We start from the raw sequence: 57,211 nt of genomic DNA on the forward strand, positions 1-57,211 counted from the left end.
GTCCAGCTTGTGCTGGCGAGCCAGCAATTCAACAAGAAGGCCACGGAAGGACGGGCACAGGCAGCCCTTGGCTGGACCGGCAAGCTGACCATCGCATGGGGTGAAGTCCGCTACAGCCTCACCGATGCCGCTGGCAAGCCGGTTCCCCTGCACGGCGTCAAAATGCTGTTTCGTCATCCCGCGTACGAGAAGGAGGACAAGTCGGTCACCCTCGCACCCGCCTCGGGCCAGGAATTCGCAGCCCAGCACATGCCGAAGGACGGCGTCTGGATTGTCGAAGTCGACGCCGACGCCGGTCTGGATAAACCGTATCGCGACGTCCGCAGGATCATGATTTCCCATGGAGCGCTGCAATGAGCTGTTGTGCACCGGGCGCCGAAATGGCGCTTGATCTGGGCAGCACCACGTCGGTCCTGCCGTCTAGTCAGGAGATCAGGCTGGCGAGCCGATCGCTTGGCGATGATCTCCGCCAGACCGATCTTTCAGTACCGACGGTCCATTGCGCGGCTTGCATCCAGACGATCGAGGCGGCGCTGGGAAAGCTTGATCGCGTCGAGAGCGCCCGCGTCAACCTGTCGACGAAACGGGTCTCGGTCCGATGGCATGGGGATGAGGTTCCACCGTTTGTCGCCGCACTTCGACGGCTGGGTTACGAGGCGCATCTGTTCGACCCCGAGGTCGACAACAAGGACAAGGCGCTTTCGGAGTTGATCCGCGCCGTCGCGGTTGCCGGGTTCGCGGCGGGCAATATCATGCTGCTTTCGGTCTCTGTCTGGTCCGGTGCCGAAGGCGCTACCCGCGACCTGTTCCACTGGGTCTCGGCGCTGATCGCGATCCCTGCACTCGCCTTCGCCGGCGGCATCTTCTTCCGCTCGGCCTGGAATGCGTTGCGCCACGGCCGCATGAACATGGACGTGCCGATCGCGGTCGGGGTGTCCCTCGCCTACGCCATGAGCCTCTATGAGACGATCAACCATGGCGACCACGCTTATTTCGATGCATCGGTGTCGCTGCTGTTCTTCCTGTTGATCGGCCGCACGTTGGATCACGTGATGCGCGAACGTGCCCGGACCGCCGTGAAAGGCCTGTCCCAGTTGGCCGCACGCGGCGCCATGGTGCTGCGCGGCGACGGCGCACGCGACTATCTGCCGGTTGGCGAGATCGAACCAGGGATGCAGCTGCTGATTGCCGCCGGCGAAAGGATACCCGTCGACGGCAAAATCTTTCAAGGGGCATCCGATCTGGACTGTTCGCTTGTCTCGGGCGAGAGCACGCCCCGAAGCGTTGCGGCAGGCGAAGCCGTGCAGGCTGGTGTCCTCAACCTAACCGGCCCGCTGACGATTGAGGCGACAGCCGCCGCGAAGGATTCATTCCTGGCGGAAATGGTCCGCCTGATGGAGGCCGCCGAGGGCGGTCGGGCACATTATCGCCGGCTCGCCGACCGCGTTTCGGCGCTCTATGCCCCGGTGGTTCATCTGACCGCCTTCGTGACGTTCCTTGGCTGGATGGCGGCAAGCGGCGACTGGCACCGGGCGATAACCATCGCCATTGCGGTTCTCATCATCACCTGCCCATGCGCGCTCGGCCTCGCCGTACCGATCGTTCAAGTGGTCGCTGCGCGGCGCCTGTTCGAGAGCGGCATCATGGTCAAGGATGGTTCGGCCATGGAGCGCCTGGCGACGATTGATAACGCAGTGTTCGACAAGACCGGAACGCTCACGCTCGGACAACCCCGGCTGGTCAATGCGGGCTCGATCGATCCGGCCATGCTGGCAATCGCGGCAGACATGGCCGCGCACTCGCGTCACCCGTTTTCAAAGGCCATAGCCGGCTTTGCCGCTCTTGACGGGCAGCACAAATTCGATGCCGTCACCGAGCATCCAGGGTTCGGCATCGAAGCCACTGACGCCGGAAGCACCTGGCGGCTGGGTCGACGCGGATGGGCTGGATGGAAGGCCCGGACCGGCGGCGAAGGCAAACATGGCCATGGCGGAACGGTTCTGACGAAAGACGGGATCATTGTCGCGACCTTCGATTTCGAGGATGCGCTGCGCGCCGACGCCAGCGCGGCGATTAAGCGATTGAACGATGTCGGGGTGTCGGTGCAAATGCTGTCGGGCGATACTGCGGGTGCCTGCGCCGAAGTCTCGAAAATGCTGGGTGTCGACGACTTCGTTCCGTGCCTGCTGCCGTCCGGCAAAGTCGAGCGCATCGAGACCATGGCGAAAGACGGATACAAGGTTCTGATGGTTGGCGACGGCCTCAACGATACGCCAGCGCTGAGCGCGGCGCATGTCTCGATCGCACCGGCTACCGCCGCCGACATTGGCCGCAATGCGGCCGACTTCGTATTCCTGCGCGAAAGCCTTCTGGCCGTGCCTCTCGCGCTGGACGTCTCGCGCAAGGCTGGACACCTGATCCGCCAGAACATCGCGATCGCGATCGTCTACAATGCCGTCGCCGTGCCGATCGCCATCCTGGGCCACGCCACGCCTTTGTTAGCGGCGATTGCCATGTCTGCCTCATCGGTGCTTGTTATTGGAAACGCATTGCGCTTGCACGGCTTCGGGGCGAATGCGACGCTGCAAGTTATTCAAAAAGTCGGACGCTCCGCAGTCAGCTATTCGGCATAATCCTCGTGACGACGTTGCTCTATCTCATACCAGTGGCCCTTTTTCTGGGTGCACTGGGTGTGTCCGGCTTCGTCTGGGCATTGCGAAGCGGTCAATACGAAGATCTCGACGGAGCCGCCGAGCGGATACTAATTGATCGGGACGACAAACCGGAACGCTGATTTCAATCCGCTGTGCATAAGATGCGCGGATCGCGCTCGTCAGTCGAGCCGGCTCGGTCGGGAACAAGCTGTCCATGCTCCATGCTCCATGCTCCATGCTCCATGCTCCATGCTCCATGACCATCTTGACCTAAGCTGCACACTACATTTGTGAAAAGCCTCTGTCGTGCGAAGGACTGCCTCCCATTGCACCCAGTATGAGGCGGCTGATGCCACGAGAGTACCTCGCGTGGCCGGACGAGAGCTTGGCAATGTGCGCACGGGTTCCAAAGTGGAACGTCACGGTCGATCACCTGACCGTGAACCGCCAGTGCCGATTGGTCATGTCTGGCTGATCCAGATCAGGGTCATACTCATCGGTGTGGTCTATTGACCAGTCTTCGACGGAGAAATGCATGACTTACGGAAAGATTGGTCGTCATTATCAGCACCTTCACGGTTCTGGGTTTTCTGTCGTGTGGTCGGCCATGCCTTGTGCTTACGGCGCAGCCATTAGCTGACCGGCGTCGTGTGTATCTCGCTTGCTGGCTGACCATCCGCGTGGCTGCGCGGACAGGGGGGCCGATCAACAGCTTTCGCCTTTGATGGGTTGTGTGCGTCGTTGCCGATCCATCCCGATTCCCGGCCCGCGCCTTGAGGCTATGCGACGGTACCGGAACCCAGCGCACGTCACGCGGTTCCGCGCGCGTGGTGTCCGCTCGTCACGACGATGAACGAACAAGCGGCTGGAGTACCATGAACACCGTACACATCATCGACTGCCACAATGCAAATGACTACTTCGCCGACAGGCAAGAGGGACCGATCGTGCAGCACTTGTTAAAGGCTGTCAACATCCGCGCGGAGCTCCACATGGCGTTGAACCGAACGAAATTTGGTGAGGCTGTAGTACGAGCGATGGAGGCGGAGTGCGACGTGCTTCACATCGCCGGGCACGGCAATGGTGACGGGATCGCTTCGTCCAGTGGGCGAAGTGGCCTTCTTTGGGCTGACTTCGTAAAAATGTTCCAGGGCTCGCATCCAGCGCCGAAGATCCTCGTGATGTCAACGTGCTGCGGAGCATCATCGGGGTTGGGACGTGCGTTTTCGAAATCGATCAACCGTCCGAAGTTGATCATTGGTTCGAGTGACGCGCGCTATTTCGACGACTATGTCGCCGCGTGGGCTTTGCTCTATCGGCGACTGAATTGCAAGGACATCGACATCGAAGCCATGCAGCAGGTTCTTGATGAGATATGCGCGGTCGTGGATAAAAGTTTCCGCTACCTTGGCTGGGATGACGAGAGAGAGCGCTACGTTCGATACCCTCACCCTCGCAAGAGAGCCCGCTTCGACGTCGTGGAGCGTGAGTAGTATGCGCAAGGGTTCCAGGTGGAATGTGGCGATCGATGCGGCGCGGCCGTCGCTGACCAGCGTCGCGAGTGTCTCGCTTGCTGGCGGCGATCTGCGCGGCTGCGCGGCGAAAGGGCGGGATCGGTTAGCCGCATCCACCTCTGAGCGCTTTGAGTGCTTCGTTGCCGATCGATGCGAATCTCCCGGCCCAGCGCGTTTAGGCAATGCGGCGGGCACGGAGCTCATGTCACTCGGCTCAGTTCCACCGTTACACGAGGATAGGCGACCGGATGGCGGCACGCTGATGGGCTCTGACGATAATTTTGACATCGTTGTCGTTGGAGCCGGCCCGGTCGGCCTTTCGTTCGCTGCGTCGCTTGCCCAAAGCGAACTCAAGGTGGCAGTTGTTGAACAGAACACATTCGATAGTCTGGCGAATCCGGCTTTCGATGGTCGCGAAATCGCGCTGACCAACGCTTCGATCAGAACCCTTCGCGAGCTCGGCGCCTGGGATGTCATCCCGGCTTCGGACAAATCAGCACTTCAAGGCGCGCGCGTGCTCAACGGCTCGAGCGCATTCGCTCTTCGTTTCGATCCTCCCAGCAACTCTGGAGAACCGCTGGGGGTTTTGGTTCCAAATTGCCGGATCCGCGAGGCGCTGTTCAAAATCGTCCGCTTGCAGGATCGCGCCCGGCTGTTGTGCGGCCACTCGGTCGTCGATGCAACAAACAGCCAAGAAGGAGCAGTCGTAACGCTCTCTAATGGCGCGCGTTTAACTGCTCGGCTGGTTGTTGCCGCGGATTCGCGTTTGTCCGCCACGCGTGATCTGCTAGGCATCGGCGCCGATATCAACCGGCTTGGCCACTCGATGCTGATTTGCCGAGTGAGGCACGAGCGCGCCCACCACCAGATCGCCATCGAATGGTTCGATCACCATCAGACGATAGCGATATTGCCCCTCGCGGAGGGCATGTCGTCGCTGCTGCTCACATTGCGCTCAAACGAGGCCTATAGACTGCTTGCCTTCGATGATGATTTGTTCCTGTCGGAGTTGACGAAACGGTGTCGAGGGCGCCTTGGAAAAATGACCTTGGCAAGCAAGCGCCACACCTATCCGCTGGTCACGACCTGGGCGCACAAATTCCGGGCGCCGAGCGCCGCACTCATCGGCGACGCTGCCATCGGCATGCACCCGGTGACCGCTCACGGATTCAACATCGGTCTCAGCAGCCAGAAGCAACTCGCCCGTGGAATCATGACTGCGTGCCGCGACGGCCGCAATGTTGGCGACCCCGACATGCTGCATATATACGAAAGGCGGCTGCGCCTGTCGGCGGCGCCGCTCTACCATGCAACGAACATATTGGTTGGACTCTACTCCAGAGACCACCTGGCGGCACGGCTTGCAAGGCATCTGGGGCTTCGCTTTGCCCAACATGTTCCCCTTGTCCGGCATGGGATTTCGGCGGAGCTCCAGCGGTGATACTGCACCAGCAGTCGCATTTTTGCGCGTGCTGGGCGAGCGATGAGAGAGTGCATGATGCGCCGGAGTAATCCTGCTCCCCGACGCTGATCTCCGATTGAAGAATTAACCCGTCCTTCAGGGGGGCTGCATAGGCTGCGGACAAGCAGGAGTAAGCAAGCTGACCCGTCCAGCCTTGGAAAAAGAAGATCCGCTGGAGGCGAGAATCCTTCAGGACCAGCTCGCTGATCTGAGGGCAGGCCTTTTCGTCTCAATGCCGATAAGCATTGTGCTGTCCGGGCTGATTTTGACCGTGCAGGCCCTTTCCGGGAACGGTCTTGCTGGCGCGGCCTGGTTTTCGGTCGTTAATGCGATAAATGCCGCCCGCCTTGCACTCGCCCGTCATCAGCTGAAGGAACCCGGAGTCCAGGATGATCTGACACGGGTTTGGCTGCGGCTTCGCTGGTTTGGCAGGCTTGCTCTTCTGGCGGGATTCACCTGGTCATTCCTTGCCGTCCTAACGGCTGGATACACGACGTCTCAAGCATCGCTGCATCTAATAATTCTGGCGGGCATTTCAGCTGGCGCGGTCACGTACGGCAGCTCATATGCTGCGGCAGCGATATGCTTCATCACACCGCCACTCCTCATTGCCGCCGCATGTTTGCTGACGAAGGGAGCCCCGGAAAACTACATTCTGGCTTTCGCCGTCCTGCTTTTCGAGGGCGGCCTGGTTCGATCCTCGTTCGTTGGACAAGCGCGCTTCCGTGACGCGAGCCGCCTGAGACATCAAGCCGAGCGGCTTGCCGCGGAAATGGAGCGCAATTCCAGGGAGGACCATCTTACCGCGCTCCTCAACAGGCGGGGCCTCGAACATGCAATCGATCAGTTTGAGAACACCGATGGACCCTTTGTGGCCATGCTGATTGATCTGGACGGGTTCAAATCTGTCAACGATACCTACGGTCACAGAACGGGTGACGAGCTGCTTGCCAGGATCGCCCGCCGAATAGAGGAAGAAGCACCGGAGGGCTCAACGCTCGCCCGCATCGGTGGGGATGAATTCGTGCTGGTTTTTTCCTCGCGAAAGAATTCTCCTTCTCCCACGAATCTCGCGTCCAATCTCATAGCCAAGCTTGCTCGCCCCTATCCTGGGATCGCATCAGTCCGCATTGGAGCGTCTATAGGAATCTACTTGGCTGAAAACCCCGGACTAACGGAAATGTTGTTGCGGGCCGACATCGCCCTTTACACAGCTAAGCGCCGCGGCAGGAATGAATTTTGTCTGTTCGATGCCGAGCTAGCCCGGGAGTTGCAACGCCGCCAGTCAATCGAACGCGATCTTCATTCGGCGATAACGATGAGAAGCTTGGTCGCTTGGTTTCAGCCAATCGTAAGACTCGAAACTGAAGCCGTCGTCAGTTTTGAAGCCTTGCTAAGATGGTCTCACCCGCTTCACGGTCCCATTTCTCCGCCCGAGATCATGACAGCGGCACGCGAAACTGGAATGCTTCAGCTGCTAACTCAAACGGTATTCGCCGACTGTTGCGCTCTTATCGAGGGCTTGGTCAAAGCTGACCGTCGTGATGTTCGTGTGGCGATGAATGTTTCACCGTGCGAGTTGGAAGCTGGCGATATTGACGAGATGATTCTTAATGGTCTGGCGGCAAAAGACCTCCCTGCAACGATGTTCGACATCGAGATTACCGAAGAAGCCCCAGTGGATCCGGACAGAGTGGATGAAAAGCTCGCCCGGCTTTCACATGCTGGCATTTCTATCGCGCTCGATGACTTCGGCACCGGTTTTTCGACGTTGGCATCGCTCAAGGACAGTCGGATCAGGAAGGTGAAAATAGATCAGGGCTTCGTTCGCGGCTTAGCCAAGTCCCGGGAGAATCGGCTGCTTGTCAAAGCGGTGATTGATCTTGGTAGGACGCTCGGGATCGAGGTCATGGCCGAGGGCGTTGAAACAGAGGCAGATCGGCAAACTCTGTACAAGCTTGGCTGCAGAACCGCGCAGGGCTTCCTGTTCTCTAAGGCAGTGCCTCTCCATTTGGCACTTGATTCGGTAGTAAAAGAGCACGCGAAGGAGTTGTGACCGGCCTCTCCGTCCGTGCTGCTCGCGGAACTTTCATGTGGGGTGGACCTGACGCGCGAAAGCCGTTTCGGACGGTAGAGTTATTACGGGGGCGAAACTGAGCACGTGGTTTGGATAGCAGCAATCCGGTCCACCGGCGCACATGCAGCGGCTTCATACAAGCGTTCAAGTTGCGAGATGAGCTTGAGTGAACGACGTCGGAGAATTGCGTCCTTTGGACGCTGGTTTCGCGGTTCCCGTAGGATTCGATTACGGGAAGCGTTCTTGGCTGCTTCTCGGCTCAGCGCTCATCGGGATGAACAACGTACCCGCGGTCAAGGTCTTCGCGACCTCAACCCAGTCACCATCCCGCAACAGCAGCGGTCGGGTCCTGATCAAGCGCTCAGCCTCAGCACAGGTGCTGGAGCAACGGTAGAGCGCGGAAAACGTGTATCGGAATGCGCTGGCTCACCATAGGAAGCTGCCACGGCATGTCGAATGTCCCCAGGGGGCGGACCGTTCCCTTGCATTTGTCTCGATGACGGGCTCTCAAAGCTAAAGCCAAGAGAGCTTTATAAAAATCGCACCCGATCGGCTGCGCAACGACGACCAGCTGAGGCCCGATCGGGTGCTAAGGTCGTGCCAAAAAAGGCGCGTCACTGTCGCATTTCTAGCCGGCTTGCGATCGGACGTCATCTCTTGGCGATCGCTGCCCCTTCTCTCAAATGCGCTTAGCGGCGCCGATGGCGAATAGCGCAAGCTTTTCCACCCGTTTCTACTCCACTACCGAGACTCGTCACCAACCTCCTTTTATTCGCTTCCATATGGCCCATCCTGTCTCCAATCGAGGAGGAGCGCGAACATGGGCCAAGCCGTAGAACGTCTCAGTCTCGGGAATTCTTCTGCTCGCCAAACTGCCGTTGTCGCCGGCACCATATTTGGCAGGGTGACAGTGCACGACAAGATATCAGGCGTTCGTGTCTGGGCTGAACTATGCTTGCAAGCCATAACCCAAAAATCGCCGATCCCTTTGAATTCGAGCCGGATGAATGGGTGTTTCAAAATTTTTGGCGGTTTTAGGCAGAACCCTCCGATGGCCCGCGTACCGGTCAAGCTTCGTGAGCACTTTAGGTTCGTCGATCAGGCATAGGTTTCTTTCCCATGCCACATGCTGGCCGTTTGCCTAGTTCGGAAGCCCTCGAGAGGCGTTGCTCGTCTTGGTATGGCGTCGCCCCTTTTTCCGATCCATCGGCCACGGAGCTAGAATGGTGTCTAGCTGTTGCCGCCTACTTGGTCATCCGGCATGGAGATGCCTATATACCGACCTTCGAAAGGCTGGAATACGAGGTCGAACAAATGCGGCGGAAGCTCGGAAATCGCGAGCGAGCGCAGCGCGTGCTGGCCACGCTCAACCTAAATGGCTCGGACAGCTGGAGCCGTGAGGTTGGTTCTCAAGGCCTGGATGGCGCCGCAATCACATTCGCCCGGGCGGGGTAAAAGCGATTTTTTGGAGCCACTCGCGCTTTTGCGCTAACGAAGGTCCCGCGCCGTATTTGGGCCGGATCCATTTGTGGCCCATCAGAGAAGCAATTACCTTCTCCGGCGCCTCAACTGCCGTCAGCCGGTCCTCGAAAGTGTGTCGCAGGCTATAAAGACTATGCTCGGAAGTCGGCAGAAGTTCCTTGCTGGCGAGCACCTTGTTGACGAGCGCTGAAAGTGACGCGGCCTTGTCGCGATAACGAGGAAAGCCGTCCGGATGGAGCTTGATGGCTGCAAGTGCGCCGCCAACCAAGGGAATGTCACGGGCTGAATGACCGGTCTTCAAGCGACGGCCATTGGGGCGCACCCGCACATGCGGGATTTCTCGATCGAGGTGGATTGTTTCGGTGGTGAGGTTTGCCGCTTCAGAAAGCCTGAGTCCGGTATCGGCAATCACATAGATTAGATGGCGGGCTTCGTCATTGAGTCCGTCGAGCGCGCCTTCAGCGAGTATCTTCTCCTGAATGAACTCCGCTGTGAACGCAGCGCGTTGCCCGGGGACGGCGCCGGAAAGACGCAGGTTTCGAAAAACCGGCTCCAGCTTGAGCTGGTGAGTCAGATCGACGACGCGCAGCATTTTCGAAACATGGCCGATGTCCTTGTTGGCCGTACCGATATCAAGTCCATCCTCAACGATCCGCTTTTGCCACCACTCGCGGAACGCGATTGCGTCGTCCCGAGTGAGGCTTGCGATCTCCTTGTCGCCAATGACTCCAACCAGATTGGCAACTGCGCGCTTTTTGGGGTTACGCCATTTCTTGATTTGGTTGGGCGACATGGTCAGCAAGTTCTGTTGCTCGATCGTCTCGAATTCCTTGATAAGACCGCTCAGGCGGACCGCTGGCCGCTTCTCCCCACCCATGACGGCCGAGACGTCCTGCGCGTCCTCGATCGATTTTTTGTCGAGGAGCAGCTTGATACGGGCCATGAGTTCGTCGAGCGGCCCCGCTGCTAGTTCCTCGTTAGTGCGATAGGCCAATCCAAATGACCGCGCGCGCTTCCTCGCGGCTTCGAAACGCAGCCCCGCCTCGGCGGATTGGCCTTCCCGCAGTCTACGCCAATACGCCTCCAGCCCCGCGCCGAGGCTTTGCACTGCATCTCGCGCCCGTACACCGCGGGGATCGTCAGCCACGGCGACGCCCGTGGAAATGCGTACTAGGCAGCGGCGATCAAACGCCGCGAATTCCTTCGGCACCCTGCGGACGAGATACCAGATGCCTTCACGTTTATGCGGCTTTGGCGCTGCGGAACGTCGCATTATCTTTCTCTAATGTTACACAGTTTGTTACACACTCTAAGATATGTTTCGCTTCGTGCTGGTCAAGCGCAACAAGGAAGCTTTTGAAAGGAAAGGATTTTTATGGAAGCTATATGGCGGAGAGGGAGGGATTCGAACCCCCGATGGGCTTGCACCCATGCCGCATTTCGAGTGCGGTGCATTCGACCACTCTGCCACCTCTCCGCGGTCATGGTCGGCCGTTGCCGGCGCGGCGCACTAGATAACGGCTGAACGGGCAGGTTACAAGGCCAATCCGTCAGTTATTTGGCTTGCTTGGCAAGCGGCGGATTCACGGGCTGGTGGGGTACAGCGAGACCCGAGGCAGATTGCCGACCAGTCACCCATCCTCAGCCCAGGCGGGGGCAACGCCGTGGGCATGTCGGCACAGCCGGTCCGTGCCCGCCAATGACGGTCTCGGAAACGGCGCGGCTGGTTTGCCTTGACTCGCCCCCAACCTTCGGTTAGGGACAGCGCGTAATCGGCGTGGAGGGTTCTTCCGCGCCGCTTGTTTTTTGAACCCGCAGACTGACAAAAAGACGGCCGAACCGCCAGATGCGGTTCATCAAGGCCGACCGAACAGCGAAAGGCAAAAAATGTTCGCAGTCATTAAAACGGGTGGCAAGCAGTATCGCGTTGCCGCCAACGATCTCCTGAAGATCGAAAAAGTCGAAGCCAATGTCGGCGATATGGTCGAGATCGGCCATGTGCTGGCGCATGGCGAGGGCGAGAATGTCACGTTCGGCGCGCCGTTCGTCGACGGCGCGGTGGTCACCGCCGAAGTCGTCGAACAGGGCAAGAACCGCACCGTCATCGCCTTCAAGAAGCGCCGCCGGCAGAATTCGCGCCGCAAGATCGGCCATCGCCAGCTTTTGACCACCGTGCGGATCTCCGAGATCCTGCTGGGTGGCGCCAAGCCGACGAAGACGGCATCGGTCAAGGCGCCGAAGAAGGTGAAGGCCGAGGCCGCCACCGAGGTGCAGGCGGAAGCTGCGCCGAAGAAGGAGCCCAAGGCCAAGGCAGCCGAGACAAAGGCAGCCGAGACCGCGGCAGCGCCGCTGTTCAAGGCGCCGAAGGGTGAGCCGGACGATCTGACCGTGATCAAGGGCATCGGCCCGGTCGCAGCCAAGGATCTCAACGAGCAGGGCATCATCACCTTCGCGCAGCTCGCCAAGCTGACCGACAAAGATGTCGCCAAGATCGACGAGCACATGTCCTTCAGCGCCGACCAGATCAAGGACTGGCGCGAGCAGGCCAAGGAATTGGCTGCGAAGTAATTTTCTGGCGACCTGGTCGCCGGATCGGACTTGAAACGGAACGCGAACGCGTTCATAAGGCCTTTTAGGCGCCTTGCGGCGCAACGGAGTTAGTTAGATGGCACACAAGAAAGCTGGCGGCTCGTCGCGCAACGGTCGCGACTCGCATTCCAAGCGTCTGGGCGTGAAGAAGTTCGGCGGCGAAGCCGTCATCCCGGGCAACATCATCATTCGTCAACGCGGCACCACGTGGCATCCCGGCGTCAATGTCGGCATGGGCACGGACCATACGCTTTTTGCGCTCGAGACCGGCGCCGTGACGTTCAACAAAAAAGCCAACGGCCGAACCTACGTATCGGTCAATCCGATTGCCAAAGCCGCGGAGTAGCCGGTTCCGCACTAGAACACCGGCGCCCATCTCGGGAACCGGTGTCTGGCAAAGCCAGGAAAAGGATCAGGGGAGATGGGTTTCCATCTCCCCTTTTTCTTGTGCCTGGAGGACTTTCAAATGGTTGCCGAAGCGGAAGACTCAGAAGACGAAAGTTACGCGATAGATTGTCCGGTGCTGGTCACCGAGCGACTGGTGATGCGGGCGCCTCACGAAGGCGATATCGCGCAACTGGTCGAACTTGCCGACAACCGCCATGTCGCCGAAATGCTGGCCCGCATGCCGCACCCCTATGGCGAGCCCGAGGCGCGCTCTTTCCTGGCCATGACCAAGTCGCGCCGGGCCGGTATCGCTTATGCCCTGACGCTGGCCGGCACCGACACTTTCGTCGGCTGCGCCGGTCTCAACACCACCGATCGCGGGCTGGAGCTCGGTTACTGGATCGGCGAGCCGCACTGGAAGAAGGGCTATGCGACCGAGGCGGCACATGCGCTGGTCGATCTCGCCTTCCAGAGGACGTCGATCCAGGTTCTGCATGCCTCGACCCGGGTCATCAATCCGGCCTCGCGCCGCGTCATCCACAAATGCGGGTTCCAATATGCCGGCCAGGGCATGCTGAATTCGATTGTCGCCGGCCAGGTTCCCGTCGAGCGCTACCGGCTCGATCGCAAGACCTGGACGAGCTTGCGGAACTGGGTCCACTTTTGATGTGTGCCGATATTCAGGTGAGGCCGGCCTGCGAATGGCGGTTTCCTGCGCTTCCGGTGCTCGCGTACGAAAAGTACGCTCCGCTCCGGTTCTCGGAAGCCACTATTCTCGGCTCGGCCTGACCTGAATCTCGACACACATCGGGTACGGCGCGAAACCAATGGGAGGCAAACCTGGATCAGCCCAGTTCGACCCACACCGGCAGATGGTCCGAACCGTCCGCTTTCCGGTCGACCCACAGGCGCTGCAGGGACCTGGCGAGAGACGCGCTGGTGAAGATGTAGTCGATGCGCTTGTGGCGGCTGGGATCGGTGGGTTGCTTGGGATCGACCCAGCTGATGAGATCGTCGCCGGTGGCGTTCAGGCGCAAGGCGGCATCGACGGCGAAGTCGGCGGTCAGCGGCATGCCGAATTCATGGTCCGGCCGGCCGGCGAGTTCGACATATTCGGGCGATCCGGCCAGCATGTTGAAATCGCCCATGCCGACAAAGGCTTCGGGATGCGGCAGTTCCGGCAGGCCGATCTCGGCGACGCCGGACAGTGCGCCGCCTTCGAGCGCATAGTTCAGCATGCGTTGGCGCAGGAACTGGATCTGGCTGGCGCGTTCGACGGGGCTGCGGTGATCGAGATGGATGGAATAGAAGCGGATGAAACCAAGCGGCGTCTCGATCAGCGCTTCCAGCGCGCCGCGCTGGAAGTTCATCATCTCGAAGCTGCGGCTGCGCGGCAAAAGCAGGTTGCGCGACAGATGAATGGGCGTCTTAGACAGCACCATGTTGCCGAGCTGGAAGGTTTTCGTGACGGCGCGGCCATTGTCGATGTGCGAACCGATATTGGCCTCGAAATTGCTGCCATAGACGGCGAAGTAGTCGGGCAGCGCCTCGCCGATCTCGGCGACCATGTCGCGGCCGCCATTCCGGGGATTGTTGCGGGTCACCTCCTGCAAAGCGATCACGTCGGCGCCGCGCACGGCATCAGCGATGCGCCCGACATCGTACTGCCCGTCGAGGCCGATGCCGTACTGGATGTTGTAGGTTACAAGCTTCATTCCGGCATCTCTCCGGCCGATCCCGCGCGGCCATTGTCACAAAACGGCCTCGCCCTTCGCCGCGCCTTGGTTTAGAGCAAGGCTCAAGGTTTAGAGCAATGCCGCAAGGCCACTAGTAGAAACTGTACAATCCCATGAAATTTCTCGATCAAGCCAAGGTCTACATCCGCTCCGGTGACGGTGGCGCCGGTTCTGTGTCGTTCCGGCGCGAAAAATTCATCGAGTTCGGCGGACCGGATGGCGGCGATGGCGGCCGTGGCGGCGATGTCTGGCTGGAGGCAGTCAACGGGCTGAACACGCTGATCGACTACCGCTATCAGCAGCATTTCAAGGCCAAGACCGGCGTCCACGGCATGGGCCGCAACATGACCGGCGCCAAGGGCGCCGACGTCACGCTGAAAGTGCCGGCGGGAACGCAGGTGTTCGAAGAAGACAACGAGACGCTGATCTGCGACCTGACCGTGGTCGGCCAGCGCTTTCTGCTGGCCAAGGGCGGCAATGGCGGTTTCGGCAACCAGCATTTCAAGACCTCGACCAACCAGGCGCCGCGCCGCGCCAACCCGGGCCTGCCGGGCGAAGAGCTCAACATCTGGCTGCGGCTGAAGCTGATCGCCGATGCCGGGCTGGTCGGGTTGCCGAATGCCGGCAAGTCGACATTCCTCGCCGCCGTCACCGCGGCCAAGCCGAAGATCGCCGACTATCCGTTCACGACGCTGCATCCCGGCCTCGGCGTCGCCCGCATCGACGCGCGCGAGTTCGTCATCGCCGATATTCCGGGCCTCATCGAAGGCGCGCATGAGGGCGTCGGCATCGGCGACCGCTTCCTTGGCCATGTCGAGCGCACGCGCGTGCTGCTGCATCTGGTTTCGGCACAGGAGGAAAATCCGGGCAAAGCCTACAAGACCGTGCGCGCCGAACTGGAGGCCTATGGCAACGGCCTGACCGACAAGGTCGAGATCGTGGCGCTGTCCCAGGTCGATACGCTCGACGCCGATGCGCGCAAGAAGAAGGTTGCCTCGCTGAAGCGTGCCGCCGGCCGCGCGCCGATGCTGTTGTCGGCGGTCACCGGCGAAGGTGTCGAGGCGGTGTTGCGGGCGCTGATGTCGGTGGTGGGCGAAGCCCGCGCCGCGACTGCGGCTCCAGTCGAGACGCGCTGGGACAGATAGGACGATGCAGTCGCTGAGAAAATATCGGCGCATCACCGTTAAGATCGGCTCGGCGCTGCTCGTCGACCGCACGACGGGGCTGAAGCGCGACTGGCTGGCCTCGCTCGCCGACGACATTGCCGGGCTGGCCCAGGGCGGCGCCGAGATCCTCGTCGTCTCGTCCGGCGCCATCGCGCTTGGCCGCACGATCCTTGGCCTCGGCAAGCGAGCCCTGAAACTGGAGGAGAGCCAGGCGGCGGCAGCCGTGGGACAGATCGCATTGGCCGGCGCCTGGTCGGACGCGCTCGGCAAGGGCAGCCTGAAATCGGGCCAGATCCTGCTGACGCTCGGCGACACCGAGGAGCGCCGCCGCTATCTCAACGCGCGGGCGACGATCTCGACGCTCTTGAAGATGAAGGCGGTGCCGGTCATCAACGAAAACGACACGGTGGCGACATCCGAAATCCGCTACGGCGACAATGACCGGCTGGCGGCCCGCGTCGCCACCATGATGGGTGCTGATCTTTTGGTGCTGCTCTCCGACATCGATGGCCTCTATACGGCGCCGCCGGCGCGTGACCCTCAGGCCAAATTCATTCCGGTGGTCGACCGCATCACGCCCGATATCGAGGCGATGGCGGGTGCGGCCGCTTCCGAGCTGTCGCGCGGCGGCATGCGCACGAAGCTCGATGCCGGCAAGATCGCCACCGCCGCCGGCACCGCGATGATCATCACGTCGGGCACGCGGTTGTCGCCGCTGATGGCGATCGAACGCGGCGAGCGCGCTACTTTCTTTCGGCCGAGCAGCAACCCGGTCAAGGGCTACAAGACCTGGATCGCCGGCCAGCTCGAACCGGCCGGCCGGCTTACGGTCGATGCCGGCGCCATCGGTGCGCTGCTGTCGGGCAAGTCGTTGCTGCCGGCCGGCGTCAAGCTGGTCAGCGGCAATTTCTCGCGCGGCGACACGGTGGCGATCCTGTCGCCCGAGGGCCGCGAGATCGCGCGCGGGCTGGTTGCCTACGATGCGGCCGATGCCGTAAGGATCGCGGGCCTGAAGACGACCGAGATCGAAACCGTGCTCGGCTACGAGGCGCGTTCGGCGATGATCCACCGCGACGACCTTGTGGTGAGCCATTCGGGTGACCAAGTACGGGCCGGCGACCAAACAGGGGCCGGTGACCAAGTCACGGTCGGTGGCGATGTAAGCGGAGGATGAGCCATGCTGAAACTGCATGAAAAATCCGGGGATGACACCGTAGCAACGATGGCCGATATCGGCCGTCGTGCCCGCGCTGCCGCCCGACCGCTGGCCATTGCCACGACCGCCGCCAAGAACGCCGCACTCCTCGCCATGGCAGAGGCGATCGTCGCTCGGGAGCAGGACATTCTCGACGCCAACGCCATCGATGTCTCGAACGGCCAGGAATCCGGGCTTTCCGCCTCCTTCATGGACCGGCTGAAGCTCGATCCGGCGCGCGTTCGCGCCATGGCCGACGGCATCCGGGAAATCGCCGCGCTACGGGATCCGGTTGGCGATGTGATGGCGCAATGGGACCGGCCGAACGGCCTGCATATCGAGCGCGTGCGCACGCCGCTCGGCGTCGTCGGCGTCATCTATGAGAGCCGCCCGAACGTCACCGCCGATGCCGGTGCGCTGTGCCTCAAGGCCGGCAATCCGGTGATCCTGCGTGGCGGCTCGGATTCGCTCAATTCATCAGCCGCCATCCATGCCTGCCTGGTCGAAGGGCTGAAGGAAGCCGGCCTGCCGGAAGACGCCATCCAACTGGTGCCGACCACCGATCGCGCCGCCGTTGGCGAGATGCTGAAGGGTTTGAGCGGTACGCTGGACGTCATCATCCCGCGCGGCGGTAAAAGCCTCGTTGGGCGGGTGCAGAGCGAGGCGCGGGTGCCGGTCTTCGCGCATCTCGAAGGCATCTGCCATCTCTACATCGACCGCTCGGCCGATCTCGACATGGCGGTGCGGATAGCCGTCAACGCCAAGATGCGGCGCACCGGCGTCTGCGGTGCCGCCGAGACGCTGCTGGTCGACCAGGCGGTCGCCTCCACCCATCTGGTGCCGATCCTCGACGCACTGCGCGCGGCGGGTTGCGAAATCCATGCCGATGCCGACGTGCTGAAAGTGTTTTTCGATGCCAAGCCGGCGATCGATGCCGACTGGGTGACCGAGTATCTCGACGCGATCATCGCGGTGAAGCTGGTCGACGGCGTTGCCGGTGCCATCGAGCATATCGAGACGTTTTCCTCGCATCACACCGAGGCGATCGTCGCCGAGGACGCGCAAGCCGTCGAAAGATTCTTCAACGAGATCGATTCGGCGATCCTGCTGCACAACGCATCGACGCAGTTCGCCGATGGCGGTGAGTTCGGCATGGGCGCCGAGATCGGCATAGCCACCGGCAAGATGCATGCGCGCGGACCGGTCGGCGTCGAGCAACTGACCTCGTTCAAATACCGCGTGCGCGGGTCGGGACAGGTGAGGCCTTGAATCTTTTCGTTGTCAGAGCCTGAGGCAATGCTGGCATCTTGCGAACCGGCGGTACCCTCCCGTTACCTGAAGATGCCGCATGCCGAGAAAGGCCTCGCCGTCGGCCTGTTCGGCGGCTCGTTCAATCCGCCGCATGCCGGCCATGCGCTGGTCGCCGAGATCGCGCTCAGGCGCCTGGCGCTCGACCAGCTGTGGTGGATGGTCACGCCGGGCAATCCGCTGAAGAACACCAGGGAACTGGCGCCGCTCGGCGAACGGCTGCAGCTGTCGGAGCAGATTGCCAAGAACCCGAAGATCAAGGTCACCGCGTTCGAAGCCGCCCATCACGTCCGCTACACCGCCGACACGCTGGCGCTGGTCAAGGCGCGCAATCCCGGGGTCGACTACGTCTGGATCATGGGGGCGGATAGTTTGCGCGATTTCCACCGCTGGCAGCGCTGGCGCGAGATCGTCATGACCTTCCCGATCGCCGTCATCGACCGCCCGGGCGCGACGCTGTCGTTCCTGTCCTCCGTCGTCGCCAAGACCTTCGACTATGCCCGCATCGACGAGGGCGATGCGCCGCGGCTTGCCCGCATGAAAGCACCGGCCTGGACCTTTATCCACGGCCCGCGCTCGTCGCTGTCATCAAGTGCGATCCGCAAGCTGGCGAAGGGGTGAGCCCGACCGCCCGCCCATGTCGCTTTTATCGCTCCCTTTGCCCGTTTCATGGGCAATCCTGAGCAGGCATGTCGATTCCCAGGAAAACCCGCAGCGAAGCCGAGCAGGGCGCCGAGCCCACACCGCTGATCGCGATTGCCAGCGTCATCGTGTCGATGGCACTGATAGCCGTCGGCAACGGGCTGATGTTTGCCTATATCCCGGTTCGGCTCGGCGCCGAGGGTTTCGATCCGACCTGGGCCGGACTTATCATCACCGGACTTTCGGCCGGTGGGCTGGCGGGCTGCATCCTGACCGGACCGCTGGTGCGAAGGGTCGGCCATGCCCGTGCCTTCATGGTGTTGTCGGCGCTGATCGCACTCGCCAACGCCGCCGTCGGCGCCGGGGTCCATCCGCTGCTGTGGATAGCCGCCCGCGCGCTCTACGGCTTTGCCATCTGCGGCCTGTTCATCGTCGCGCAGAGCTGGCTGAACGACGCCGTTGCCAACGCCATCCGTGGCCGGGTCATGGCTTTCTTCTACGTTGCCTATGTCGCCGGGCTTGGCGTCGGCTACGCGACGCTGGCGCTGGTCGATATCAGGACAGCGGATGCGCCGCTGATCGGCATCGCCTTCACGGCGCTATCGATCCTTCCCGTCGGGATGACCCGACTTGCCCAGCCGCCGGCACCGCAGGCGGCCTCGGTGGCGCTGCGCCGCGCCTGGCGGGTTTCACCGGTCGGCGTCGCCGGCATGCTTGCGGTCGGCGGCCTGTCAATGTCGATTGCGGGCTTCGCGCCGATCCACGCCACGGCCAAGGGCTACAGCCAGGCCGATGTGGCGCTGCTGCTTTCGGCGATGCCTCTTGGCACGCTGATCCTGCAGATCCCGCTTGGCTGGATTTCCGACCGAACCGACCGCCGCTATGTGCTGATCGCCGCATCCGCGCTTGCCATGGTCGCCGGCGTATTTGCGCTCGGGTACGATGGCGGCGCGTTGGCCGCGTTGGTTGTGATCTATATCGTGTGGGACGGCGCCTCGGAATCGATCTATTCGCTGGCCAGCGCACATGCCGCCGACCGCGCCGGCAAGGATGACATGGTGGCGCTGTCCAGTTCGCTTTTGTTTGCCTGGTCGCTGTCGGGTTTCGTCGTGCCCGGCATAGTGACGGCGCTTTCGGCCGTCTTTGGAACGCAGGCTTTCATCTATGTGGCTGTTCTCATCGCCGCAGCCTTCTGCCTGTTCGTGCTCTTGCGTGTGTTCACGACGCGTGCGGTCCCGGTCGGTGAAACCGGCAGTTTCGCACCGATGACGGCGCAGGCGCCTTTGCCGGTCGAACTTGCCTTCGCACCGGACGATGAGGGCCGGCACTGAGCCAACCGATTATTGCCGGCGGGCTTCGGGTTGGGGCGCTTCCGGCGGCGGCAGCGGGATCGATATGCCTTTGCTATCGAATTCCTGTTTGGCGCGCTTGGTGAGATCGGTCTGGGTGGCGAAGAAGTCCGCCGACGATGTCCAATAGCGCAAGGCAATCGAAACAGTGCTGTCGCCCAATGTCGAGACGAAAGCGATCGGTGCCGGCTCACGCTTGATCCTCCGCTCGGCCGCGGCAATGGCAAGCAAGGTTTTCTGCGCCCTGTCGATGTCGTTCCAGGAGCCGATGCTGAGCGTGATGTCGCTGCGGCGCACGCCGTTGCGCGAGAAGTTGCGCACCGGCTGGTTCCACAACGTCGAGTTGGGCGCCAGGATGTAGACGCCGTCGGCGGTCCTGAGCTTGGTCGCGAACAGACCGATTTCCTCGATCGTGCCGGCGATCGAACCGACCTCGACGGATTCGCCGATGCGGAACGGCCGCAGCGCCAGAAGCATGATGCCGGCGGCGATGTTCTGCAGCGTGCCTTGCAACGCCAGGCCGATGGCGAGGCCAATGGCACCGATCGCGGCAATGATCGAGGCCGTCTGCACGCCGAACTGGCCGAGCACCATGATGGTGACGAGGATCAGGATGGCGTAGCGGACGATCTTGGAGAAGAAATGCCGCAACGTGGCATCGAAACCATGGATATGGCCGAGACCGGCGAAGATCGAACGTTCGGCAAGACCGGCGACGATGTAGCCGACAATCAAGAGGATGACGGCACCGACGGCCGAGAAGGAGTACGAAACAATCAGCGTGCTCAGTTGGGCGAGGCCAGCCTGGACGCTGAGAAAGGCGTTTTGCGGGTCGATCGGCATGGGGGGAATCCGGTTGGTCGGTGAGCCGATAACCCATGCGGGCGGTGAGGGTTCCGATCTTTTCCGGCGTGCAGCGGAACCACAGCAGCGACAATACGTTCGTGCGAGGCAGGGTCCCGTCTTGAAACTGTCAGGGAACTCTGCCTATCTAAGTGGTGTCACCTGCTTCAAGGGGTGATTTGGTTGTTCTTGCTGCGAAAGGAAATACACTGAGAACAGCACTGCGGAAGAAGGCCGATATCATGCCTTCGCCGGCCAGGATCAGCGTAGACGACGCCGTGTCCCGCGCCATCAAGACAGTCCTTGCCAGTCTGGAAGACTCCAAGGCCGAAAACATTGTCTCCATCGACATCCAGGGGAAATCGAGCCTCGGCGACTACATGGTCGTCGCTTCGGGCCGATCGCACCGTCATGTCGCGGCTGTCGCCGATCATCTTCTCAAAGCGATCAAGGATGCCGGTCTCGGCACCGCGCGCGTTGAGGGGCTGTCCGGCGCCGACTGGGTCCTGATCGATTCTGGTGACATCATCGTCCATGTCTTCCGCCCCGAAGTCCGCGAATTCTACAATCTCGAAAAGATGTGGCAGGCGCCGGACCTCGAGGAAGAAACGCTCCACTAAGTCGTTCGCGCGGCTTACAAGGCGAGGATGAAGATATCAGTTCATGCCGTGGGCCGGATGAAAGCCGGCCCCGAAAAGCTGCTTGCCGACCGCTATTTCGAGCGCTTCGCCAAGAGCGGCCCGGCCGTGGGGCTTGAATTTGGCGGCATTGCCGAGATTGCCGAGGGGCGCAGCCAGACCGCCAACGAGCGCCGGCGTGAGGAAGGCCAGAAACTGCAGACGCAGTTGCAGCCCGGCACCGCTTTGATCCTGCTGGACGAACGCGGCAAAAGCTTTTCCTCGGAAGATTTCGCCGGGCGCCTCGGCCTGTTGCGTGACGGTGGCCGCAAGGCGCTGGTCATCGCCATCGGCGGCGCCGACGGTCACGATCAGTCGCTGCGCGACCAGGCCGAACTGGTGATGTCGTTCGGATTGTTGACATGGCCGCATCAGCTGGTGCGCGTGATGCTGGGAGAGCAGCTTTATCGGGCGGCCACCATCCTTTCGGGACATCCCTATCATCGCTCGTGAACCGGTGAATTGGTGCAGTACACCCGGATTTCCGCCCCAATGCCGAGGCAAGATTGCATCGAGTGGGCGGTTTCGAACATGGTTGATTGTTCGTTAACGAAGCCACGCATAGAGTCGGGCTTCAATGTCTGAAGACAGAAAATCAAGAACGGGCTCATGGCGCGCGCGCTGCGGCATCGCGGTGGCGGTGCTTGTGCTGTCGCTGCATGCGGGGCGGGCGGAAAACACGCTCGACATGGCTCCCGATCCGGATCAGAGCCGGGCCGAATACGAACGGGTCTCGAAGGAGATCACGCTGTCGTCGGAACGATTGGCCAAACTCTCCGCCGATATCGCGACGATCAAGAAGGATCACGCCTCGATCACCGCCGCATTGATCCAGTCGGCGATGACCGAGCAGAAGCTCGGCCAGGACATCGAGGACATCGGCGCCCGGCTGGAAGGACTGAAGGGCCAGGAACAGAAGATCCGCGCCTCGCTGATGGCGCGGCGCGACGTTCTGGCCGAAGTGCTGGGCGCGTTGCAGCGCATGGGCCTCAACCCGCCGCCGGCGATCCTGGTCAAGCCCGAGGACGCGCTGTCGTCGGTGCGCAGCGCCATCCTGCTCGGCGCGGTGGTGCCGGAACTGCGCCAGCAGACCGATAGCCTGCTTGCCGATCTCAAGGAACAGACCAGGATCACGGCGTCGATCGAGGCCGAACGGGCGCGGCTGACGGCGGCGGTCGGCGACCAGACGGCGGAAAAGAAGCGGCTCGGCATGCTGCTGGAGGCCAAGCAGAAGCTCGAAGCCGACACGCAGACGCAAATGGCCGCCGAAAAGCAGCGATCCGAAGCGCTGGCGGCCAAGGCCGGCAGCCTGAAGGAGTTGATCGCGTCGCTCGAAGCGCAGGCCGACAAGAGCCGCAAGGCTGCCGATGCTGCCAAGGCCGCCGAGCAGAAGACGGCAGGCGGCGACAACACATCGGCGCCGGCGGAACTGGCGTCGCTGCCCGTTCCGGAAAGCAACCAACTTGCCGCCGCGGTGCCCTTTTCGGCCCTGCAGGGACAGATCGCGCTGCCGGTGACCGGCCGTATCAAGCGGCGGTTCGGCGCCGATGACGGTAACGGCGCGGTGATGCTTGGCGACATGGTTGCGACACAATCGGGAGCCATCGTTACCGCGCCGGCGGATGGAAATGTGCTTTATGCGGGGCCGTTTCGCTCTTATGGTCAACTCTTGATCCTGAACGCAGGCGACGGCTATCATGTCGTTTTGGCGGGGATGAGCAGAATCAGCGTCGCGACCGGTCAATCAGTGCTTGCAGGAGAGCCGATCGGTGCGATGGGAGAGGCCCGGGTGGCGAGCACCTCGGTTTCGAAGAATGGAAATGCCACGCCGGAACTCTATGTCGAGTTCCGCAAGGATGGAAAACCCGTCGATCCGGCCCCATGGTGGGCGGACCGTTTTTCTGGAAGGACGTGAATAATGCGGAAACTGTCGCTTCTGTTTGCCGGTGCGCTGATGGGCGCGTCCGCCATGAGCCTGGTCTATGGCGCGCCCGGCTCGGCGGCGAACGCTGCAGGGTCGGAGACCTACAAGCAACTGGCGATCTTCGGTGATATCTTCGAGCGGGTGCGGGCACAGTATGTGACACCGCCCGACGACAAGTCGCTGGTCGAGAATGCCATCAACGGCATGCTGGCCTCGCTTGACCCGCACTCCTCCTACATGAATGCCGAGCAGGCGCAGGATATGCGCGTCCAGACCAAGGGCGAGTTCGGCGGCCTCGGCATCGAGGTCACCATGGAGAACGATCTGGTCAAGGTGATCACGCCGATCGACGATACGCCGGCCGCCAAGGCAGGCGTGCTGGCCGGCGACTATATCGCCAAGATCGACGGCGAAGAGGTTCGCGGCCTGACCCTCAACGATGCGGTCGACAAGATGCGCGGCCTGGTCAACACGCCGATCAAGCTGACCATCCTGCGCCAGGGCGCCGACAAGCCGATCGAACTGACGGTCGTGCGCGACATCATCAAGGTCAAGGCGGTCAAGTTCCGGGTCGAGAACGACATCGGCTACATGAAGATCACCTCCTTCACCGAAAAGACCTATGACGACCTCGAGAACGCCATCGACACCATCAAGAAGCAGATTCCCGACGACAAGCTGAAGGGCTACGTTCTGGATCTCCGCCTCAATCCAGGTGGCCTGCTCGACCAGGCGGTGAGCGTGTCCGATGCCTTCCTCAACCGCGGCGAGATCGTCTCGACGCGCGGCCGCGACCCCAAGGACGTCACCCGCTTCGACGCCAAGCCCAAGCAGGTCGACGACATCAACGGCAAGCCGATGATCGTCCTGGTCAATGGCGGTTCGGCCAGTGCGTCGGAAATCGTCGCCGGCGCGCTGCAGGACCTGCGCCGTGTCACGGTGGTCGGCACGCAGTCCTTCGGCAAGGGTTCGGTGCAGACCATCATTCCGCTCGGCGAGAATGGTGCGCTGCGGCTGACGACGGCGCTCTATTACACGCCGTCCGGCAAGTCGATCCAGGGCAAGGGCATCACGCCGGACATCAAGGTCGAACAGCCACTGCCGCCGGAACTGCAGGGCAGGGATCTGACACGTGGCGAATCCGATCTCAAGGGCCATATCAAGGGCGCCGACGAGAGCACGACGGGTTCGGGCTCGGCGGCCTATGTGCCGCCGGATCCGAAAGACGATCTGCAGCTCATCTATGCCGAGCAGCTGCTGCGTGGCCAGAAGACCGATCCGTCCTTCCCGCCCAATCCGCAAAAGGCGGTTCTCAACCAGTAAGGATCTGGAGCGGCGCACGCGCCGCCCCATCTTTCTGTTTGAGCCAGATGGAAGCAATGCGATGCTGCCGGGACCGAGAGGTTCCGGCAGTTTGATTCGGGGGGCGAGGCAAAGCTCCCGAGACATGGCGCGGGGTGCGCCGGGATTGATGAATTCGCGCATGTCTTTTCGAAGCGGCTTCGTCTTCGGAGCCATGTGCCCGGGGATTAGGCTTGGCTGATATCGGCAAGGACATCGAACGCCCGCTCGGACAGGCAGTCCGGTCGCCGCGCGCCGCCGGCAAGATCAGCGGCAGTGCGATCATGGCGACAGTGGCCGTGCTGGCGGTGGCCGGCGTCTCCGGCGCGATCGCGCTCAGGGAAAAGCCGTTTAGAAAGCCGCAAGAGGTTGCCGTTTCAACGCCGAAAGTGACCGCGGCGGCCGAGCCTGCCCCTGCGCCGCCCGCATCGACCCCGAAGCCGGAGGCGCCGGTCAAATCAGGCGGGCCGCAGATCATCCATGTGCAGACGGAGGAGGGCGATGGGCCGCCCAAGGCAGCGATCGTCATTCGCGATCCGTCGACTATCGGCCAGAACCTGAAGATCGCGCATATTCCAGACAAGGCGCTGATCGAGACCAGCGAGACCGGGCCGTTGCCGGTGCGCGCCACGGATGGCAGGCGGCCGTTCGACGTCTATGCGCGGCCCTGGTCGGGCGGGCGCGGCGCACGGGTGGCGATCGTCATCGGCGGGCTTTCGGTTTCGCAGACCGGCACCCAGGCGGCCATCGCCAAGCTGCCGGCGGAGGTGACGCTGGCTTTCGCGCCGCAAGGCAACAGCATCGGCCGGTGGATGCAGGCAGCCAGGCAGGGCGGCCACGAGATCGTCATGCAGGTGCCGCTCGAACCGTTCGACTATCCCAAGGTAAATCCGGGACGCAACACGCTGACGGTGGCGGCGAGCGCGGATGAGAACCTGAAAAGCCTGCACTGGGCGCTGTCGCGGACGACCAACTATACCGGCGTCATGAACTATATGGGCGCCCGCTTTTCCGCCGACGCGGCGGCGATGGAGCCGTTCATGGCCGAACTCGGCAAACGCGGCCTTGCCTATATCGATGACGGCTCGTCGGCTCGCAGCCTGGCGCCGGACCTGGCGCTGAAGGACGGCGTGCCCTTCGTCGCCGGCGACATGGCGATCGATGCCGTGCAGGATCGCGGCGAAATCCTGAAGAAGCTCGACAGCCTGGAGGCGACCGCGCGGGCCAAAGGCACTGCCGTCGGCATCGGTTCGGCCTTCGACTTGACGGTCGATACCGTGTCGTCCTGGGTGGTCGAGGCCAAGAAGCGCGGCATAGAGATCGTGCCGATTTCAGCGGTGGCTATAGATCCGCAAAAAGGCTAGCCATCGTAAGACGGCTGGAAAGACTGACTGATGCAAAAGACAAAAAAAATCGACCGCGAAAAATTGCCTTATCGTCCCTGCGTCGGGCTGATGATCCTCAACGCCGATGGGCTGGTCTGGGTCGGGCATCGCATCGCCGAACCGGACAGCGAATTCGCCGGCACGACACAGCTCTGGCAGATGCCGCAGGGCGGCATCGACGACGGCGAGGAGCCGTTGCAAGCGGCCGAGCGTGAACTCTATGAGGAGACCGGCATGCGGGGCGTCTCGCTGCTGGCCGAGGCACCGGACTGGATCAACTATGATTTGCCGGACCACCTCGTCGGCATCGCCTTCAAGGGCCGGTATCGCGGCCAGACGCAGAAATGGTTCGCCTTTCGCTTCCACGGCGATGTCAGCGAGATCCAGATCAACCCGCCGCCGGGCGGCCACACCGCCGAGTTCGACAAATGGGCATGGCGGCCTATGCGGGACCTTCCCGACCTGATCGTGCCGTTCAAGCGCCATGTCTATGAGGACGTGGTGGCGGCGTTCCGGCATCTGGTGCAATAGCGCTATACAACAACCGCGGTTGCCGCGCCGGCCCGGCGGTCCTATTGATGTCTCCACTACCACGCGAAGGGTCGCCATGAACGACGCCCCCCAAAAGTCGCCCCCAGAAGAGGTCACCGCCACAAGCGAAGTGGCGGCTGGGGCCATCCTCACCATCGATCTCGGTGCAATCCGTGAAAACTACCGGCGGCTGAAGGCGCGGTTGGGCGATGTTGCCTGCGCTGGGGTGCTCAAGGCGGACGGCTACGGCGTGGGCGCCGGCCAGGTCGCGGCGGCGCTGCTGCGCGACGGCTGCGATATCTTCTTCGTTGCGCTTCTGGGCGAAGGCGTCGCCCTGCGCCACTCGCTTGGGCCGGGCCCTGCCATTTTCGTGTTGAACGGCATTCCGCCCGGTGCCGAGCCGGACGCCGTGGCAGCAAACCTTTGCGCTGTTATCAACAGCCCCGAGCAACTGGCGGCTTGGCGTGTGACGGCTCGCCGCGCCGGCCGAAAACTGCAGGCCGCGATCCAGGTCGACAGCGGCATGTCGCGGCTCGGCATGGCGCCTCGGGATGTGGATCGCATCGCCGCCGACCCGCAGGCCTTCGACGGCATCGACATCCGTTACGTGATGAGCCATCTGGCCTGCGCCGACGAGCCGGAGCATCCGGCCAATGAGAAGCAGCGGCTGGCGTTCGAGCGGCTGCGCAAGATGCTGCCGGAGGCGCCGGCATCGCTGACCAATTCCTCCGGCATCTTTCTTGGGGAGCGCTTTCACTACGATCTCGCCCGCCCCGGTGCCGCGCTCTACGGCATCAATCCGACGCCGGCAAAGTCCAATCCGATGCTGCCGGTGGTGCGGCTGCAGGCAAAGGTGGCACAGACGCGCAGCGTCGAAAAAGGCGCCGGCGTCGGCTATGGCCACACCTATCATGCGCAAGGCCCGCTCAGGCTGGCGACGATTTCGTTCGGCTACGCGGATGGCTGGCAACGCCGCGCCGCGTCCGCCGCCTGGTTCGAGGGCGTGCGGCTGCCTTTCCTCGGGCGGGTGTCGATGGATTCGATCATTCTCGACATTTCCGCCCTGCCGGTCGGCAGGCTGCGCGAGGGTGATCTCGTCGAACTGCTCGGTCCCTCGCAAAGCGTCGATGACGCCGCCGGCCATGCCGGCACCATCGGCTACGAGATCCTGACCAGCCTCGGCCCGCGCTTCCATCGGCGCTATGTCGGCGGTTGAGCGGTTTGGCCGCGCTTGACAAGCGGACGCCTGTCGGCAAGGCTCCGGGCATGAGCAACCTCGCTTATATCAGAACCTTGTTCCGGGTCTGCCCGATCGCGGGATCGTAGCCCCGGCGCGGCCGCCTTTTGGCGTCCGTCCGAACCGGGGCATTTCTACCTGACATCATCATTCCCGAGCCAGACAGCTTCGCGGCTGCCGGCTTTCATCAAGCCACCGTTTGTGCGGCGGCAGGCGCGCGTCTGTTGGATGCGCCAAGTCATGAGGTTTGCCATGCAACATGCAACAGGATTGCGTCCACCGAGCCGGCTTCTGGTCAGCGATGCCGACCACCACCGGCTGACGGGCCTGGCGCGGGCGTCGCTCGACCGCGTGCCCGAGACGGCCGAAGAACTGCTTTCGGAGATGGACCGTGCCTTCGTGACGGCAGCGGCTTCCATGCCGGCCAACGTGGTGCGGATGGGTTCGACGGTGACAATCCGCAACGATGGCGGCCACACCCAGCGCATCACGCTGGTCTATCCCGGCGAAGCAGACATCAGTGAAAACAGGATCTCGGTGCTGACGCCGATGGGGACGGCGCTTATCGGCGCGTCGATCGGGCAGACAGTGTGCTGGAGCAGCCGTGGCGGCCGGGAACTGTCGGCGACCATCGAAGCGGTCGATGCGCCGGCCTGCGGGCGGGAAGGGTCCTGAGCATGGAGACGGCGATGACAGGCGCGAATTTCCGGCTGACGACGAAGGACTTCGCCGTCCTCGAGATCATGCTGGAGCGTTGGCGGGCTTTCGCGGATCCGATTGTTCCAATGCTTGAAGAGAAGCTTTCCAAAGCCGAGGTCGTCGCGATCGATTCGGTCGGATCCGATATCGTGACGCTGAACAGCAGGCTGGTGTTTCGTGTCGATGCCGGCCCTGCCGAGACCCGAACTCTGGTGCAGAATGAGGTGCGCGGTCCGGTCGGCTCCAGCCTGTCGATCATGACAAGGCGGGGGCTTTGCATGCTCGGCATGGCCGAGGGTCAGACTGCATGGATCGAACAGGCCGACGGCAGGCGGGAGTCGGTCCTGATCGCGACCGTGCTCTACCAGCCGGAGGCCGCGCGGCGTGCCGTCAGGGAGAAATCCCGAGACGAGGCGCGACGGCCGCATGGGCTCACCCTCGTCTACAGCGCCGCAGCCGATTGGCGGCCCCTTGGCGAAAGGGCCGGAATGCGGCAGACAGGGGATGACGACCCCGGTCCCACGGCGGCGTGAACAGGCAACACTGCACGATCCCGAAAGTCGGCATCGATTTTCGCTGGGGATCGTGCGCAAATCGGAAATACGGCCGCGTCCAGGCGTCCTCAAGGGCGTGCGGCGCGGCAAGGAGTGAACGATGAAGATCATGGTGCTGGGCGGCGGCGTCATCGGAGTGACCACGGCGTACTTTCTTGCCGAGGCCGGTCACGAGGTGACGGTTCTCGATCGCCAGAAAGGCCCGGCGCTGGAAACCAGCTTCGCCAATGCCGGCGAGATATCACCCGGCTACGCCTCGCCCTGGGCCGGCCCCGGCATTCCGCTGAAGGCGATCAAATGGCTGCTGATGAAGCATGGCCCGCTGGTGGTGCGGCCGGCCTTCGATCCGCATATGTGGACATGGCTGATCAAGATGCTGCGCAACTGCACGGCCGAGCGCTATGCGATCAACAAGGCGCGCATGGTTCCGCTCGCCGAATACAGCCGCGACACGCTGAAGGCGCTGCGCGAAGCGACCGGCATCGCCTATGACGAGCGCACCCAGGGCACGCTGCAATTGTTCCGTACGCAAAAGCAGCTCGACGGCACATCAGGCGATGTCGAGGTGCTGAAGAAGTATGGCGTGCCTTACGAGATCCTCGACCAGGACGGCTGCATCGCGGCTGAGCCTGGCCTTGCCGGGGTGCGCGAAAAGTTCGTCGGCGGCCTCAGGCTGCCGCACGACGAGACCGGCGACTGCAAGATGTTCACCGACAGGCTGGCCGAACTCTGTGTGGCCCGTGGCGTCAAGTTCGAGTACGACGTGACGATCTGGCGCGTCATCCGCAGCCGCAACCGCATTGCCAATCTCAGCACCAGCAAGGGTTGGAAGACCGCCGACGCCTATGTGATGGCGCTGGGCAGTTATTCGGCGGGTTTCATGCGCCGAGTGAAGCGGCCGATCCCGGTCTATCCGGTCAAGGGCTATTCGATCACCGTGCCGATCAAGGACGCCGCGGCGGCACCGGTGTCGACGGTGATGGACGAGACCTACAAGGTGGCGATCACCCGGCTCGGCGACCGCATCAGGGTTGGTGGTACGGCCGAGATTTCCGGCTTCGACCTCAGGCTGCACGAATCGCGGCGGCGCACGCTGGAACACTCGGTCGGCGATCTCTTTCCGGGCGCCGGCGCCATGCGGGACGCGACGTTCTGGTGCGGGCTGCGGCCGATGACGCCGGATGGTCCGCCGCTGATCGGCCGCACCGAGCTCTCCAATCTCTATCTCAACACCGGCCACGGCACGCTCGGCTGGACCATGGCTTGCGGCTCGGGCAAGGTTCTGGCCGACATTATCTCCAGCCGGGTGCCTGACATCGACGTCCGCGACCTCGCGCAGGAGCGTTATTTTCGGTAAGTCATGTGTTGGTCAGAATGGCGAGAGCGCGCTATCCTCCACTTATGAGGCGCTTCTAGCCATCTCCTACGGCTGAGTAGTCTGGCGCCCGATCCTGAGTGGTGCGATGATACGCGAATGGGTGCAGACTTCACTGAGAGAGAGTTGCGAGCGCGGCTAAAACCAACTGGGTGCGCGCGTTGCAGAACTTAGGGCCGCAAGGCTGCCTCATCCTGAGGGAGAGCATATCGCAGGCGGCCCGCTTGGTCCGACAGACCCACTAGAGGCGGAGTTCCTAGAACGGTCAGGAGGATGGTGGGTCTCCAATCGCAACCCGGCGTTCACTTTCGTATCCCTCATGCTCTTTATTCGCTCGCTGCGTCGAACGCGCTAGTTGCCAGCCTGTTAGGACCATATCCCTGTCTCAATTTGGGTTGGTCAAATAATCGCCGTCAGAACGCCTGCCGGACCCAGTCTTCTTCGAACAGCAGCCGATAGGCCCACGGTATCGCTACATTGGTGGCGACCGGATTGGAGTGGGCGACATAGTCGTCATAGATCGGCTTCATCCTGGTGTAGAAGGCCGGATCGAGTACCATCATGCCGTTCTCACTGTCGTGGAAGAAGCTGCGGTTGTTGAGATTGACCGACGAGATGGCGACCAACCTTTCGTCGATCATCATGATCTTGGAATGCAGCACCACGTCAGGCGCCTTGAATTCGCGGATGTTGATGCGGTCGCCATATTTCTCGACGAACAGCTTGTTGAGCGCGGTGAGAAACTTGCCGCCGATATCGCCCTTGAGATCGATGCGGCCGACAATGTCGATCCTGACGCCGCGGGCGAGCGCCCGGTCAACAGCCTGGGCAAGCTTGGGCGTCAGGTTGAGGTAGGGATTGACGATCTGGATATGGTGCTGGGCAGCGTCGACCAGTTCGACGAAATAGTCCTCCAGCGCATGGCCGTCCTCGTAGGGCACCGAAATGAAGTGTCGTGCCGTGCCTGACGGGCGGGCGCCGTCGGACCGGACCGGAATGGAGAAGGGGCGCGCCAGATTGGTGTCGGCGTCGCGCAGCCACACTGTCGAAAGATGCGCAGCCAGCATTTCGACCGTGGCCGGATCGGCGAACTCGATGTCGAAGTCGCTCCAGTTCGAATAGTAGTTCAGCGAGAGCCCGTCGGTCTTGCCGTATTGCTCAAGATCGGGATAGCGCGACAGATCGATCGGCTGGTGGAACAGGAAGCCGTCATGGATGTTGCGGCCGCCGATGATGGCGCGCGACCGCCGTGGATCGTCGGCAAGCGTCGCCAGCATCTTGACGTGATGGACCTTGTGCAGTTGTGAAATCTGCTCGTCGATCGGCGCACCATGGTCCGCCCGCCAGCGATATTCCTGCAATTCGACATTGGGGAATTCGGCCGCCAGCCGATGCAGCATGGCGTCGTCCTTGTCGCGCTCCAGCACGTCGGTGACCAGGATGCGCACCTTGGTGCCGAGGGCCGCATGATGACGGATCAGCCGTTCGATGATGCGGCCGGAAAAGTCGGCTTTGAACTCCAGGGACGACAGATAGATCAGCTTCAGCCTTGGCGCCTTGGAGAAGTCGAGCGGCAGCTCCGGGTCGCCCTTGTCGATGGCGCTGTCGGACAGCGGCGCCCCCATCAGCGCCTCGACCTTGGTGTTGAAGCCATCGCGCGATTTGCGCAGCAGGCGCGGCTTTCCGATCGGCAAGGCGCAGGTCTGCGACAGCCAGCGGCTGGCATAGAAGGCGCGGCTGAGCGCATCGAGGCCGGTGGGGTTAGGCGTCGTGCAACGCTCGTAGCGACTGTCGAAGGCGGCGAGAGCCGGATCGGCGGCCTCTTCGCGCCGAATGGTGAGCGGCGCGCCGGCCGGGGCAAGGCTGGAGCGGATCCTTGCGGTGCAGCGGTTCAGGCCGTCACTCGGAAACAGGCTGACCGTGTCGTCCTCGCCGGACAGGCGAAAACGGAATGCCGTGCCCATGGCGATGGTGCGTGAACCGCCGCCGGCACGGATCGCCAGCGTGCCGTCGCAGATGCCTTCGATGTCGGCCGGTTGCTTGCCGGCCTGGCGCAGCACGACCTCGACGCTGCGCGCCTGCAGGCCGGAGAAATCGAAGATCCTGGGCGCCGAGGGCCGCGCAGCCGCATCGATGTAGAGTGTCTGCCGCGACACCCGCCAGCGTCCGTCGAAATGGCCCTCGCCGCTGCTGGCGCCGGCCGGCGGCAGATGCGTTTCGGCAACCGGTCCGGCCAGTTTTTGCAGTGTCCGGTAGGTCGCCTGGAAATCGCTGTTGCGGATTTCATGGCGGTCATGGCCGAAAGGGCCGGTGCCGTTGGCGCGGTCCATGGCGCCAAGCTGGTGGTGGGCGAGCAGCGTCAGGAAGCGTTTTTCATAGTCGCTCGTGCCGGCGTCACCGAAAAACTGCGCGGCGGCGATCTGCGGCCCAGCTGTCCCGGCCGAGAGCGCGGGTCGCGCGCAAGCGCTCTGGCCTTGCAGCAGGTCGCAGGCATTGCGGCCAGCGCCGGCACAGCCGGCAAGGACAGCCAGCCCGAACAGAACGATGGCGATGGATGCGCGACCCTTCACCCGGCCGCTCCGGCCTTCAGGGCGCTCAATTGCGCCGGATCGCGCGGCGGCATGAAGCCCTGCGGGAAGACCTTGCAGACGGGAATGGCGAAGGTGGCGATCAACAGTTCGGCCTCGCCGCGCATTTTGCGTGGCGCTGTCTTGTCGTCGCGGATCGCTTTCGCCGAGGCGACCAGGGTGCCGTCGCAGTCGCAATGGTTGTGGCGGGCGATGTAGCAGGCATCATGCGCCTGGCACGCCGCATCGAGGCGGTCGGCCGGCCGGGCCGAGAGGTCGCCGGTGCGGGTGCCGGGGCCGCAATAATTGCCGAAGACGAAAGGCGAAGGCCGCGCCATGGCGTAGCGGATCGGCTTGGGCAGTTCGGCTCCCGGGACCTTCGTCCACGGATTGGCGCAAGCCGAAACGAAAAGCAGCGGCAGGATGGCAAGAACGGCTCGCATGTCTATCCGCGCCAGCTTTCTGAAAGTGTCCCTGCGCGCGGCGTCCGCCCACAGCCGACGACCGCACGCCTGATGCCACACTGGCCGGTTTTGTGGCAAGGAAAAGGCGGCACGGCTACAGCGCATCGCGTTTGATCGGATTCATGCGATGCGCTTTAGCGTCTTTGTTTTATGCATGTCGTTCTCTCAAAACCGAGATCATTTTTGGGCGACATGCATCAGACAAACAGGTTTCGCTCCCGCTCCACCACCTTGGTGATGAAGCTGGCGACGATCTGGACGCGGCGCAGCGGCCTGACCGATTCGTGATAGACCAGCCAGTAGGCACGGCGGATCGGCGCGACCACATCGACGGATACCAATTCCGGCATCGAGCGGGCGACGAAGGTGTGCAGGATGCCGATGCCGGCGCCCGAGCGCACCGCCTCGGCCTGGCCGAGCGCCGAGGAGATGGCGAAGCTGGTGCGCCAGTCCGTGCTGAATTCGCCCGCATAGTCGAGCGAGGGACTGACGATGAGGTCGGGTACGTAGCCGATGAGCGTGTGCTGGCCGAGCTCGGCGGCGGTTTTGGGCAAGCCATGCGCCTCGACATAGGCGCGCGAGGCAAACAGGCCGAGCGAGTAGTCGACCAGCTTTCCTGCCACCAGCCGGCCTTCGGTCGGCCGCTCGACGGTGATGGCGATGTCGGCCTCGCGACGCGACAGGGAGAAGGAGCGCGGCACCGGCACAAGCTGGATCGTCAGCTCGCGGTGCAGGGCGGTTAGTTCGCCAAGGCGCTTGGCCAGGAAGGCGACACCAAAACCGTCGGGCGCACCGATGCGCACCGTGCCGGAAACGTCGTCGCCTTCGCCTGAAATGGTCGAGCGCGCGGCGATCATGTCGCCCTCCATGCGCTCGGCAATGTCGAGAAAACGCTCGCCGGCGGGCGTCAGCTCGCTGCCGGTCGTCAAGCGGCGAAACAGCTTTGTCCGCAACGCTTCCTCGAGTGCGGCGATGCGGCGCGAGACGGTGGCGTGGTTGAGCTCCAGCCGTTTGGCGGCGCCAAGGATCTGGCCTGCGCGCGCCACGGCGAGGAAGATGCGGACGTCATCCCAGTTCATGGGGAGGGTCCAGATGACAATTATCGACGCTGCGTTCTGTGGTGGAACTCAATCTCTCAATCCGCACGGCAGCAATTGCATCCCACCATTTGCGGGAATTGATGCTCGCTCGTCAATCGTTATCTATTCTCCGCACAACGGTTGCGTTCTCCGTCGCGTTGCCATCCGCCGGCCAAAGGCGGACAATGCAGCATCACAAACAAGGGAGAGAAATCATGATCGACTATGGTCATTTCATTGGCGGCAAGCATGTCGCCGGGACCAGCGGCCGCAAGCAGGATGTCATGCAGCCGATGGACGGCTCCGTGCGCGGCACGGTGGCGTTGGCCTCGCAGGCGGAACTGCGCGCGGCGGTCGAGAATGCCAAGGCAGCGCAGCCGAAATGGGCCGCGACCAACCCGCAGCGCCGCGTACGCGTGCTGATGAAGTTTCTCGAACTGGTCGCGCGCGACTATGACGAACTGGCCGACATCCTGGCGCGCGAGCACGGCAAGACGATCGCCGACGCCAAGGGCGACATCCAGCGCGGCCTCGAAGTGGTCGAGGTCTGCATCGGCGCACCGCACATGATGAAGGGCGAATTCACCGACGGCGCCGGCCCCGGCATCGACGTCTATTCGATGCGCCAGCCGCTCGGCGTGGTCGCCGGCATCACGCCGTTCAACTTCCCGGCGATGATCCCGCTGTGGAAGATCGCGCCGGCCATCGCCTGCGGCAACGCCTTCATCCTGAAACCGTCGGAACGCGATCCGGGCGTGCCGATGCGCATCGCCGAACTGTTCCTCGAAGCCGGTCTGCCGGCGGGCATCCTCAATGTCGTCAATGGCGACAAGGACGTGGTCGACGCCATCCTCGACGATCCCGACATCAAGGCCATCGGCTTTGTCGGCTCGACGCCGATCGCCCACTACATCTATTCGCGCGGCACGGCCGCCGGCAAACGCGTGCAGTGCTTCGGCGGTGCCAAGAACCACATGATCATCATGCCTGATGCCGACATGGACCAGACCGTCGATGCGCTGATCGGCGCCGGCTACGGCTCGGCCGGCGAGCGCTGCATGGCGATCTCGGTCGCCGTCCCGGTCGGCAACGATACCGCCAACCGGCTGATGGAAAAGCTGATCCCGCGCGTCGAGAGCCTGAAGGTCGGTCCTTCGACGGACTCTTCCGCCGATTTCGGCCCGCTGGTGACGGCGCAGGCATTGGAACGGGTTAAGGGCTACGTGGATACCGGCGTCAAGGAAGGCGCCAAGCTGGTCGTCGACGGCCGCAGCTTCTCCATGCAGGGCTATGAAGACGGCTACTATATGGGTGGCTGCCTGTTCGACAACGTCACCGCGGACATGCGTATCTACAAGGAAGAGATCTTTGGGCCGGTGCTCTCTGTTGTGCGCGCCCCGACCTATGAGAGCGCGATCAAGCTCGCCAACGATCACGAGATGGGCAATGGCGTCGCCATCTTCACCCGTGACGGCGATGCCGCGCGCGACTTTGCAAGCCGTGTCCAGGTCGGCATGGTGGGCATCAACGTGCCGATCCCGGTGCCGATCGCCTACTACACGTTCGGCGGCTGGAAGGCATCTTCGTTCGGCGATCTCAACCAGCACGGCCCGGACGCGTTCCGCTTCTATACCAAGACCAAGACGGTGACCTCGCGCTGGCCGTCCGGCATCAAGGATGGTGCCGAATTCGTCATCCCGACGATGAACTGACCGGACGATTTCTTGGTTGCGCGTCCTCGCCTTCGGCTGCGGTCGCGCGGGCGGGCATCAAGGATGGTGCCGAATTCGTCATTCCGACGATGAATTGACCGGACGATTTCTTGGTTGCGCGTCCTCGCCTTCGGCTGCGGTCGCGCGGGCGGCATCAAGGACGGTGCTGAATTCGTCATCCCGACGATGAACTGACCGGACAACAAATTGATTTGGATTCAAGGCCCGGGCGCTCGCGCCCGGGCGTTTTTTTGCAATCCGGTGGCGACCCTATCCGCTTGAACGCTAATGTGATGGAACCAAGTAGGCATCTGCCGTCTTGGTCTGCAGTCCTGCCGCAAGGAGGTACGGCAGATCAAGCAACGGCGCTGGCGACAGCTTCGGGGACATCGTCTGGCGCAAGGAGGTGTCAGATGACCCGTCTTGTGGCAACGCTATTTTTCGCGGCAATTTTTGCGTGTCCCGCCGTCCCGGCGCTGGCGGAGCAATGCGCGGCCCGTGCGGATATGATCAAAGCGCTCGGGGAAAAATTCCACGAAAGTGAGGCGGCGCGCGGCCTGGTCAACCCGAGCCTGATTCTTGAGATATTCGTCTCCGACCGGGGCACCTGGACAATTCTTGCCACCGACACGCGTGGTCAGAGTTGCGTCATCACGGCGGGCGAAGGCTGGGACGGTTCGTTGATGGCGGCGGCTGCCTTGCCAGGGACTTGACCCGAGTTTCGAGGAAGCGCCGGCGACGAAAGCGCACCGGATGTAAAAGAGGTCAGCGCGTGGCGGCCGTCTCGGCGTGGCCGCGCAGCAGCGCCATCAGGCGTTTGGCGTCCTTGGCCGCGGCCTCCTCGTCGCCAGCAAGGATCGAGCGGATCAGTGCGACATGGTGCTCGGCGGATTCTGCAAGACCGGTCTCGGCCTTGTAGCGGAACCAGAAGCGGCGGCTGTGGGTCTGCAAGGGGGCGGCCAGACGGGCGGCGAAGAGATTGTCGGCAGCCAGCGCCAGCGCTTCGTCGAGAGCCTTGTCAGCCTGGATGAAGGCAAGCACGTTGCCCGAGATCACCGCTTTCTGCATGGCGAGCGCTGCTTCGTGGAACAGGTCGGCGGCTTCGCGGGTGACGAAGCGGGCGGCCGAGCGGGCCAGCACCACCTCGACGCCGCGACGTGCATCGAGGACGCGCAGCCAGTCGCCGGGATGGAGCGGGGCGATGGCGATGCCGGCGCGCGGCCTGACGTCGAGCAGCCCTTCCCATGCCAGCCGCTGGATCGCCTCGCGCACCGGTGTCCTGCCAAGCCCGAGCCTGTCGATCAGAGCGCCCTCGGTGACGAAGCTTGCCGGGGCCAGTTCGAGCGTGACGATCATGTGCTCGAGCACATGGTAGGCCCTGGTCGCGGCCGGCTCTGCCGAGGTGCTTGCTGCCGTGGATATCAAATGCGCTCTCCTGATATATCTTGAATATATCATAACGGAATCCGCGTTGACAGCGGGTTTGTTAATAGATATACCACTGATATATCAGATGGAGAGATGATCATGTGGACCGGAGTTTTTCCCGCCGTCACGACTAAATTCACCGCGGATGATCGTCTCGATTATGCCGAGATGGAGCGCTGCTTCAGCCTGCAGATGGAGGCCGGTTGCGACGGCATCATCGTCTGCGGATCGCTCGGCGAGGGGCCGATGCTGTCGCCCGACGAGAAGATCGAGGTGCTGAAGACCGCACAGAAGGTCGCCGGCAAGAAGCCGGTGCTGCTGACCGTCAACGAGGCCGGCACACGCGAGGCGGCCAGCATCGCCAAACGCGCCGCCAAAGAAGGCGCCAATGGCCTCATGGTCGTGCCGAGCCCGATCTACCACACCAATGCGGAAGAGACGGTCGCGGCGCTGCGCGCGGTCGCCGAGGCGGGCGACCTGCCGGTCATGATCTACTCCAACCGGCTTGCCTACCGCGTCGACGTCAGCGTCGACCAGATGGAGGAGCTGGCGTCGGACAGGCGCTTTGTCGCGATCAAGGAATCCTCCGACGACATCCGTCGTTCGACCGAGATCATCAATCGCCTGGGCACTCGCTACGACCTGTTCACCGGCGTCGACAATCTGGCCTTCGAGGCGCTGTCGGTCGGCGCCATCGGCTGGGTTGCGGGACTGGTCACAGCCTTCCCGCGCGAGACCGTCGCCATATTCCAGCTGATGAAGCAGGGCCGCCGCGAGGAGGCGCTCGCCATCTACCGCTGGTTCCGGCCGCTGCTCGATCTCGATGTCTCGACCTATCTGGTCCAAAACATCAAGCTTGCCGAAGTGTTCGCGATCAACACAAATGACCGCGTTCGCATGCCGCGCCAGCCGCTGTCGGGCGAGCGCCGCAAGGCCGTCGAGAAGACCGTCAAGGATGCGCTCGCGGTTCGGCCGACGCTGCCGACATTTTGATGGCTTTCTTCTCCCCGTTCACGGGGAGAAGATGGCGGCAGCCAGATGAGGGGCAGCGCCTACGTGTCAGGAAATTCCAAGTCGACAGAAGCGGTGCGCCGCCCCTCATCCGCCCTTCGGGCACCTTCTCCCCGTGAACGGGGAGAAGGCTTGGACATCGCCATCATCGGTGGCGGCATCATCGGCATCTGTGCAGCCGCTTCTCTCGCCGAGGCCGGACGCAGGGTCACCGTCTTCGACCGCACAGGCATTTGCGAGGAGACGAGCTCCGGCAACGCCGCCGCCTTTGCCTTTTCCGATGTGCTGCCGCTGGCCCACAAGGGCATGATCCGGCAGCTGCCGAAATGGCTGGCCGATCCGCTTGGCCCGCTCAGCATTCCGCCCGCCTATCTGCCGAGGCTTCTGCCCTGGCTGATCCGCTTCTGGCGCGCCGGTGCGCCGGGGAAATACGAGGCGAGCCTTGCCGCTCAGGCGGGCATGATGAAGCTCGCCGAGGCGGAGTGGATGGGCTTGCTCGATCGCTCCGGTACGCGGTCGATGCTGCGCGAGGATGGCTCGCTCGAGCTCTATGAAAGCGAAGCCGAGTTCCAGGCCGGGCTGCCCGGCTGGGCGGCGCGTGAGCGTTTCGGCATCGGTTTCCGCCATGTCGAGGGCGAGGAGCTGGCCGCCTTGCAGCCGGGGCTGTCGCCGCGCTTCATCAAAGGCACGTTCGTGCCGGGATGGAAGACGGTCGCCGACCCGAAACTGCTGGGCAAGGCGGTGTGGGCCTACGCACAAAGCAAGGGTGCCCGCTTTGAGATGGCCCGGATCGGCCAAGTCGCGGCGGATCAGGATGGTGCGACGCTGACATTGGCAGACGGCACGACCAGACAGGCGCGACACCTCGTCGTCGCAGCAGGCGCATGGTCGCATCTGCTGGCGAAGCAACTCGGCGATCGCATTCCGCTGGAGACCGAGCGCGGCTACAACACCACGTTGCCGACGAGTGCCTTCGACGTGAAGCGGATGCTGATCTTCTCCGGCCATGGCTTCGTCGTCACGCCGCTCGCAACGGGCCTGCGCGTCGGCGGCGCCGTCGAGCTCGGCGGCATCGAGCGGCCGCCCAATTATGCCAGGTCAAAGGCGCTGCTGCAGAAGGCGCAGAAATTCCTGCCGGGGCTCGATCCCTCGGGCGGGCGCGAATGGATGGGGTTCCGTCCCTCGCTGCCGGATTCAGTGCCCGTCATCGGCGGCGCGCCGGGAAAGCGGTCGGTGGTCTATGCCTTCGGCCATGGCCATCTCGGCCTGACCCAGGCGGCGGCCACCGGACGGTTGATCAGGGATCTTGTCCTGGGGCAGACTCCGCCGATCGATCTGGCCCCCTTCAGTCCGCAACGATTTTGATTTTTTCGTGTTTTTGATTTTCGAGGAGCGTCATGGCCAAGAAATCCTTCTTCTGCATAGACGGCCACACCTGCGGCAATCCGGTGCGGCTGGTCGCTGGGGGCGGCCCGCTGCTGCAGGGCGCGACGATGATGGAGCGGCGTGCGCATTTTCTGGCCGAGTATGACTGGATCCGCACCGGCCTGATGTTCGAGCCGCGCGGCCACGACGTGATGTCCGGTTCGATCCTCTATCCGCCGACGCGCGAGGATTGCGACATCGCCATCCTGTTCATCGAAACCTCCGGCTGCCTGCCGATGTGCGGCCATGGCACGATCGGCACGGTGACGATGGCGATCGAGCACGGTCTGATCAAGCCGAAGACGCCGGGCGTGCTTCGGCTCGACACGCCGGCCGGACTTGTCATCGCTGAATACAAGCAGGTCGGCGACTATGTCGAGGAGGTGCGCATCACCAATGTGCCGTCCTTCCTCCATGCCGAGGGGCTGACGGTCGAATGCCCCGGGCTCGGCGAAATCACCGTCGATGTCGCCTATGGCGGCAACTTCTACGCCATCGTCGAGCCACAGAAGAACTATCGCGACATGGCCGATTATTCGGCGGGCGACTTCATCGCCTGGAGCCCGGTGGTGCGCCAGCGGCTCAACGAGAAATATTCCTTCGTCCATCCCGAGAACCCGGGCATCAACCGGCTGTCGCACATGCTGTGGACCGGTGCGCCGACGGTGGATGGCGCGGATGCCCGCAATGCCGTGTTCTACGGCGACAAGGCGATCGACCGCTCGCCCTGCGGCACCGGCACCTCGGCGCGCATGGCGCAGCTTCATGCCAAGGGCAAACTCAAGGCCGGCGACAGCTTCGTCCATGAATCGATCATCGGTTCGCTGTTCAAGGGCAAGGTCGAAAAGGATGTCACCGTCGCCGGCAAGCCGGCCATCATTCCCTCTATCGGCGGCTGGGCGCGGATGACCGGGCTGAACACCATCTTCATCGACGACCGCGACCCGTTCGCGCACGGATTTGTTGTCAAGTGATGGGAATCCTGACCTTGCGGAAAGCGACGGCTTGAAAAACGGATCGTGCCAAAAACGCAACGATTCCTTTCATCACCTAATTTTGACGGCGATTTCTTCGAAACGGAGCGCATGATGCGGTCGAATCGTCAAAGACATTGCGTTATGCCAATGGTAGGGTCCGCGATAGTCCAGGGGCCGGATGATGGAAAACGGGCAATCGGACAGCGTGCTTCGAAAACACGCATGACGATTGAAAAATGACGTTGCAATCCGGGCTCGAAACTTTACGACTAGGGGAAATACGAAAAGGAATGCGTCTGCATGGGCGACATTCCAGGGGAGCCATGTACACATGCAGTACTTTGTCCAGCAGCTTATCAACGGGCTGACGCTGGGATCGATCTATGGGCTGATCGCGATCGGCTACACGATGGTCTACGGCATCATCGGCATGATCAATTTCGCCCATGGCGACATCTTCATGGTGGGTGCCTTCACGGCTCTGATCGTCTTCCTCGCCCTTGGCGCGCTGTTCTATTCCGTGCCGGTTGTGCTGGCGCTGCTGATCATGATGATCGTGGCGATGCTGCTCACCAGCCTCTACAACTGGACAATCGAAAAAGTCGCCTACCGGCCGCTGCGCGGTTCGTTCCGACTGGCCCCGCTGATCACTGCCATCGGCATGTCGATCGCGCTGTCGAACTTCGTCCAGGTGACGCAGGGTCCCCGCAACAAGCCGATCCCGCCGATGGTCAGCCAGGTTTACAACATCAACGGCATCAGCGTGTCGCTGAAGCAGATCATCATCGTCGTCGTCACGGCGCTGCTGCTGGCGCTGTTCTGGTATCTGGTCAACAAGACCTCGCTCGGGCGAGCGCAACGGGCCTGTGAGCAGGACCGCAAGATGGCGGCGCTGCTCGGCATCGATGTCGACCGCACCATCTCGATCACCTTCATCATGGGTGCGGCCCTTGCCGCGGTCGCCGGCACTTTGTTCCTGATGTATTACGGCGTCATTGCCTTCTCTGATGGCTTTACGCCCGGCGTGAAAGCCTTCACGGCGGCGGTGCTGGGCGGCATTGGTTCGCTGCCGGGCGCGGTGGTTGGCGGGCTGATGATCGGTTTCATCGAGAGCATGTGGTCGGCATATTTCTCGATCGACTACAAGGACGTCGCGGCGTTCTCGATCCTGGCCATCGTGCTGATCTTCCTGCCTTCCGGCATATTGGGCCGGCCAGAAGTCGAAAAGGTCTGAGACCATGGCCGTCACCGTATCTCCGGAGCGCGACACCGTCGCCACGCCTATGCAGCGCGCGTTGCGCGAGTCACTTTATGCCGCTGCCATATCGTTTGGCCTGTTCGTGCTGTTCATCGGCCTGAAGACCGGCCAGAACATTTCCAATGAATTGGTCCTGACGACGCGTTGGGGCCTGCTTGCCGCCGTGGTGATCGCCACGGCCATCGGGCGCTTCCTCTATGTCGCTTATGGCCAGCCCTTCCTGGCCAACCAGAAGATCACCGACGTCGCCACCGGTCTGCTGCCGGCCAGCGTGGCGTCACGCTTCTTCCAATTGCCGGCCTTCATCGTGGCCTTGGTCGCGGCGGTGGTGTTGTTTGCGGTCAACAGTTCTCTCGTCGGATGGGTGGGAGCGGAGCCGGCGGGCTATCTGCAATTCCTGCGCGCCTTGGCGGTCATCTATGTGCTGGCCTGCGTGATCTATTATTTCCGGGGCTTCATCCATGCCAACTTCACCAAACTCGGCATTGCCGCGCTGATCCTCTATCCGATCCTGGTGGTGGCGATCCTGTCGCTGATGTCCTGGTCGTTCGTCGGCGGGCTGCAAGGCTCGCTGAAATGGGTCGACAATTTCGGCATCCAGATCCTGATCTATGTGATGCTGGCCTGGGGCCTGAACATCGTCGTCGGCCTCGCCGGCCTGCTCGACCTCGGTTATGTCGCCTTCTACGCGGTCGGCGCCTATGCCTATGCGCTGCTCGGCACGCAGTACGGCCTGTCGTTCTGGATCCTTTTGCCGGCCGCCGGCGCCATGGCCGCCTTCTGGGGCGTGCTGCTCGGCTTCCCGGTGCTGCGCCTGCGCGGCGACTATCTGGCGATCGTCACCTTGGCTTTCGGTGAGATCATCCGACTGGTGCTGATCAACTGGCGCGAGGTCACCAACGGTTCGGCCGGTATTTCCGGCATCCCGAAGGTCACCTTCTTCGGCCTGATGACCTTCAACGTGTCGGACCCCAATTATATCGCCAAGGTGCTGCATCTGGCGACATCGAGCGCCTACTACAAGATCTTCCTCTATTACCTGATCCTGGCGTTGGCGCTGCTGACAGCCTTCGTCACCATCCGGCTGCGGCGCATGCCGGTCGGCCGTGCCTGGGAAGCGTTGCGGGAGGACGAGATCGCCTGCCGCTCGCTCGGCATCAACACCACCACCACGAAGCTCACAGCCTTCGCCACGGGTGCGATGTTCGGCGGCTTCGCCGGCGCGTTCTTCGCCGCACGGCAGGGCTTCGTCAGCCCGGAATCCTTCGTCTTCCTGGAATCGGCCATCATCCTGGCCATCGTCGTTCTCGGCGGCATGGGTTCGCTGGTCGGCATCGCGGTCGCCGCAATGGTGATGATCGGCGGCACCGAGGCATTGCGCGAACTCGACTTCCTCAAGCAGGTCTTCGGGCCGGACTTCACACCGGAACTCTACCGCATGCTTCTGTTCGGCATGGCCATGGTCATCGTCATGCTGTGGAAGCCGCGCGGCTTCGTCGGCAGTCGTGAACCAACCGCCTTCCTCAAGGAGCGAAAGGCTGTCTCAAGCTCCTTCACCAAGGAAGGACACGGCTGATGAATGCGAACCCTGTTCAGAAGGCCAATTCCGGCGTGAACGACGCTATCCTGCAGGTCGATCATCTGTCGATGAAGTTCGGTGGCCTTGTGGCCATCGGCGATCTGTCTTTCGCCGCCAAGCGCGGCGAGATCACCGCGCTGATCGGCCCTAACGGCGCCGGCAAAACCACGGTGTTCAACTGCATCACCGGCTTTTACAAGCCGTCGGAAGGCATGATCACGCTCAACCGGAACGATGGTTCGACCTTCCTGCTCGAGCGGCTGCCCAACCATGAGATCCCGGCGCGCGCCAAGGTGGCGCGCACCTTCCAGAACATCCGCCTGTTCTCCGGCATGACCCTGCTGGAGAACCTGCTGGTCGCCCAGCACAACAAACTGATGAAGGCATCGGGCTACACGGTCCTCGGCCTGTTCGGCTTCAGCGGCTATCGCAAGGCTTCGGCCGAATCGGTGGAACTCGCCAAGCATTGGCTGGAAAAGGCCGATCTTGTCGACCGTGCCGACGACCCGGCCGGCGACCTGCCCTATGGCGCGCAGCGCCGCCTCGAGATCGCTCGCGCCATGTGCACGGGACCCGAGCTTCTGTGCCTCGACGAACCGGCGGCCGGCCTCAATCCGAAGGAATCGGCGGCGCTGAACGAGCTGCTGATCGACATCAAGAACACATCCGGTACCTCGATCCTGTTGATCGAGCACGACATGTCGGTGGTCATGCAGATCTCCGACCATGTCGTGGTGCTGGAGTACGGCCGCAAGATCTCCGACGGCAGTCCGCAGTCGGTGCGCACCGATCCGCGCGTCATCGCCGCCTATCTCGGCGTCGACGACGAGGAAGTCGAAGCGGTCCTTACCGAAGTCGGCGACGAAGATGTCATCGAACAGCTCGATACAGGGCCGGATGCCGCGCATGGTCCGGGGACATCGTCGTCCTATCTCGCCGGGCCGGTGACCGACACGGTGGGCCACAGTTCAGGTGAGCGGGTTACGGTCGCCAAGGGCGCATCAAAGGCGGGTCAAGTCGACGCAAGAGCCAATGCCGCGCCCAGAAAGCCGTCCGAGCGGGTGAAGGCCAAGCCGGCCGCGAAACCTCCCACAGCCAAGCCGCGCGGAGGGCGTAAATGATGGCCGCGACAACGCTGCTCGATATCAAGGGCGTGCAGACCTATTACGGCAACATCCGGGCGCTGAACGGCGTCGATGTCACTGTGAAGGAAGGTGAGATCGTGGCGCTGATCGGTGCCAACGGCGCCGGCAAGTCGACGCTGATGATGACTATTTTCGGCGCGCCGCGCGCTCGCGCCGGCACCATCACCTTTGCCGGCACCGACATCACCCAGATGCCGACGCACGAGATCGCGCGCATGCGCATTGCCCAGTCGCCCGAGGGCCGGCGGATATTTCCGCGCATGACGGTGATGGAAAACCTGCAGATGGGCGCCAGCCTCGACAACCTCAAGCACTATGACGAGGACGTCGAGAAGGTGTTCACGCTGTTCCCGCGGTTGAAAGAGCGCATCACCCAGCGCGGCGGCACGCTGTCGGGCGGTGAGCAGCAGATGCTGTCGATCGGACGCGCGCTGATGGCACGGCCGAAGCTGCTTTTGCTCGACGAGCCGTCGCTGGGTCTCGCGCCGCTGATCGTCAAGCAGATATTCGACGCCATCCGCGAACTGAACCGCACCCAGGGGCTGACCGTGTTCCTGGTCGAGCAGAACGCCTTCGGCGCGCTCAAGCTCGCCACGCGCGGCTACGTCATGGTCAATGGCAATGTGACGATGAGCGGCACCGGCAAGGAGCTGCTCGCCAATCCGGAAGTGCGCGCCGCCTATCTCGAAGGCGGGCACCACTGAGTTCGGAGCGGAATGCGTGCATCCGCCATTCTGCTCCAGATTGTTTGTTTGTCGCATGATCTTGTCCGGAAAGTCCGCAACTTTTCGGGGTCATGCTAAGGAGACTTCACCATGCAGGGCATTCTTTATGAGGAACCCTCGATCTGGCAGTTCTTCTTCGTCACCTGTCTGCTCGGCGGCTGGGCGGCGTGGATGACGGGCAAGGCCAGTGCTCAGACGTGGCGCAGCTTCATCCAGCTGTTCGCCTATATGCTGGGCCTCGGCATCGCGATCCGCTTCATCCATCACGCGCTGTTCGGCGGCACCATGTTCTCGCTGCACTATTATGTCGTCGACACCATCGTGCTGATGATCCTCGGCTTCGTCGGCTATCAATACACGCGCACCAACCAGATGGTGACACAGTATAATTGGCTCTACGAAAGAGCTTCAATCTTGAGCTGGAAACCGAAAGGTTGACGTTCATCATTAACGCCGCCTCGGAATTGAATCGGCGTGACAAGTGCCTGAAAATCGGCAAACTATGCTTTCTGCGATAAGGGTGGGCATCGCATGAAAGCTTCATCCACGCCCACTCCGTAAATGGGAGCGTTTAAATGAAAAAGTCACTTTTGTCCGCCGTAGCCCTGACCGCGCTTGTCGCGTTCGGCGGCAACGCGTGGGCCGATGTAATGTTCGGCGTTGCCGGCCCGATCACCGGTCCGAATGCCGCCTTCGGCGCACAGCTTCAGAAGGGTGCGGAAGCGGCTGTCGCCGACATCAATGCCAAGGGCGGCATCAACGGCGAGCAGATCAAGCTCGAAGTCGGCGACGATGTCTCCGATCCGAAGCAGGGCATCTCGGTTGCCAACAAGTTCGTCGGCGACGGCGTCAAGTTCGTGGTCGGCCACTTCAACTCGGGCGTCTCGATCCCGGCGTCGGAAGTCTATGCGGAAAACAACATCGTCGAGATCACCCCGGCTGCCACCAACCCGCAGCTCACCGAGCGCGGCTTGTGGAACGTGTTCCGCACCTGCGGGCGCGATGACCAGCAGGGTAGCATCGCCGGCGCTTATCTCGCCGCAAACTTCAAGGACGCCAAGATCGCCGTCGTGCACGACAAGACCACCTACGGCCAGGGCCTTGCCGACGAAACCAAGAAGGCGATGAACGCCGCCGGCGTGACGGAAGTCATGTACGAAGGCATCAATGTCGGCGACAAGGACTTCTCGGCGCTGATCGCCAAGATGAAGGAAGCCGGCGTTTCCATCATCTATTGGGGCGGCCTGCATACCGAAGCCGGCCTGATCATCCGCCAGGCGGCCGACCAGGGCCTCAAGGCGACGCTGATTTCCGGCGACGGCATCGTGTCGAACGAGCTGGCTTCGATCGCGGGCGACGCGGTTGCGGGGACGCTCAACACGTTCGGCCCGGATCCGCGCCTGATCCCTGCCAACAAGGAACTCGTCGAGAAGTTCCGTGCGCAGGGTTTCGAGCCGGAAGCCTATACGCTCTACGCCTACGCTGCCGTGCAGGCGCTTGCCGAAGCAGCGACCGTTGCCAAGTCGAACGACCCGCAGGCAGTTGCCAAGGCGCTGCATGAAAACGGCCCGTTCAAGACCGTGCTCGGCGACCTGTCCTATGACGCCAAGGGCGACCCGACGCTGCCCGGCTACGTCATGTACGAATGGAAGAAGGGCGACGACGGCAAGTACACCTACATCCAGAAGATGTAAGCGTCAGTCTCCAGACCGTTTACGGATGCCCGGCGCCTCGCGCCGGGCATTTTCTTTTCCCATCACGTTCAGGGGGCGGCCGACAGAGCCGGGTCCTTAGCCGGTGAATGATCGTGCGCTAACTGCAAAGCCGGCGCTTTTCTTGCTGTTCGGATGAATGCGAAGGGCTTCTGGCGCAATGATTCCATTTCAATCGGTTTAAACGCACGTCAATTTTGTTTGCACTGCAGCATTTTCACGCTAATCATTGCGCCGATTTCTCTTCCTTCCGTTGCTGGAGCCCAGTCCTTGGCCATCACGAAGATCCTCGTCGCCAACCGGTCCGAAATCGCCATTCGCGTTTTTCGCGCGGCCAACGAACTCGGCCTCAAAACCGTGGCGATCTGGGCCGAGGAAGACAAATACTCCCTGCATCGCTTCAAGGCCGACGAGAGCTACCAGGTCGGACGCGGGCCGCATCTGACCCGGGACATGGGGCCGATCGAAAGCTATCTGTCGATCGAGGAGGTGATCCGCGTCGCCAGGCTGTCGGGTGCCGATGCTATTCATCCCGGCTACGGATTGTTGTCGGAAAGTCCCGAATTCGCCGACGCCTGTGCCGAAGCCGGCATTACCTTCATCGGGCCGAAGCCGGACACAATGCGGCGGCTCGGCAACAAGGTCGCGGCGCGCAATCTCGCCATCGAGGTCGGGGTGCCGGTGATCCCCGCCACCGATCCGTTGCCGGATGACATGGAGGCGGTCAAGAAACTGGCCAAGGGAATCGGCTATCCGGTGATGCTGAAGGCGTCATGGGGCGGCGGCGGCCGCGGCATGCGCGCCATCCGCGCCGAAGCCGACCTTGCCCGTGAAGTCACCGAGGGCAAGCGCGAGGCGAAAGCCGCCTTCGGCAAGGACGAGGTCTATCTTGAAAAGCTGATCGAACGCGCCCGCCATGTCGAGGTGCAGGTGCTGGGCGACACCCACGGCAATGCGGTGCACCTGTTCGAGCGCGACTGTTCGATCCAGCGCCGCAACCAGAAGGTCGTCGAGCGAGCGCCGGCGCCCTATCTCGAAATGTCGCAGCGCGAGGAGCTTTGCGGCCATGCGCTGAAGATCGCCCGCGAGACCAGTTACATCGGCGCCGGCACGGTCGAGTTCCTGCAGGATGCCGACACCGGCAAATTCTATTTCATCGAGGTCAATCCGCGCATCCAGGTCGAGCACACCGTCACCGAGCAGGTCACCGGCATCGACATCGTCAAGGCGCAGATCCACATCCTCGACGGCTTTGCCATCGGCACACCGGAATCAGGCGTGCCGGCGCAGAAGGACATAAGGCTGAACGGCCACGCGCTGCAGTGCCGCATCACCACGGAAGATCCCGAACACAATTTCATCCCCGATTACGGCCGCATCACCGCCTATCGCGGCGCAACAGGCTTCGGCATCCGCCTCGATGGCGGCACCGCCTATTCGGGCGCTGTCATCACCCGCTTCTACGATCCGCTGCTGGAGAAGGTGACGGCGTGGGCGCCGACGCCGGCCGAGACCATCGCCCGCATGAACCGGGCGCTGCGCGAGTTCCGCATCCGCGGCGTCGCCACCAACCTGACCTTCCTCGAAGCGATCATCAACCATCCGAGCTTCGCCGACAATTCCTACACGACCAAGTTCATCGACACGACGCCGGAACTGTTCCAGCAGGTCAAGCGCCAGGACCGCGCCACCAAGCTCATCAACTATCTCGCCGACGTCAGCGTCAACGGCCATCCCGAGACGCGCGGCCGGCCGCAGCCGAAGGCCGATGCGGCCGCACCCGTGGTGCCTTACCTCAACGGCAATGTGCCCGGCGGCAGCAAGCAGAAGCTGGATGTGCTCGGGCCGGAGAAGTTCGCCGCCTGGATGCGCGATCAGAGGCAAGTGCTGGTCACCGACACGACGATGCGCGATGGCCACCAGTCGTTGCTCGCCACCCGTGTGCGAACGCATGACATTGCCGGCATCGCCGGTACCTATGCGCGTGCCTTGCCGCAGCTTCTATCGCTGGAATGCTGGGGTGGCGCCACCTTCGACGTCGCCATGCGCTTCCTCACCGAGGATCCGTGGGAGCGGCTGTCGCTGGTGCGCGAGGCGGCGCCCAATCTGCTGTTGCAGATGCTGCTGCGCGGCGCCAATGGCGTCGGCTACACCAACTATCCCGACAATGTCGTGCAGCATTTCGTCAAGCAGGCAGCAAGCGGTGGCATCGACCTGTTCCGGGTCTTCGATTGCCTGAACTGGGTTGACAACATGCGCGTCGCCATGGATGCGGTCGGCGCCGAGGGCAAGCTGATCGAAGCGGCGATCTGCTATACCGGCGACATCCTCGATCCGGCGCGGGCGAAATACGACCTCAAATACTATGTCGGCCTGGCCAAGGAATTGCAGGCGGCCGGCGCCCACATCATCGCCGTCAAGGACATGGCCGGACTGTTGAAGCCGGCGGCGGCACGCGTGCTGTTCAAGGAGCTGCGCGAGGCGACCGACCTGCCGATCCATTTCCACACCCACGACACGTCGGGCCTGTCGGCGGCGACGGTGCTGGCGGCGGTGGAAAGCGGCGTCGACGCCATAGACGCGGCGATGGATGCTTTCTCCGGCAACACCTCGCAGCCATGCCTTGGCTCGCTCGTCGAGGCGCTGAAGGGCACAGAACGCGACCCCGGTCTCGACCCGCAATGGATCAGGAAGATCTCGTTCTACTGGGAAGCGGTGCGCAACCAGTACGCCGCCTTCGAAAGCGACCTCAAGGGGCCGGCTTCGGAAGTCTATCTGCACGAGATGCCGGGCGGGCAGTTCACCAATCTGAAGGAACAGGCGCGCTCGCTCGGACTGGAGACGCGCTGGCACGAGGTGGCGCAGACCTATCACGACGTCAATCTGATGTTCGGCGACATCGTCAAGGTGACGCCGTCCTCCAAGGTCGTCGGCGACATGGCATTGATGATGGTCAGTCAGGACCTGACCGTTGCCGATGTCGAAAACCCGGACAAGGATATCGCCTTTCCGGACTCGGTCGTCTCGATGCTGCGCGGCGATCTTGGCCAGTCGCCAGGCGGGTGGCCGACGGCGCTGCAGAGGAAGGCGCTGAAGGGCGACAAGCCGATCACGGTGCGGCCCGGTTCGCTGCTCAAGCCAGCCGACCTCAAGGCCAACCGCAAGGAAATCGAGGAGAAGCTCGAGCGCAAGCTGTCGGAGTTCGAATTCGCCTCGTGGCTGATGTATCCGAAGGTGTTCACGGATTTCGCCGGCGCGCAGGAAACCTATGGGCCGGTCAGCGTCCTGCCGACGCCGACCTATTTCTACGGCATGAAGCCGGAAGACGAGATCTTCGTCGACATCGAGAAGGGCAAGACGCTGGTGGTGCGCTGCCTGGCCATCGGCGATGTCGACGAGAAGGGCATGGTCACCGTGTTCTTCGAGCTCAACGGCCAGCCGCGTCGTGTCAAGGTGCCCGACCGGGCGCATGGCGCGTCCGCCGCCAAGGCCCGCCGCAAGGCCGAACCCGGCAACGAGGCGCATGTCGGCGCACCGATGCCGGGCGTCGTCTCGGCGCTTTCGGTGGCTGCCGGCCAGGCTGTGAAGGCCGGTGACGTGCTGCTTTCCATCGAAGCGATGAAGATGGAGACGGCGCTGCATGCCGAGCGCGACGGCACGGTCGCCGAGGTGCTGGTCAAGGCAGGCGACCAGATCGATGCCAAGGATCTGCTGATCGCTTTCAATTAGAGTTCGCAAAACGGACTGGCTGTCGGCTTCTGGCGGCAGCCCCTTGTGGCTTGGTCGATAACGGCTTGACCCGCCGCCGCCGGTCGGGCATCGAACCGGCTCAAATTTTGCCGCAGTCGTCCGCGAGTCGCGGAGCCGATGCTTTTGGAGAAAAATATGGCCGACGATATCACCGATACCAGCCAGACTGTTGCCGCCGGCCAGCTGCGTGCCTTCATCGAGCGCATTGAGCGGCTCGAGGAAGAGAAGAAGACGATTTCCGACGACATCAAGGAAGTGTTCGCCGAGGCCAAGGGCACCGGCTTCGACACCAAGGCGATGCGCACGATCATCCGGCTGCGCAAGAAGGACCAGGCCGAGCGTCAGGAAGAGGAAACCATCCTCGATCTATACAAGGCCGCACTCGGCATGGTGTAAGACTAGCCGGCCCCGGCACCGACGCGGTTGCCGGGAGATACGGTTTGAGCCATGAGCGAATTCGACTTCGGCGCCCGCCGCGCCTCTGAATTCCGCCAGCGCGGCTTCTGGACGCTGTTCGCCGAGCGGCATCCGGAAGAAAGGGCTCTGATGGCGAGGCGCGGACCCTGGTTCTGGCAGCGTGGGCTGCCCGACTTCGCCTTGGTTCTTTCCATGTATGTCGCGCCGGCGCAGAGCCAGGTCGGCGTCTTCTTCGGTCGCAACGAGAAGTTCGGCGCCACGCAGGCGTGGTCGCGGCTGAAGCCGTTTCAGCCTGATATCGAAGCCAGGCTGAAGCTCAGGCCGGAACAGAGTTGCGAGGACCTCGGCATCAATTCGATGTGGCGGGTGAACTGCTATGCCGAGGACAACTGGCCAGCCATGGCCGACTGGCTGGTGACCGAATGCTCGCGTATCGAGCGCGCGGTAACCGAAGTCCTGAGGCAGGGATAGACATCCGGTGTTGCCAGAGGGTATCGGCTCCTTTTTCCGCTCACGCTGGCAAGGCCAGGTGCCGCTCGACCGGCTGTTCTGGCGCGACCTTGTCCTCGTCGGCACCGCGGTCAGCATCGCCGCATCGGTGCTGGCGCTCGTTCTGCTCGGATTGAAGTTGCCGCTCGGGCTTGTGCTGGCAGTGCATTTCGCGTCGGTGCCCTACAGCCTGTTCCTGACCTTGGCGGTGTGGCGGACCACCGAAAAGATTCCCGGGGCCAAGGCCTGGATGATGACGCTGGGCGCCACGCTGTGGCTGGTGGCGATGATCGTGGTCTGATCGTCTGCCCAGAGGGGGCAATGGATACTTAAACGAAAAGGGCGACAGATGCCGCCCTTTCATAGTGTCGAACCCGGATGGCTCAGGCCGAAGGCTCGAATTTCAGCGCCACCCCGTTGATGCAATAGCGCAGGCCGGTCGGCGGCGGACCGTCCTCGAAGACATGGCCGAGATGGCTGCCGCAGCGGGCGCAATGGCATTCGGTGCGAACCATGCCGTAGCTGCGGTCGACGGTGTTTTCGACCGAGCCCGGCACCGGGTCGTTGAAGCTCGGCCAGCCGGTGCCGCTCTCGAACTTCAGCTTGGATTCGAACAAGGGCTGGTCGCAGCCGGCGCAGGAAAAGGTGCCGGCGCGCTTCTCGTAGAGCAAGGCGCAGCTTCCCGGCCGTTCGGTGCCGTGACCGCGCATGACGGCATACTGCTCCGGCGTCAGCCGGGCGCGCCATTCGGCGTCGGTGCGAGTTACAGGGTAGGTATGGGTGTCCATGTGATCTCCTCAGCCTTGCCGGCTCGTTGTTGATTGCAACCGGATATTCGCGTCAAGATAGGCATTTGTTACACGACTGCCCAGTGTCTGACGTTCCAAGGTTGAATTCCCCCTTCTTCAGGCGTCTGCGCCGCCCCTCACCTGCCTGCCGGCATCCTCTCCCCGTAAACGGGGCGAGGGGCCCTGTCGTCCGCGATTTCGCCAATTGTCAGCGTTGCAAGAAAGGCGCCGGCGTAGCGGCCAGGCCCTCTCGCCCCGTTTACGGGGAGAGATGTCCGGCAGGACAGTGAGGGGCGGCGCCAACTTTCACGATTGATGGTCTCTGAGGTGATGGTTCCGCACCTCTGACAACTAATGCTTCCTTGAAAGCTGCTTGGTCGCGCCTTCGAGCCCGGCCAGCGTCAGCGGGAACATGCGGCCGCCGAAGATGTCGCGGATCATCGCAATCGAATGGGTGTAGCCCCAGTTCCTGGGGTCTTCGGGGTTCAGCCATACCGCGTTCGGCCATTGCTGCAGCAGACGGCCGAGCCAGACGCTGCCTGCCTCCGGATTCCAGTGCTCGACCGAACCGCCGGGGTGAGCGATCTCATAAGGGCTCATCGAGGCGTCGCCGACGACGATCACCTTGTAGTCCGGACCGTATTTGTGAAGGAGGTCGGAGGTCGGAATCACCTCGGCATGCCTGCGGCGATTGTCCTTCCACACGCCCTCATAGAGGCAGTTGTGGAAATAAAAATATTCGAGTTGGCGGAATTCGGCGCGGGCGGCCGAGAACAGCTCCTCGACGCTCTTGATGTGGTCGTCCATCGAGCCGCCGACATCGAAGAACATCAAAAGCTTCACCGCGTTGCGCCGTTCGGGCCGCGTCTGCACGTCGAGATAGCCATGTTCGGCGGTGGCGTGGATGGTGCCGGGCAGGTCGAATTCCTCCTCGGCGCCCTCGCGCACCCAGCGGCGCAAGCGCTTCAGCGCGATCTTGATGTTGCGGGTGCCGAGCTCGACGGCATCGTCGAAGTTCCTGAACTCACGCCTGTCCCAGACTTTCACGGCGCGACGGTTGCGGCTTTCATGCTGGCCGATGCGCACGCCTTCGGGATTATAGCCATAGGCGCCGAACGGCGAGGTGCCGCCGGTGCCGATCCATTTCGAGCCGCCCTGGTGGCGGCCTTTTTGCTCCTGCAGCCGCTGTTTCAATGTCTCCATCAGTTTCTCGAAACCGCCCAGCGCCTCGACCAGTTTTTTCTCTTCGTCGCTCAGGTGCTTTTCGGCGAGGCGGCGCAACCATTCCTCGGGGATGTTGGCGACATCGACGGCATCCAGCCCGCCCAGTGCTTCGATGCCCTTGAAGACATGCGCGAACACCTGGTCGAAGCGGTCGATATGGCGTTCGTCCTTCACCAGCGCCGCACGGGCGAGGTAATAAAAACCTTCGACATCATAGTCGACCAGCCCGGCTTCCAGCCCTTCGAGCAGCGACAGATATTCCCGCAGCGAAACGGGAACACGCGCAGCCTTCAGTTCGAGGAAGAAGGGGATGAACATTGTCTATCTACAGCAGATCATACTCGATGAAGCCGGTGCGGCGCGCGACATGGTCGTAGAGTTTGCGCGCGGTGGTGTTGGTTTCGTGCGTCATCCAGTAGACGTTCTTGACGCCGACTTTGTCGGCTTCCTGTCTCACCGCCTCGATCAGCGCAGCGCCGATGCCCTTGCCGCGCACGTCAGGGTCGGCGAACAGGTCCTGCAGATAGCAATTGTTTTTTTCCGACCAGCCGGAGCGGTGGTAGAGATAGTGGGTGAGCCCAACCGCCTTACCGTCCAGCGTGGCGATGAAGCCTTTCGGCTCGAACTCACCTTCGGTGAACAGCCGCTTCCAGGTGACGGCATAGACCTCTTCCGGCAGCTTCGTCTCATAGAAGGTGAGGTAGTCGGTCCACAGCCGCCGCCAATCGGCGTGGTCGGACTGCGCGAGCGGGCGGACGATAATCTCAGACATGTCATCTCCTCTGAAGGTTTGGCCGAGGCTGCCTGCCTGTTCGGCTGCGGGCAACGGTCCACAGGAGGGAAAGCGCTGCTGCTGACCTATTGCTGCCTTCGTGCCATGAACGCCAGCCGCTCGAACAAATGCACGTCCTGCTCGTTCTTCAGCAATGCGCCATGCAACTTGGGCAGGGCGTTCTTCGGATCGGCGCGCAGATCTTCCGGCGCGATGTCGTCGGCGACCAGCAGCCTTATCCAGTCGAGCGCCTCGGAAGTCGACGGCTTCTTCTTCAGGCCGGGCACGTCGCGGATTTCGTAGAACTGGGTCAGCGCCGCGCGCACCAGGTTCTGCTTGATGCCGGGATAGTGGACATCGACGATTCGGTGCAGCGTGTCGACGTCGGGAAAGCGGATGTAGTGGAAGAAGCAGCGGCGCAGGAACGCGTCCGGCAACTCCTTCTCGTTGTTGGAGGTGATGATGACGATCGGCCTGACGGCGGCGCGGATGGTTTCGCCGGTCTCGTAGACGAAGAACTCCATCCGATCGAGTTCCTGCAGGAGGTCGTTGGGGAATTCGATGTCGGCCTTGTCGATCTCGTCGATCAAAAGCACGATCTTCCTGCCGGCGGCGAACGCCTCCCAGAGCTTGCCGCGTTTGATGTAGTTCCTGATGTCGTTGAAGCGCTCGTCGCCAAGCTGGCTGTCGCGCAGCCGCGAGACGGCATCATATTCGTACAGGCCCTGCTGCGCCCGCGTCGTCGACTTGACGTGCCATTCGATGAGGTCGACGCCGAGTGCAGCAGCCACCTGGCGGGCGAGTTCCGTCTTGCCAGTGCCTGGCTCGCCCTTGACCAGCAAGGGCCGCTCCAGCGCGATCGCCGCGTTGACGGCCACCATCAGATCCTTGTCGGCGACATAGGCCGCCGTGCCTTCGAAACGCATTCTTGCTCCTCGGTTGGTCATGGCAACCGTAAGGACGCGGCTCACCCTGTGCAAGGGTGCGCCGGCCGCGGCGAATGGGCTTGAACCCTGATGGAAACATATGCCCGTCTCACTGGCGCTTAGCCGGCCGGCAGCCTATATTGGGCGGGACGGTCTGTGCTTCCCGGCAGGAGAACATTTTCCCCGGGGCCTTAACGATCCTTAGGGAGCTGTCCCTGGGAAGACCCGTGGGTTTTCTCACACGGCGCCCACCTACTTTGTAGGTTCCCGGGATCGCTCTCTCCACCGGTTGTGTGGATCGTCACTTACTGCCACGCGTCCCGCATTTCGGTGGATGATTGCGGTGGAAAACGTCGCTCCCAAAACTCCATCCAGATCTGACCTTTTCTACCCTGGCTGAATGACCTCTCTCAAAGACCTGAAAAAGCAGCTTCGCCGTGAGGCCCTCGGACGCCGCAACGCGCTCGATGAGTTCTGGCGGGTGGAGGTCGCGCTTGAAATGGCGGAGACGGCGCGCGATCATCTCCACGTCGAGCCGGGCCAGATCGTTTCCGGCTTTTGGCCGATGCGTTCGGAAGTCGACGTTCGGCCGCTGATGTTTGCCTTGCGCGAAAAGGGCGCACGGCTTTGCCTGCCGGCCATTCTCGACAAGACCACGATCGTCTTTCGCGAACTGGTGCGCGGCGCGCCGATGGTCGAGATGGGTTTCGGCACGGTCGGCCCCCACGAGGAAGCCGAGGTGCTCGACCCCTCGGTGATGCTGGTGCCGCTCGCCGCTTTCGATGCGCGCGGCCATCGCATCGGCTACGGTGCCGGCTATTACGACCGCGCCATCGCCAAGCTGATCGACAGGGGCCGGCCGCCGCGGCTGGTCGGCATCGCCTTCGACTGCCAGGAGGTGGCAATGGTGCCGGATGAGGAACATGACGTCGTCATTGCGGAAATACTCACCGAGAGCGGGTTGCGCCGCTTCGCGCCAAAATTGTAGATAAGTACAAGGGACGCATGATCTTCACTGGCGTCATGCAGCTTTCGCTGACCTTCGGTGCGGGATCATATGAGACTTCTCTTCCTCGGTGACATGGTTGGAAAGACAGGACGCACGGCGGTGTGGGAACAGCTGCCCGGACTGATCTCCGACTTCAAACTCGATTTCGTCATCGTCAACGGCGAGAACGCCGCCGGCGGCTTCGGCATCACCGAAGAGATCTTTCGCGAGACGATCGCGGCCGGTGCCGATGTCGTCACCACCGGCAATCATGTCTGGGACCAGCGCGACGCGCTCGCCTTCGCGCCGCGCGAAGAGCGCTTCCTGCGTCCCTCCAACTTTCCCAAGGGCACGCCCGGGCGCGGCTCCGGTGTCTATATCGCCAGGAGCGGCGCGCGCGTGCTGGTCGCCAACATCATGGGCCGGGTGTTCATGCATCCCGAGCTCGACGATCCGTTCCAGGCCGGCGAACGCGAGCTTGCCGCCTGTCCGCTCGGCGAGCAGGCGGATGCCGTGATTATCGACTTCCACGCCGAGGCGACCTCGGAAAAGATGTGCTTCGCGCATTTCGTCGACGGCCGCGCCAGCCTCGTCATCGGCACCCACACCCACCAGCCGACGGGTGATCACCAGATCCTCAACGGCGGT

Annotated in this window: 51 protein-coding genes, 1 tRNA gene, 1 other RNA gene and 1 pseudogene (1 of these 54 cut by a window edge); 42 read left to right on the forward strand and 12 right to left on the reverse strand. The window is 62.6% G+C overall.

What is annotated here, in order from left to right; translation table 11 throughout:
• The 6 genes from EJ079_RS11015 to EJ079_RS11040 all read left to right on the forward strand — a co-directional run.
• Positions 1-357 (forward strand): FixH family protein (locus tag EJ079_RS11015; RefSeq protein ID WP_127811326.1); only part of this gene is annotated, 357 nt, incomplete at its 5' end.
• On the forward strand, positions 354-2,633 hold the full coding sequence (locus tag EJ079_RS11020; protein WP_127808978.1) for a cation-translocating P-type ATPase: 2,280 nt from the start codon (positions 354-356) through the stop codon (positions 2,631-2,633). The genes EJ079_RS11015 and EJ079_RS11020, both read left to right, overlap by 4 nt.
• Before the next feature lie 5 nt (positions 2,634-2,638).
• Positions 2,639-2,794 (forward strand): cbb3-type cytochrome oxidase assembly protein CcoS, encoded by a 156-nt coding sequence (gene ccoS / locus EJ079_RS11025; protein WP_081714250.1) that lies wholly within the window; start codon positions 2,639-2,641, stop codon positions 2,792-2,794.
• Between the two features lie 735 nt (positions 2,795-3,529).
• Positions 3,530-4,147, forward strand: a complete 618-nt coding sequence (locus EJ079_RS11030) for a hypothetical protein (protein ID WP_127247245.1) — start codon at positions 3,530-3,532, stop codon at positions 4,145-4,147.
• Positions 4,148-4,427: 280 nt separating this feature from the next.
• A complete protein-coding gene (gene ubiM, locus EJ079_RS11035) occupies positions 4,428-5,609 on the forward strand; it encodes a 5-demethoxyubiquinol-8 5-hydroxylase UbiM (protein WP_024502870.1) in 1,182 nt (393 codons plus the stop codon).
• 175 nt (positions 5,610-5,784) lie between these two features.
• Complete coding sequence (locus EJ079_RS11040; protein ID WP_082826564.1) at positions 5,785-7,686, forward strand: EAL domain-containing protein; 1,902 nt, start codon at positions 5,785-5,787, stop codon at positions 7,684-7,686.
• Between the two features lie 1,453 nt (positions 7,687-9,139).
• Here the strand turns inward: EJ079_RS11040 and EJ079_RS11045 are convergent.
• Positions 9,140-10,462, reverse strand: a complete 1,323-nt coding sequence (locus tag EJ079_RS11045) for an integrase (protein WP_063169217.1) — start codon at positions 10,460-10,462, stop codon at positions 9,140-9,142.
• A 114-nt stretch (positions 10,463-10,576) separates the two neighbouring features.
• Positions 10,577-10,666, reverse strand: a tRNA-Ser gene (locus tag EJ079_RS11050).
• A 410-nt stretch (positions 10,667-11,076) separates the two neighbouring features.
• Here EJ079_RS11050 and EJ079_RS11055 point away from each other — a divergent pair.
• The 3 genes from EJ079_RS11055 (at position 11,077) to EJ079_RS11065 (ending at position 12,832) form a co-directional block, all read left to right on the forward strand.
• Entirely contained in the window at positions 11,077-11,757 is a 681-nt protein-coding gene (locus EJ079_RS11055) for a 50S ribosomal protein L21 (RefSeq protein WP_127317713.1), read from the forward strand.
• 97 nt (positions 11,758-11,854) lie between these two features.
• Positions 11,855-12,124, forward strand: a complete 270-nt coding sequence (gene rpmA / locus EJ079_RS11060) for a 50S ribosomal protein L27 (RefSeq protein ID WP_013529063.1) — start codon at positions 11,855-11,857, stop codon at positions 12,122-12,124.
• Between the two features lie 120 nt (positions 12,125-12,244).
• Positions 12,245-12,832: a GNAT family protein gene (locus tag EJ079_RS11065; protein ID WP_164873766.1), complete on the forward strand. Its 588-nt coding sequence runs from the start codon at positions 12,245-12,247 to the stop codon at positions 12,830-12,832.
• Positions 12,833-13,010: 178 nt separating this feature from the next.
• Here the strand turns inward: EJ079_RS11065 and EJ079_RS11070 are convergent, their stop codons facing one another.
• Positions 13,011-13,880 (reverse strand): endonuclease/exonuclease/phosphatase family protein, encoded by an 870-nt coding sequence (locus tag EJ079_RS11070; RefSeq protein ID WP_127808979.1) that lies wholly within the window; start codon positions 13,878-13,880, stop codon positions 13,011-13,013.
• A 134-nt stretch (positions 13,881-14,014) separates the two neighbouring features.
• Here EJ079_RS11070 and obgE point away from each other — a divergent pair, with 134 nt between their 5' ends.
• From obgE to EJ079_RS11095, 5 genes are all read left to right on the forward strand, one after another.
• On the forward strand, positions 14,015-15,046 hold the full coding sequence (gene obgE, locus EJ079_RS11075) for a GTPase ObgE (protein ID WP_027037254.1): 1,032 nt from the start codon (positions 14,015-14,017) through the stop codon (positions 15,044-15,046).
• Positions 15,047-15,050: 4 nt separating this feature from the next.
• Positions 15,051-16,241: a glutamate 5-kinase gene (gene proB / locus EJ079_RS11080; RefSeq protein WP_127808980.1), complete on the forward strand. Its 1,191-nt coding sequence runs from the start codon at positions 15,051-15,053 to the stop codon at positions 16,239-16,241.
• Positions 16,242-16,244: 3 nt separating this feature from the next.
• Positions 16,245-17,531, forward strand: coding sequence for a glutamate-5-semialdehyde dehydrogenase (locus tag EJ079_RS11085; RefSeq protein ID WP_127808981.1), 1,287 nt, complete (start codon positions 16,245-16,247; stop codon positions 17,529-17,531).
• Between the two features lie 72 nt (positions 17,532-17,603).
• Positions 17,604-18,191: a nicotinate-nucleotide adenylyltransferase gene (locus EJ079_RS11090; RefSeq protein ID WP_127327663.1), complete on the forward strand. Its 588-nt coding sequence runs from the start codon at positions 17,604-17,606 to the stop codon at positions 18,189-18,191.
• Between the two features lie 68 nt (positions 18,192-18,259).
• Positions 18,260-19,543 (forward strand): MFS transporter, encoded by a 1,284-nt coding sequence (locus tag EJ079_RS11095; protein WP_127267096.1) that lies wholly within the window; start codon positions 18,260-18,262, stop codon positions 19,541-19,543.
• 9 nt (positions 19,544-19,552) lie between these two features.
• Here the strand turns inward: EJ079_RS11095 and EJ079_RS11100 are convergent, their stop codons facing one another.
• On the reverse strand, positions 19,553-20,404 hold the full coding sequence (locus EJ079_RS11100; protein WP_127808982.1) for a mechanosensitive ion channel domain-containing protein: 852 nt from the start codon (positions 20,402-20,404) through the stop codon (positions 19,553-19,555).
• 242 nt (positions 20,405-20,646) lie between these two features.
• On the opposite strand from EJ079_RS11100, the gene rsfS reads away from it, so the two are divergent.
• The 10 genes from rsfS (at position 20,647) to EJ079_RS11150 (ending at position 30,109) form a co-directional block, all read left to right on the forward strand.
• Positions 20,647-21,024, forward strand: coding sequence for a ribosome silencing factor (gene rsfS, locus EJ079_RS11105; RefSeq protein WP_013529073.1), 378 nt, complete (start codon positions 20,647-20,649; stop codon positions 21,022-21,024).
• A 27-nt stretch (positions 21,025-21,051) separates the two neighbouring features.
• Positions 21,052-21,534 carry a 23S rRNA (pseudouridine(1915)-N(3))-methyltransferase RlmH gene (gene rlmH / locus EJ079_RS11110; RefSeq protein WP_127267094.1) on the forward strand — a complete coding sequence of 161 codons (483 nt, stop codon included), beginning with the start codon at positions 21,052-21,054 and terminating at the stop codon, positions 21,532-21,534.
• A 124-nt stretch (positions 21,535-21,658) separates the two neighbouring features.
• Positions 21,659-22,996 carry a murein hydrolase activator EnvC gene (locus EJ079_RS11115; RefSeq protein WP_127808983.1) on the forward strand — a complete coding sequence of 446 codons (1,338 nt, stop codon included), beginning with the start codon at positions 21,659-21,661 and terminating at the stop codon, positions 22,994-22,996.
• The gene (locus tag EJ079_RS11120; RefSeq protein ID WP_024502881.1) at positions 22,997-24,328 is read left to right on the forward strand and encodes a S41 family peptidase; all 1,332 of its coding nucleotides are present in this window, start codon (positions 22,997-22,999) and stop codon (positions 24,326-24,328) included.
• A 212-nt stretch (positions 24,329-24,540) separates the two neighbouring features.
• The gene (locus tag EJ079_RS11125; RefSeq protein WP_127808984.1) at positions 24,541-25,710 is read left to right on the forward strand and encodes a divergent polysaccharide deacetylase family protein; all 1,170 of its coding nucleotides are present in this window, start codon (positions 24,541-24,543) and stop codon (positions 25,708-25,710) included.
• 30 nt (positions 25,711-25,740) lie between these two features.
• Entirely contained in the window at positions 25,741-26,262 is a 522-nt protein-coding gene (locus EJ079_RS11130) for an RNA pyrophosphohydrolase (RefSeq protein WP_127808985.1), read from the forward strand.
• Between the two features lie 76 nt (positions 26,263-26,338).
• A complete protein-coding gene (gene alr, locus EJ079_RS11135) occupies positions 26,339-27,478 on the forward strand; it encodes an alanine racemase (protein WP_127267090.1) in 1,140 nt (379 codons plus the stop codon).
• 273 nt (positions 27,479-27,751) lie between these two features.
• The gene (rnk, locus tag EJ079_RS11140) at positions 27,752-28,174 is read left to right on the forward strand and encodes a nucleoside diphosphate kinase regulator (RefSeq protein WP_127267089.1); all 423 of its coding nucleotides are present in this window, start codon (positions 27,752-27,754) and stop codon (positions 28,172-28,174) included.
• Between the two features lie 14 nt (positions 28,175-28,188).
• Positions 28,189-28,731 carry a nucleoside-diphosphate kinase gene (locus tag EJ079_RS11145; RefSeq protein WP_245469536.1) on the forward strand — a complete coding sequence of 181 codons (543 nt, stop codon included), beginning with the start codon at positions 28,189-28,191 and terminating at the stop codon, positions 28,729-28,731.
• 121 nt (positions 28,732-28,852) lie between these two features.
• Positions 28,853-30,109 (forward strand): D-amino acid dehydrogenase, encoded by a 1,257-nt coding sequence (locus EJ079_RS11150; protein ID WP_127397566.1) that lies wholly within the window; start codon positions 28,853-28,855, stop codon positions 30,107-30,109.
• A 431-nt stretch (positions 30,110-30,540) separates the two neighbouring features.
• Here EJ079_RS11150 and EJ079_RS11155 read toward each other — a convergent pair whose 3' ends face one another.
• From EJ079_RS11155 to EJ079_RS11165, 3 genes are all read right to left on the reverse strand, one after another.
• Positions 30,541-32,697, reverse strand: coding sequence for a phosphatidylserine/phosphatidylglycerophosphate/cardiolipin synthase family protein (locus tag EJ079_RS11155; RefSeq protein WP_127808986.1), 2,157 nt, complete (start codon positions 32,695-32,697; stop codon positions 30,541-30,543).
• A complete protein-coding gene (locus EJ079_RS11160) occupies positions 32,694-33,137 on the reverse strand; it encodes a hypothetical protein (RefSeq protein WP_127808987.1) in 444 nt (147 codons plus the stop codon). The genes EJ079_RS11155 and EJ079_RS11160 overlap by 4 nt, the downstream gene beginning before the upstream one ends.
• Before the next feature lie 218 nt (positions 33,138-33,355).
• Positions 33,356-34,237, reverse strand: coding sequence for a LysR family transcriptional regulator (locus EJ079_RS11165; RefSeq protein ID WP_127395921.1), 882 nt, complete (start codon positions 34,235-34,237; stop codon positions 33,356-33,358).
• A gap of 215 nt (positions 34,238-34,452) precedes the next feature.
• On the opposite strand from EJ079_RS11165, the gene EJ079_RS11170 reads away from it, so the two are divergent.
• Together EJ079_RS11170 and EJ079_RS11175 are read left to right on the forward strand one after the other, a co-directional pair.
• Positions 34,453-35,949 (forward strand): CoA-acylating methylmalonate-semialdehyde dehydrogenase, encoded by a 1,497-nt coding sequence (locus EJ079_RS11170; RefSeq protein WP_127808988.1) that lies wholly within the window; start codon positions 34,453-34,455, stop codon positions 35,947-35,949.
• Between the two features lie 413 nt (positions 35,950-36,362).
• Entirely contained in the window at positions 36,363-36,662 is a 300-nt protein-coding gene (locus tag EJ079_RS11175) for a hypothetical protein (protein WP_127808989.1), read from the forward strand.
• A gap of 52 nt (positions 36,663-36,714) precedes the next feature.
• On the opposite strand, the gene EJ079_RS11180 is transcribed toward EJ079_RS11175, so the two are convergent.
• The gene (locus EJ079_RS11180; protein ID WP_164873767.1) at positions 36,715-37,407 is read right to left on the reverse strand and encodes a GntR family transcriptional regulator; all 693 of its coding nucleotides are present in this window, start codon (positions 37,405-37,407) and stop codon (positions 36,715-36,717) included.
• A 69-nt stretch (positions 37,408-37,476) separates the two neighbouring features.
• Here EJ079_RS11180 and EJ079_RS11185 point away from each other — a divergent pair, with 69 nt between their 5' ends.
• From EJ079_RS11185 to EJ079_RS11245, 13 genes and pseudogenes are all read left to right on the forward strand, one after another.
• Positions 37,477-38,370 carry a dihydrodipicolinate synthase family protein gene (locus EJ079_RS11185; RefSeq protein ID WP_127808991.1) on the forward strand — a complete coding sequence of 298 codons (894 nt, stop codon included), beginning with the start codon at positions 37,477-37,479 and terminating at the stop codon, positions 38,368-38,370.
• A 45-nt stretch (positions 38,371-38,415) separates the two neighbouring features.
• Complete coding sequence (locus EJ079_RS11190; RefSeq protein WP_164873768.1) at positions 38,416-39,753, forward strand: FAD-binding oxidoreductase; 1,338 nt, start codon at positions 38,416-38,418, stop codon at positions 39,751-39,753.
• A gap of 32 nt (positions 39,754-39,785) precedes the next feature.
• Positions 39,786-40,787, forward strand: a complete 1,002-nt coding sequence (locus EJ079_RS11195) for a 4-hydroxyproline epimerase (protein WP_127808993.1) — start codon at positions 39,786-39,788, stop codon at positions 40,785-40,787.
• Between the two features lie 334 nt (positions 40,788-41,121).
• On the forward strand, positions 41,122-42,024 hold the full coding sequence (locus EJ079_RS11200; protein ID WP_013529092.1) for a branched-chain amino acid ABC transporter permease: 903 nt from the start codon (positions 41,122-41,124) through the stop codon (positions 42,022-42,024).
• A 4-nt stretch (positions 42,025-42,028) separates the two neighbouring features.
• Positions 42,029-43,624, forward strand: a complete 1,596-nt coding sequence (gene livM, locus EJ079_RS11205; RefSeq protein WP_127320417.1) for a high-affinity branched-chain amino acid ABC transporter permease LivM — start codon at positions 42,029-42,031, stop codon at positions 43,622-43,624.
• A pseudogene (locus EJ079_RS11210) lies at positions 43,624-44,658 on the forward strand (ABC transporter ATP-binding protein); the annotation flags it as partial. The gene livM and the pseudogene EJ079_RS11210, both read left to right, overlap by 1 nt.
• A gap of 89 nt (positions 44,659-44,747) precedes the next feature.
• Entirely contained in the window at positions 44,748-45,476 is a 729-nt protein-coding gene (locus tag EJ079_RS11215) for an ABC transporter ATP-binding protein (RefSeq protein WP_127296224.1), read from the forward strand.
• A 111-nt stretch (positions 45,477-45,587) separates the two neighbouring features.
• On the forward strand, positions 45,588-45,935 hold the full coding sequence (locus EJ079_RS11220; protein ID WP_127320415.1) for a DUF6867 family protein: 348 nt from the start codon (positions 45,588-45,590) through the stop codon (positions 45,933-45,935).
• Between the two features lie 137 nt (positions 45,936-46,072).
• On the forward strand, positions 46,073-47,191 hold the full coding sequence (locus EJ079_RS11225; RefSeq protein WP_127382923.1) for a branched-chain amino acid ABC transporter substrate-binding protein: 1,119 nt from the start codon (positions 46,073-46,075) through the stop codon (positions 47,189-47,191).
• A 288-nt stretch (positions 47,192-47,479) separates the two neighbouring features.
• Positions 47,480-50,938, forward strand: a complete 3,459-nt coding sequence (pyc, locus tag EJ079_RS11230; protein ID WP_127808995.1) for a pyruvate carboxylase — start codon at positions 47,480-47,482, stop codon at positions 50,936-50,938.
• A gap of 156 nt (positions 50,939-51,094) precedes the next feature.
• Positions 51,095-51,355: a DUF2312 domain-containing protein gene (locus tag EJ079_RS11235; protein WP_013529099.1), complete on the forward strand. Its 261-nt coding sequence runs from the start codon at positions 51,095-51,097 to the stop codon at positions 51,353-51,355.
• Positions 51,356-51,406: 51 nt separating this feature from the next.
• Positions 51,407-51,847: a hypothetical protein gene (locus tag EJ079_RS11240; RefSeq protein ID WP_127327606.1), complete on the forward strand. Its 441-nt coding sequence runs from the start codon at positions 51,407-51,409 to the stop codon at positions 51,845-51,847.
• Between the two features lie 7 nt (positions 51,848-51,854).
• Complete coding sequence (locus tag EJ079_RS11245) at positions 51,855-52,166, forward strand: hypothetical protein (protein ID WP_127270382.1); 312 nt, start codon at positions 51,855-51,857, stop codon at positions 52,164-52,166.
• Between the two features lie 82 nt (positions 52,167-52,248).
• Here EJ079_RS11245 and msrB read toward each other — a convergent pair whose 3' ends face one another.
• From msrB to EJ079_RS11265, 4 genes are all read right to left on the reverse strand, one after another.
• Positions 52,249-52,653, reverse strand: a complete 405-nt coding sequence (gene msrB, locus EJ079_RS11250; RefSeq protein WP_127270383.1) for a peptide-methionine (R)-S-oxide reductase MsrB — start codon at positions 52,651-52,653, stop codon at positions 52,249-52,251.
• 351 nt (positions 52,654-53,004) lie between these two features.
• The gene (locus EJ079_RS11255) at positions 53,005-54,195 is read right to left on the reverse strand and encodes a VWA domain-containing protein (RefSeq protein WP_127808996.1); all 1,191 of its coding nucleotides are present in this window, start codon (positions 54,193-54,195) and stop codon (positions 53,005-53,007) included.
• A 7-nt stretch (positions 54,196-54,202) separates the two neighbouring features.
• Positions 54,203-54,649 carry a GNAT family N-acetyltransferase gene (locus tag EJ079_RS11260; RefSeq protein ID WP_127808997.1) on the reverse strand — a complete coding sequence of 149 codons (447 nt, stop codon included), beginning with the start codon at positions 54,647-54,649 and terminating at the stop codon, positions 54,203-54,205.
• A gap of 86 nt (positions 54,650-54,735) precedes the next feature.
• Positions 54,736-55,575: a MoxR family ATPase gene (locus EJ079_RS11265; protein ID WP_127808998.1), complete on the reverse strand. Its 840-nt coding sequence runs from the start codon at positions 55,573-55,575 to the stop codon at positions 54,736-54,738.
• A 148-nt stretch (positions 55,576-55,723) separates the two neighbouring features.
• Here EJ079_RS11265 and ssrS point away from each other — a divergent pair.
• The 3 genes from ssrS to EJ079_RS11280 all read left to right on the forward strand — a co-directional run.
• Positions 55,724-55,879: non-coding RNA, 6S RNA (gene ssrS, locus EJ079_RS11270), on the forward strand.
• A gap of 96 nt (positions 55,880-55,975) precedes the next feature.
• A complete protein-coding gene (locus EJ079_RS11275) occupies positions 55,976-56,563 on the forward strand; it encodes a 5-formyltetrahydrofolate cyclo-ligase (protein ID WP_127397998.1) in 588 nt (195 codons plus the stop codon).
• Positions 56,564-56,632: 69 nt separating this feature from the next.
• Positions 56,633-57,211, forward strand: the 5' portion of a protein-coding gene (locus EJ079_RS11280; RefSeq protein ID WP_127319132.1) for a YmdB family metallophosphoesterase. 246 nt of this gene lie beyond the right edge of the window; the window shows 579 of its 825 coding nt (coding positions 1-579); it begins with the start codon at positions 56,633-56,635; its stop codon lies beyond the right edge, outside the window.

This window comes from Mesorhizobium sp. M7A.F.Ce.TU.012.03.2.1, from assembly GCF_004006095.1.
GTDB lineage: Bacteria > Pseudomonadota > Alphaproteobacteria > Rhizobiales > Rhizobiaceae > Mesorhizobium.

Excerpts from the sequence above, each read along its gene's own strand:
- EJ079_RS11260 (WP_127808997.1), bottom strand. The coding sequence starts at position 54,649 with ATGTCTGAGATTATCGTCCGCCCGCTCGCGCAGTCCGACCACGCCGAT.
- proB (WP_127808980.1), top strand. The coding sequence starts at position 15,051 with ATGCAGTCGCTGAGAAAATATCGGCGCATCACCGTTAAGATCGGCTCG.
- EJ079_RS11170 (WP_127808988.1), top strand. The coding sequence starts at position 34,453 with ATGATCGACTATGGTCATTTCATTGGCGGCAAGCATGTCGCCGGGACC.
- EJ079_RS11220 (WP_127320415.1), top strand. The coding sequence starts at position 45,588 with ATGCAGGGCATTCTTTATGAGGAACCCTCGATCTGGCAGTTCTTCTTC.
- EJ079_RS11255 (WP_127808996.1), bottom strand. The coding sequence starts at position 54,195 with ATGTTCATCCCCTTCTTCCTCGAACTGAAGGCTGCGCGTGTTCCCGTT.
- livM (WP_127320417.1), top strand. The coding sequence starts at position 42,029 with ATGGCCGTCACCGTATCTCCGGAGCGCGACACCGTCGCCACGCCTATG.
- EJ079_RS11100 (WP_127808982.1), bottom strand. The coding sequence starts at position 20,404 with ATGCCGATCGACCCGCAAAACGCCTTTCTCAGCGTCCAGGCTGGCCTC.
- EJ079_RS11055 (WP_127317713.1), top strand. The coding sequence starts at position 11,077 with ATGTTCGCAGTCATTAAAACGGGTGGCAAGCAGTATCGCGTTGCCGCC.
- EJ079_RS11265 (WP_127808998.1), bottom strand. The coding sequence starts at position 55,575 with ATGCGTTTCGAAGGCACGGCGGCCTATGTCGCCGACAAGGATCTGATG.
- rnk (WP_127267089.1), top strand. The coding sequence starts at position 27,752 with ATGCAACATGCAACAGGATTGCGTCCACCGAGCCGGCTTCTGGTCAGC.
- EJ079_RS11115 (WP_127808983.1), top strand. The coding sequence starts at position 21,659 with ATGTCTGAAGACAGAAAATCAAGAACGGGCTCATGGCGCGCGCGCTGC.
- EJ079_RS11020 (WP_127808978.1), top strand. The coding sequence starts at position 354 with ATGAGCTGTTGTGCACCGGGCGCCGAAATGGCGCTTGATCTGGGCAGC.
- EJ079_RS11160 (WP_127808987.1), bottom strand. The coding sequence starts at position 33,137 with ATGCGAGCCGTTCTTGCCATCCTGCCGCTGCTTTTCGTTTCGGCTTGC.
- alr (WP_127267090.1), top strand. The coding sequence starts at position 26,339 with ATGAACGACGCCCCCCAAAAGTCGCCCCCAGAAGAGGTCACCGCCACA.
- EJ079_RS11190 (WP_164873768.1), top strand. The coding sequence starts at position 38,416 with ATGAGGGGCAGCGCCTACGTGTCAGGAAATTCCAAGTCGACAGAAGCG.
- EJ079_RS11130 (WP_127808985.1), top strand. The coding sequence starts at position 25,741 with ATGCAAAAGACAAAAAAAATCGACCGCGAAAAATTGCCTTATCGTCCC.
- obgE (WP_027037254.1), top strand. The coding sequence starts at position 14,015 with ATGAAATTTCTCGATCAAGCCAAGGTCTACATCCGCTCCGGTGACGGT.
- EJ079_RS11195 (WP_127808993.1), top strand. The coding sequence starts at position 39,786 with ATGGCCAAGAAATCCTTCTTCTGCATAGACGGCCACACCTGCGGCAAT.
- EJ079_RS11200 (WP_013529092.1), top strand. The coding sequence starts at position 41,122 with ATGCAGTACTTTGTCCAGCAGCTTATCAACGGGCTGACGCTGGGATCG.
- EJ079_RS11030 (WP_127247245.1), top strand. The coding sequence starts at position 3,530 with ATGAACACCGTACACATCATCGACTGCCACAATGCAAATGACTACTTC.
- EJ079_RS11065 (WP_164873766.1), top strand. The coding sequence starts at position 12,245 with ATGGTTGCCGAAGCGGAAGACTCAGAAGACGAAAGTTACGCGATAGAT.
- EJ079_RS11165 (WP_127395921.1), bottom strand. The coding sequence starts at position 34,237 with ATGAACTGGGATGACGTCCGCATCTTCCTCGCCGTGGCGCGCGCAGGC.
- rsfS (WP_013529073.1), top strand. The coding sequence starts at position 20,647 with ATGCCTTCGCCGGCCAGGATCAGCGTAGACGACGCCGTGTCCCGCGCC.
- EJ079_RS11150 (WP_127397566.1), top strand. The coding sequence starts at position 28,853 with ATGAAGATCATGGTGCTGGGCGGCGGCGTCATCGGAGTGACCACGGCG.
- EJ079_RS11185 (WP_127808991.1), top strand. The coding sequence starts at position 37,477 with ATGTGGACCGGAGTTTTTCCCGCCGTCACGACTAAATTCACCGCGGAT.
- EJ079_RS11095 (WP_127267096.1), top strand. The coding sequence starts at position 18,260 with ATGTCGATTCCCAGGAAAACCCGCAGCGAAGCCGAGCAGGGCGCCGAG.
- rpmA (WP_013529063.1), top strand. The coding sequence starts at position 11,855 with ATGGCACACAAGAAAGCTGGCGGCTCGTCGCGCAACGGTCGCGACTCG.
- EJ079_RS11235 (WP_013529099.1), top strand. The coding sequence starts at position 51,095 with ATGGCCGACGATATCACCGATACCAGCCAGACTGTTGCCGCCGGCCAG.
- EJ079_RS11070 (WP_127808979.1), bottom strand. The coding sequence starts at position 13,880 with ATGAAGCTTGTAACCTACAACATCCAGTACGGCATCGGCCTCGACGGG.
- EJ079_RS11090 (WP_127327663.1), top strand. The coding sequence starts at position 17,604 with ATGCCGCATGCCGAGAAAGGCCTCGCCGTCGGCCTGTTCGGCGGCTCG.
- EJ079_RS11175 (WP_127808989.1), top strand. The coding sequence starts at position 36,363 with ATGACCCGTCTTGTGGCAACGCTATTTTTCGCGGCAATTTTTGCGTGT.
- rlmH (WP_127267094.1), top strand. The coding sequence starts at position 21,052 with ATGAAGATATCAGTTCATGCCGTGGGCCGGATGAAAGCCGGCCCCGAA.
- EJ079_RS11145 (WP_245469536.1), top strand. The coding sequence starts at position 28,189 with ATGACAGGCGCGAATTTCCGGCTGACGACGAAGGACTTCGCCGTCCTC.
- EJ079_RS11275 (WP_127397998.1), top strand. The coding sequence starts at position 55,976 with ATGACCTCTCTCAAAGACCTGAAAAAGCAGCTTCGCCGTGAGGCCCTC.
- EJ079_RS11180 (WP_164873767.1), bottom strand. The coding sequence starts at position 37,407 with ATGATATATTCAAGATATATCAGGAGAGCGCATTTGATATCCACGGCA.
- EJ079_RS11215 (WP_127296224.1), top strand. The coding sequence starts at position 44,748 with ATGGCCGCGACAACGCTGCTCGATATCAAGGGCGTGCAGACCTATTAC.
- EJ079_RS11225 (WP_127382923.1), top strand. The coding sequence starts at position 46,073 with ATGAAAAAGTCACTTTTGTCCGCCGTAGCCCTGACCGCGCTTGTCGCG.
- EJ079_RS11240 (WP_127327606.1), top strand. The coding sequence starts at position 51,407 with ATGAGCGAATTCGACTTCGGCGCCCGCCGCGCCTCTGAATTCCGCCAG.
- EJ079_RS11085 (WP_127808981.1), top strand. The coding sequence starts at position 16,245 with ATGCTGAAACTGCATGAAAAATCCGGGGATGACACCGTAGCAACGATG.
- msrB (WP_127270383.1), bottom strand. The coding sequence starts at position 52,653 with ATGGACACCCATACCTACCCTGTAACTCGCACCGACGCCGAATGGCGC.
- EJ079_RS11045 (WP_063169217.1), bottom strand. The coding sequence starts at position 10,462 with ATGCGACGTTCCGCAGCGCCAAAGCCGCATAAACGTGAAGGCATCTGG.